Here is a 55,107-nt window from a genome sequence, read left to right as displayed (position 1 = left end):
GGCCTTCAGATCCTCGGTGAAGTCGGTCTCCGAAAAGGCCTTGATGCAGTCGTAGTGGGCCTTGGCCCCGCCCTGCATCCCCTGACGCCCCAGTTGTCGATCACGCCTTGCGACACCTGGGCGCCGTCGCGGTTGAAGCCGTAGAAGGGACCGGAGGGCACGTCCCGATAGAACTGGGCCCGATTGGCCGCCAGGGCGGCGCGGAAACCGTCGAAGACCTCCAGCGGCAGACCGCCGGGATTGGCCTCGGTCTTCAGCATCAGGGGCGGCACGGCGCCGATCAGCACCGCCTTGGCCACGCGGCCGTCCGGCTCGCCGTGGCGGGCGACGTAGCGCGCGACCTCGCCGCCGCCGGTCGAGTGGCCGATGTGGACGGCGTCGCGCAGGTCCAGATGCTTCGCCAGCGCCGCCACGTCGGCGGCGTAGGTGTTCATCTCATTGCCGTTGTCGGTCTGGGTCGAACGCCCATGACCGCGCCGGTCATGAGCGATGACGCGACAGCCCTGCCCCAGGAAGAACAGCATCTGGGCGTCCCAGTCGTCCGCGCTCAACGGCCAGCCGTGATGAAAGACGATGGGCTGCCCGCTTCCCCAGTCCTTGTAGAAGATCTCGGTCCCGTCGTCGGTGGTGATGAAAGGCATGGTTCAGCATCCTGTGGCCATGGGCCCGCGGGCCCGTTGAAAGGGAACACGCACGCGCCTGCGCCACGGATGAGGGCCGGGCGTCAGGTCGGAAACTGGAACTGAAGGGGCCGGGAAGGTCGCCCCGCGCTGGAGCCTAACACGCCCGGGGCCTCGTCGCGCCCGGCCCGCCGATCACGAATCCGCGCGGCCCCCTTCTTGCGTGTCCTGCGGTCGAAGGAGGCCTCGTCATGGGCTGGACCGCGTTTTCGTCTCATAATGAGCCGCCGCCGATCATGCGCGGCGGATGGCTGGACGCGCTGCGCTTCATCGTGGCGTCGCTGATCATCCTGCACCACTTCCAGGCCTCGGCGCCCCACGCCCTGGCAGAGGCGGTGCATCCGGTGTTCGAGCGCGGCGGCTTCCTGCTGACCAACTTCTTCCTGATCGACAGCGGCTATGTGCTGATGCGCGTCTATGGCGCAGCGGTCGGCGGCGGGCGGATGTCCAAGACCGACTTCTTCCTCAAGCGGTCGCTGCGGGTGTTTCCGGCCCACCTGATCATGCTGGCCCTGCTGGTGGCCATGGTGCTGCTGGGCACGGCCATCGGCATGCCGCCGACCCACCCCGAATGGTTCGCCTGGGACCAGCTTCCGGCGCAGGTGGCGTTGGTGCAGTCGTTCGGCGTGTACGGCGGTCTGGGCTGGAACGCCCCCAGTTGGTCGATCTCGGCCCTGCTGGGCTGCTACCTGGCCTTCCCCTGGGTGCTGCGCGGGCTGACGCGGGTCGGGCCGTGGATGGCGCTGGGCCTGGTGGTGATCGGCTATCTGGCGGCCAACGAGCTGTGCTGGGCCATCCTGAAGTACCCCGTCTATCAGATGCCGCTGGCCTTCGGCATCTGGCGCGCCCTGCCCCTGTTCGTGCTGGGCATGGGGCTGGCCTGGTTCGCGCAAGGCGTCTGGATCAATCCGCGTCTGGCCGGATGGGCCCTGCTGCTGGCCTCGGTGGCGCTGGCCGTCGTGCAGTATTTCGACAAGCACGCCCTGATCTCGCTGACCCTCATCTCCATCATCATCCTGGCGGCGGGGGCCGTGCCGGTGACCAGGCCGTCCAAGCTGGTGGAGCAGGCGGCGGTCGTCTCCTTCGCCATGTTCATCTCGAACGAGGTGGTCCGCATCGGCTGGTTCGGTCTGGCCGAGGCCACGGCGAACAGGCTGAACCTGGGCGAGGCCGCGCGCTGGGCCCTGTGGCTCATGGGCGTCGGCGCGGCCTTCGTCTTCGCCTTCCTGTTCCACTACGGCATCGACAATCCGATCCAGAAACGCATCCGCGCCTGGCTGAAGAAGCGCGGACACGCTCGGGTCGAGATCAAGGAACCGGTGGTTTCGCTGGAGGGTTAGGCTTGTGCTCCCTTGCCGTCACCCCGGACGCCCGACAGGGCGATCCGGGGCCGAGACGGGTCAGCAAGACCCGGTGACGGCAGTAGAGGCGCGACCGCCTGGGTCCCGGGTTCCGCTACGCGGCCCCGGGATGACGGCGCGGATGTGTCTCACCCCGTCGCGCCGACCAGATGCAGGATGTTGCCGTCGGGATCCTTGAACCAGGCCAGACGCAGGGCGCCGCAGACGTGGATGTCGCCCTGGCGGCCCATGTCGTCATAGTGTTCGAAGGTCACGCCCCTGGCCTTCAGCCCCTCGACGATATCGTCCAGTTCGACGCCGACGTCCCAGGTCACGGCGTTGGCTTGATTGGTCCCGGCGAAGTCGGACTTGTAGACGGTCAGCCATGTGCTGCCGGTGCGGTAGCCCAGCATCCCCTCGTTCGAGGTGTCGGCCAGATTCAGCTCCAGCACGTCGGAATAGAAGGCCTTGGCGCGATCCAGATCCTTCACCGCCACAATGGCCGAGGAGTTCTTGTTCTTGAGCATGAGGTCTCTCCGTGATGCGAAGAGAACCGGTGAGGGCGGAGTTCGATCCGCCCCCATCTGTCGTCATCCCGGACGGCGCGTAGCGACGATCCGGGACCCAGAGGTTTCAGCGAGAACTGGCGAGGATTGCAGATGCACAACCGCCTGGATCCCGGGTTCCGCTGCGCGGCCCCGGGATGACGGAAGCAGGAGCCGTCAGATCGGCATCCGCATGATTTCCTGATAGGCCGAGATGACCTGGTCGCGGACGGCCATGACGGTTTCCAGCGAGGCTTCGGCGGACGACACGGCGGTGACGACGTCGATCAGGCTGCCCTGACCCTGGACCATCTGGGCCATCTGGGTTTCGGCGCCGCGCGTCTGTTGCGCCGTCTGGGTCATGACGTTCTGCAGCAGTTCCGAGAAGCCCGGTCCCTGGGCCGCCGAGGCGGCGCTGGGCGGCGTGGCGGTGGGCATGGCCCCGCCCTGAACGGCTGCATAGGCCTTGGCCGCCATCATGGGGTTCATGGCCTAGCCCTTACTTCTTAATGATGTCGAGGGTGCGGGACTCCATGTTCCGCGCCGTCTCGATGACGTTCAGGTTGGCCTCATAGGCGCGCTGCGCCTCGCGCATGTCCATGGCCTCGACCAGGGTGTCGACATTGGGCCGCTGGACGTAGCCCTCGGCGTTCGCCGCCGGGTGCGAGGGGTCGTATTCCATGCGGAAGGGGCTCTGGTCCGGGCGGACCTCGGCCAGGACCACGCCGGTGGCGCCGTCGACCTTGCGCGCCTGAAACACCGGGGTCTGGCGGCGATAGGGCTCGCCGCCCGCGACCGTGGCCGTCGACTGGGCGTTGGCGATGTTCTCGGCGATGATGCGCATGCGCGACTGCTGCGCCTTGAGGGCGCCGGCGGCGACGCCCATGGCGGTGTTGCGCGGGGTGACGGGACGGCCGTTGACGGGATCAGGCATGGTTCAGTCTCCCTCAGACGCCGGGCTTCTTGGCGGCCATGCGGATCATCTGCATGGACTTCTGGTAGAAGCCGATGGCCGCGTCATAGGCCATGCGGCTCTCGGCCATCTTGAGCATCTGCTCCTCGACCACGACCGAGTTGCCGTCCAGCGTGGTCTCTGAATCCGGCGCGTTCAGCGACTCGAAGCGGGCGGTCTGCCCCGCCGGCGAGATGTGGCGGGCGTTGGTGGCGACCATCTTCAGCCCGCCGCCGGTGCGCATGGCCTCGGCGAAGTCGGTCGGCGCCTTCAGGTCGCGCGCCATGAAGCCGGGGGTGTCGGAGTTGGCGACGTTCTGGGCGATCACGCGCTGACGATCGTCGAGCCATCCGAGACGGCCCTTGATCTGGTTCAGCAGCGGAATGTCGGTGACGGACACGAAGGACCCTCGAACGATGGACCGGCAGAATTTGCCGCCTGCATGGTTAATATTCCGTGTTTCTAAACGCGGCGTTAACCACGAGCCGCGAAACGTGCGGGCGAAGCGGCGCGCACACGGGCGCTGTTGGGGCCTCGAATCCGCATGAATTTCCTCGACCTGTTCCGGGCGGTGTTCGGCCTGGCGATCACGCTGGGCCTGATCGGTCTGGCCGCCTGGGCGGCGCGTCGCTATGCGCCCCAGGTGCTGGCCAGGCTGCAGGCCGAACGCGGCGCGCGCCGGTTGCAGGTGATCGAGACCCTGGTGCTGGACCCGGCCCGGCGTCTGGTCCTGGTGCGGGTGGACGCCGAGGAGCGGCTGATCCTGCTGGGCGAAGGGCGCGAACTGATCGAACCGCGCGGTTCTGGAGACGCGAAATGAGCCGGCACGACGCTTCTCCCTCCCCTTCATGGGGAGGGTGGCTGACGCGCAGCGTCAGACGGGTGGGGGCGCTTCGGCAAGACAAGCGCCGCGCCCGTATCGCCAAGCCCTCCCCACCCGGTCGCTGCGCGACCACCCTCCCCATGAAGGGGAGGGAGAGTGTTTTCGGCATGCCGACCCGCGCGGAGCTGAAGCGCGCCGCCCTGCTGTCGCTGATCACCACGGCCCTGTGTCTGGTCTGGCCCCTAGGGGCGCTGGCGCAGGAAGCCGCCCAGGCGGCCCAGAGCGGATCGGCCATCAACATCGACCTGGGCACGGGCGCGGGCCTGACCCAGCGGGTGGTGCAACTGGTCGGGCTGATGACCGTCCTGTCGCTGGCCCCGTCCATCGTCATCATGACCACCAGCTTCGTGCGGATCATCGTGGTGCTGAGCCTGCTGCGCACCGCGCTCGGCATGCAGCAGTCGCCGCCCAACGCCGTCCTGGTCTCCCTGGCCCTGTTCCTGAGCGCCATCGTCATGGCCCCGACCTGGCAGGACGCCTATGATTCGGGCATCCGGCCGCTGATGGATCAGCAGATGGAACTGCCCCAGGCCTTCGATGCGGCCTCCGAACCGGTGAAAACCTTCATGCTGGCCCAGGTGGGGCGCGACGACCTGGCCCTGTTCACGCGACTGTCGAAAATCGAGCCCCCGCGCGACGTGCAGGAACTGCCCCTGCGGGTGGTCACCCCGGCCTTCATGATCAGCGAGTTGAAGAAGGCCTTCGAGATCGGTTTTCTTCTTTTCGTTCCGTTCCTTGTGATCGATCTGGTGGTCGCCAGCGTGCTCATGTCCATGGGCATGATGATGCTGCCGCCGGTGGTCATTTCCCTGCCGTTCAAGCTGATCTTCTTCGTCCTGGTGGACGGCTGGAGGCTGGTCGCGGGCAGCCTCGTGGAGAGCTTCCAGAGAGCGGCCGGCGGGGGATAAGTCCCCAGCCTCAGGGGCTTTGAGCGTCATGCGGGCTTGCCAAGCTGCGCCAAACGCGTGTTGATCCTCCGGTCTTCGCCCGGGAATCGGGCGACCACCTTTGGGAAAACCCTTATGACCACTCAAGCCGAACTGATCGCCGCCGTCGCCAAGGACGCAGGTGTTTCGCAGGCCGACGCCGGCCGCGTCCTCGACGCGATCGTCAAGAACATCCACAAGAGCCTGGTTTCGGGTTCGGACGTCCGCATCTCGAACCTGGGCGTCTTCGACACCGCCGAGCGCGCCGAGCGCGAAGGCCGCAACCCGGCCACCGGCGCGACCATCAAGATCGCCGCCTCGAAGGCCGTGCGCTTCCGCGTGTCGAAGCCGCTGAAGGACGCCGTCAACGGCTAAGCCTTCGGACCCGCACGGGTCCACGGCGCTCTGACCCGGCTCACGCATCGCGGACAGCTGGTATGAGCGCCAATCCCCTCAAGCAGTCTCGCACCGCGTGCGAGACGCTAGGGGCCTAAAATATCAGGCGGCTCCAGCCGCCTGGGGACGGGCGGGGGTCGCAGGGCGGTCTCCGCCCGTTTTCTGTCTGAACTCGGCCTTGGTGGCCGCGATCCAGCCGGCATAGGTGTCGGCGCCGGCGCTGAGGGTGGCGAAGTCCTGCGGACGGCCCGAGCCGTCGGCCCCGTCCAGACCGGCCAGGGCGATGCGGATGCCGCCCGGCGAGCGGGCCTTGTCGGCGAAGCCCGAATAGTTGGCCGACAGACGGTTCAGCGCCCCCGCGTCGCGCGCCAGCGAATAGCCGACCCCGGCGCGGATCAGCCGGTTCTCCTCGTCCGCCGTCAGCGGGATCAGGGCGTCGCGATAGCGATTGCCCAGCTGCTGTTCGTAGATGGCGGCGGCCGGGCCCCACTGCTGCTGCTTCCAGAATATCTCGGCCCGCACGTCGCGGGCGGCGGGCGAGGCGTCCTTGGCCAGGACTTCCAGCGCGTGATCGTAGCGGCCCAGCTCCATCAGGGCGCGGGCCTCCAGCGCGCGGCGCTCGCTGTTCATGGCCGTGGGCAGAAGCGTGGTGCGCGAGCTCCAGAGGGCTTGCAGGGCCTCCTCCGGCTGGCGGTTCATCAGATAGACCATGGCCAGGTTGGTCGAGACCTGGGCCTTGGCCACGCCCTCCAGGCGGTTGTCGGCCTGATACTTTAGCAGCTCCGCCGCCTGATCCAGCAGGTCGACGTCGATCAGGCGCCGGGCCAGACGCCGCACCATCTCGTCGCCGTCGGCGCCGACCGGGGTCAGTTCGCGGAAATCGAAGAAGAGGGCGAGCGCCTGCACCGGCTGCAGGCCGTCGGCGGCGCCGTCGAGGAAGAGGGCGCGGAAGGCGTTGTCCAGATCAGACTGCAGCTTGTCGCCGCCGGGCAGGACCACGATCTTGCGCCCCGCCGCCTTGAGCGTGGTCAGGGCCTCGCGATAGCGGCCCTGCGACAGATAGAGCTCGCCCAGACTGCGGATCACGGCCAGTTCGGTGCCGTCGCCGCGCCAGCGCCACTTCAGGGCCTCCAGCTGGGCGGCGGCCTGATCGGGCTTCAGCGTCCCCTTGGCCATCTCCAGACGCACCACGCCGAGGCGGGCGGGGGTCGAGATGCCGTCCAGCGGGGCGCGAGCGACGGCCTTGTAGAGGGCCAGGGCCTGGGCCGGCTTCTGTTCCAGCTCGAACAGCCGGGCCTGCACCAGACGGGCGGTCAGCTGATCGGGCGCAGAGATGCCCGGCTGGCTGAAGACATAGGCCAGAAGCTCGCGCGCGGCGTCCAGATCGCCGGTCTCGACGGCGGCCAGGGCATGGGCCGTGCCGAAGCGGGCGCGCCATTCGGGGGTGAAGTTGTCGACCACGCCCGCGCCGGCGGCGAAGGCCTGACGCGCCGTTGTCCAGTCGCTGCGCTGGGCGGCGATATAGCCCTGCCAGACGCGGGTCGAGGGATCGCCGGCCAGAGCCCCGGACGAGAAGTCGGCCTCGGCCTCGGCGTAGCGGCCGATGGCGGCGCGGGCGGCGCCGCGCAGGCCGCGCACCTCGGCCACGCCCTGCATGGCCGGGGTCTGCTTGACCAGGGCGTTCAGCACGCCGATCGCCTCATAACCCAGACCCTGGCCCACTAGGAAACGGGCGTAGGCCAGGCGGCCCTCGATCGGAGCGCGCGGATCCTCGGCGGCGCGGCCGCTTTCCAGCTCGGCGGCGACCTGCAGCGCACGATGACGGTCGTTGAAGCTGTCGCTTCCCAGATCGGCCCAGTCGGCAATGATCAGGGCCGGACGGACGGCGGCGCGCGGGGCGTGGGCCTCAGCGGCGGCCGCTTCCAGCCCCACGGTCGGCGGGGATAGGCGCAGGCCGCGTGGCCGCGACAGGGTGACGATGTCGCCCTCGGCCTTGACCGTCAGATCGTCGGTCGGGGTTTCGACCGCCAGGCCGTGGGCGGTGGGCAGCAGGGCCAGGTCGACGGTGCGCCGTCCGGTTCTCAGCCCCTTGCCGGGGGCCAGGGCGGTGACGGCGGCGAAGCGGTCGCCGACCATGGGATCGGTCAGCCAGACGGTCCTGGTGGCTCCGGCCATGCGCGCGGTCAGGGCGGTCTGGACGCTGTCGTCCCGGCCGATGTCGATCCCGCTGGCGGCGGTGGTCGGCCCGCCCAGGGTGATGGTCCAGGCGGCGCCGTCGGCGCGGGCGGACACCCCCTGCCCCTCGGCGACGGGAATACGGATGGCGGTGAAGTCGGGCCCGGCGGCCCAGCGCGCCTTGGCCGCATCGCCGGCCTTGGCGGCGGCGGGCATGTTCATGCGGGCGGCGGCGTCGAACACCACCCAGACCGCGTCGCCACGGCGGAAGACGGCGGCCCCGACCGGCGCGGCCCAGGCGAAGGTCAGGCGGGTCGTCTCGTCCTTGACCTCGGCGGTGACGGGCACGGCGCCGCCGGCGGGCACGACCGAGGGCTTGGTCCCTTCCGGCGCCGCGCCGGGGGCGTAGAGGTTGATCCAGACCGCGCCGTCGGCGGCGCCGGAGCGGACGCCCGCCCCCTCGGCCAGGGTCAGGACCAGTTCGGTCGCGCCCTGGACCGAGCGGGTCTCGACCTTCTCGACCCCCTTGGGAGGATCGACGCGCAGGCGGCTGACGTCGGGGGCCGCGGTCGTGCCGATGCGGATGACGACGGCGCGGCCGTCCTGGCGCACCCGGGCGCGGGAACCCACTGCCCCCGCGAATTCGACCTTGGTGAAGCCGGCGTTGGCGCCGACGCGGATCTCGACCGGATCGCCCGAACGGGGCCCTGCCCCCTCGGCGTGCGGGGCCAGGGGCGCGAAGACGACGACGCCCGCCGCGGCGGCCGCCACGGTCGTCTTCAGAACGCGCTTGCTGGCGGTTGCCCCGGACATACGCGCGCACCCTCGCGCGAAGGGCTTTAATCGCGGTTAACGTCGGTTAAAGCCCCGCTGAAAAAACCTTGCCATGCGGGTAGGACAAATCACCCGCTTGCAGCGCCCGTGCGAAAGGCCGACATCGACGGTATCGACGTTATCGTCACCGTATTTCGTCAGGTGTTGCCGTGTCCGACCCCGTCTATCCGCCCCTCAGCCCGCTGAAGACCGGCATCCGCTGCCGCTGCCCGCGCTGCGGCGAGGGTGCGCTGTTCCAGGGCTATCTGACCATCCGCAAGGAATGTTCGAACTGCGGTCTGGACTACGGCTTCGCCGACCCGGCGGACGGCCCGGCCTTCTTCGTCATGTCGGCGGTGGGGATCGTCGGCATGATCGGCTTCATGATCTTCGAGTTCAACGTCCACCCGCCGGTCTGGGTGCACTTCGTCGTCACCCTGCCGATCCTGGCCCTGATGTGCCTGGGCGTGCTGCGGCCGTTCAAGGGCTGGATGGTGGCCGAGCAGTATTTCCACAAGGCCGAGGAAGCGACCTTTGTCAGCGTCGGCAAGCACGGCCAGGGCTACGGCTGGCGCGGCCAGGCCGAACGCGCCGCCCGCGAGCAAGCGCGCAAGGCCGACTGAGCCCCTAGATCCCCAGTTCCGGCATCAGGCCGGCGACCACGCCCCGCATATTGGTCTCCTTGGGCGCCATGGCGCGCAGGAAGTTCAAGGTATTCGCCGCACTGTCGAAGAAGGCGAAGTTCGACTGGGTGAAGCGGCAATTGCTGAAGTTGGGCGCCAGACCGCCGCGGTAGACCAGCCGGGCGTTCTTGAACTCGCAGTTCACGAAGGTCACGCCGTCGATCTCGACTTCGCCGCTCAGAACCTGATCACGCGTCTGGGTCATACTGTCTCTCCAAGAAATGACGGCGCCAGACATAGGGCATTCCTCGTCCGGCGCCACCCGGCCTAGCGCACGACCCGCAGCGTCACGCCCACCGTGCGCGGCGCGCCGAGGAAGGCGCCGAGGGTGCCCGTCTGGAACGGGGCGCCGAAGGCCACCTGGCGGTAATCCTGATCGAACAGGTTCTTGCCCCACAGTTCGACGCTCCAGGCCCCATCCCCAGAATCGTCCTTGGCCAGGGCCACGCGGCCGTCCACCAGCCAGAAGCCGGGCTGGCTCTTGGCCGGGTCCAGATCCGAGCCGGTGTTGTATTCCGAAGAATACTTGGCCGCGAGGGTGACGCGGCCCGTCAGGCCCGCCCCCACCGGACGCTCATAGGTCCCCGCCAGCGAGCCGCTCCACAGCGGGGCGAAGTTCAGGCGGCGACCGGCCAGCAGCGGCAGACCGGCGATGGGGTCGTGGCCGTATTCCGTCTGGGCGTAGGTCAGCCCGCCCTGCAGCGACAGGCCCTCGACCGGCAGGAACATGACGTCCGCCTCTACGCCCTTGGCGCGCACCTGCGGGATGGAGCGCACCAGGAAGGTGGTGCCCAGGAAGGTGTTGAGCTGGAAGTCGTCATAGGTCTGGCGGAAGGCGGCGGCCGAGACCAGCAGGCGACGATCCAGCATCACGCTCTTGACCCCGGCTTCCCAGGCGTCGGCGGTTTCAGCCCCGAAGGCGCGCGAGGCGTCGGGGACGCGGTTGGTCTGACCCCGGTCCAGGTTGAAGCCGCCGTTCTTGCGACCGCGCGACCAGCCGGCGTAGAGGCGAACGCCCTCGGCCGCCTGATATTCGGCGCGGGCCAGACCGGTCCAGGCCTCGTCCTTGACCGTCTCGGACGTCTTCAGGCCGTTGAAGGCCGGATTGGACCAGGGCAGGCACAGGGTGCCGTTGACCACGCCCTTGGCCAGGGCGGCGGCGCAGGCGCGGCCGCCGTCAGTGTTTTCGTAGGCGGCGCTCATGTCCTTGGTCTCGTGCGTGCGGCGCAGGCCCCCGGTCAGGGTCAGGCGGTCGGTGACGGCCCAGGAGGCCTGGCCGAACAGGGCCGCGCTCTGCGTCGTCTGCCAGTAGCGGTCCAGTTGCCCCTGACCCTCGACGAAGCTCTGGCCCACGGGCAGGCCGGTCAGGGTCGAGACGTAGTTGGGATCGCCCAGCGGATTGGCGGTCGAGCGCGACAGCAGGCGGCCGACGTAGGCCTCGTAGTCGGCCCCGTAGAGCAGGCTGTCACGACGGGTCAGCTTCTCGTCCGACAGGAAGAGCCCCGCCGACCAGTCCAGACGGTCGCGCTGGCCCGACAGGCGCACCTCCTGCGTCAGGGTGCGGAAGCGGTTGGACCAGCTGCCGTCGTCGGGACGATAGGCCAGGTCGGCCGAGGTGAAGTCCCAGTCCTGGCTGATGACGCCGCGCCAGTCGCGCACCGCCGAGGTCGAGTCCAGCCTGGCCCAGCCCAGGTCGGCGCTCAGGTGCAGGGCCAGGCCCTTGTCGCGGATGCGGGTGTTGGTGTCGCGGTTCGACCAGGCCGTGCGCGCCCACGGGTTGGGGGTCGCCGCCACCCCGCCGTCGGGGGCGAAGGTCGCCAGCAGGGGCGCCGTGCTGCCAGTCACAAGCTGCACGCCGACGCAGCAACGCTCGTCCCGCTCCGTCCAATCGGCCGTCAGGCGGGCGGTCAGGTCGGGCGTGGCCCGCCACAGCAGCTGGCCGCGCAGGGTGTCGTAGTGCTCGTTCTGGTCGTCGGTCGCGGTGCGCGGGCCGTCGCCCGTTTTCACGTCAGACAGGCCGTCGCGACGGCGCGCGGCCACGTACAGACGCCCGGCCAGAACCTCGTCCGCGATCGGGCCGGTCAGCGAGACCGAACCGCCCTGGGTTCCATAATCGCCGAAGGTCGCCTCGCCCGCCAGGCGCGGGGTGAAGGACGGCGCGGCGGTGACGACGTTGATGACGCCCGCCGAGGTGTTCTTGCCGAACAGGGTGGCCTGCGGGCCTTTCAGCACCTCGATGCGCTCGACCTCGCCGAGGTCGCCCAGGGCCACGCCGTTGCGCGGGCGATAGACGCCGTCGATCATGACCCCGACCGAGCTTTCCAGCCCCGGATTGTCGCCCACCGTGCCGACGCCGCGGATACGGGCGGTGGTGAAGGTCTGGTTCGACGTCGAGGCTACGATCAGGCCCGGCGTCAGGATCTGCAAGTCCTTGATGTCGCGCACGCCGACGTCGTTCAGCAGGGGCTGGGCCGCCACCGTCAGCGACAGGGGCGTGGACGCCAGCGCGGCCTCGCGCCGCTGGGCCGTCACCACGATGTCCGACACCTGGCTCGGGCCTTCCGGCGTCGTCTCAGCCAGGACCGGCGCAGCGAAAGCGAGCAGAGGCAGGGCGACGGACGCCAGTTGCGCGGCGCGGAATGGGGTCGTCATGGAGGTGAACCGCTTGGGGGCGCGACGGCGCGCGGCCGGATCGCGGACAGAGGCCGCGCTCTAGCAGTCGGGCCGGCGGGTTGAAAGCCTCGCCCCGCGTCAGCAGGGGATGACTTCTCAGGCCCGACCGGCCATCGGCCCGGAGGCGCAGGGCGCGAAGCTGACGTCCACGCGGCTTTGATGACGGCCCAAATCGTTGCGCACCGCGCCGCCGATGCCGCACAGGGCGGCCAGGTCGCCGTCCACGCCCGCCTCGTGCGCCGTGATCAGGTCCAGCAGACGTTCCGCCTCCGCCAGGCAGGCCGGCTGCTGCTCCAGCAACCAGGCCTCCAGCCCCGCCAGCTCGACCGACGACCCGCCGTCGCGCACCGCGCGCTCGATCGTCTTGCTACTCCATCGAAGCAGCAGAACGCGCGCGGCTTCCAGCGTCCATTCTCGCGCCATCAGCCCGCTCCCGCGCGAAGCGACGGGCGTAGGACGCCTCCCAGACGCCGAAGAAGACGCACAGACTGTCGAGCGCCCAGACGGCCCAGTTCACGCTGATCACGGCCCATTCCAGCCGCTTCCAGGCGAAGAAGGGCGCCAGATAGGCGACGACCGCGATGAACTGGAATCCCGCCAGGGCGACAATCCACCAGCGCTCGCCGCGCTCGGCCAGAGCCCACAGCGTGAAGAACAGCAGGACGTCCAGAACGGCGACCCAGACCATCAGGCCCGGCGCGTTCAACAGTTGCAGCACGCTGGTCGCCGCGACCACGGCGACCAGAGCCAGGGTCGCAGCGCGATCCACCCATTCCCCGCGCCACAGGATCAGGCCCAGGCCGAGCAGGTTGGCGCTCAGCATGACGATGTGGAAGGGATGCACCGCTATGTATCAACCCGCGCATGGCCCGCGCCCGCCGATGGCGGATACGGCGCCCCGCGCGAAGCGCCTCTCGTTTCGAATCGGCATCGCCCGCGTGCCTCCTGAGTGAGCATCACCGCAGGCGCTGAACGGACTCGAGGACGGGGTTGGCGAGACTGGCGCCGACCGCGGCGATCAAAAGCCAGGCCAGAGACCAGCCCAGGATCAGCCACAGCAGGGAGCCCCCCAGCTTCCTGGGTCGGCGCCAACTGTCCAGCGCCACATACCGCTCATAGAGCGAACGCCGCGCCTTCCCGCCCCCAAGCGCCGTCGCAGGCGCCGCAGAGATTGGCTCCATTGGCGCACACGGAGCGGCATCGGATAGCGGGTTTGATACCCATGAGTAGAGATCACTCAGGCGACGGGCCGCCTGCAGGCGGTCTGAAACCCCCAGCTTCTCGTAAGCGCGATGCAGGTGATTCTGGACCGTGCGCGGCGACAGGTTCAGTTGCTGCGCGATTTCCTTGTCGCCCAGCCTCTGCCCCGCCAACCGGACGATCTCCAGTTCACGAGGCGTCAATTTCGGGTTTGGAACATCGTTTGCCACAAGCAAGGGTTAGCCATTCGAAGGGCGTGACGTCCAGATGGTAAAGCGCCACACGGCCTTCTCGACCGTCGCCCGCCGCTCTAGCCGCCCAGACTTCCGCTCGCGTCCAGGGTCGCGTCGGCGTTCTCAATGACGGTCAGATCGCGGGTTTCGACGCCGTACTCCGTCTTCAGGCTCGCCAGCCAGCCGAACAGGGCGGCCGAAGTCGCGCCCGAGGCGTCAAAGGCGATGCCGCCGGCTTCGTCCACCGTCAGGACGACGGTCAGGCCCGCCGCCTCGGCCGCGCTGCGGGCCGCCTGCTCGACCTCGGCCAGCGGCATGGCCGCCCCGGCCTTGGTCGGCGCCCGCGCCGCCAGCCCGGTCTCGATGCGGGTCAGGGCGGCCGTCGCCTCGACCCTACGTTCCGACGCCGCCTCGCGCCAGGCCCAGGCCGGCCGCACGACCAGCAGCCAGATCAGGACGGCGGCGATCAGCAGCCCCATGATCGCCAGCATCTTCTGCTCGCGCACCGAGCGCCCGTCCCACCACAGGCCGATCGACTGGATCATCCGGTTCATCAGGCGCCTCCCACGCGGACTTCCGAGACGACCTTGCCCTGGTCGTCCACCGTGCTTTCGTCGGTCAGGTTCATGCCCCGCGCCGCCATGGCCTGCTGCAGGGCGTCGAGGTCCTGATAGGCGGCGTAGGTGACGGTGGCGCGCACCCCGTTCTCATCGGATGTGAGACTGTCCAATTCGGCGCCCTCGACGCCCTCGACGGCGGCGAACAGGGCGGCGGCGGCGGCGGTCGGGCCGCCCGGCGGCGGGGCCGTGGTCAGGCGGCGCGTCGCCTCGGCCACTGCGTCGGCGGCTGGATCGATGTCCGGGAAGGCCTGACGTGCGACGGCCTCGGCGCGATGCGCTGCGTCGCGGGCGCGCCACTCATCATGCCCGGCGGCGGCCAGGGTCAGCATCAGCGGCGAGACGATCAGGGCCGCCGCCAGAGCCCCTGCCCGCTTCCACCCACGCCGGTCGGCCTCTACGCGACGCCCGGCGCCGGCCAGCAAGTTGATCGGCGGGTTCAGCGCGGCGGCGGCCAGCAGCCGCTCGATCTCGTCGGCGCGGCCAATCCGCTCCAGCACGCGCCCGGCGGCCACGGCCTCGGCCAGATCGGGCTGGACGCTGAGCGCCAGTTCGCGCCCGCGCAGGGCCAGGTCGGCGCCGAAGACGGCGGCGCTGAGCGCGCCCTCCTCCACCGGTTCGGGCAGGATCAGGCTGCCGGGGATGATGACGTCGGCCTTCAGGCCGAGACTCGACAGATAGTCGCCCCAGGCCTGCAACAGGCCGCGCCCGACCACGGCGACCAGCCGCCGCTCGCCCGCCGCCGCGACCGGCCCGAGCGCGGCGCTCAGCCGCTCGGCGGGCGCGGCCAGATCGTCGCGCAGATGGTGCAGGGCCGCCGCCGCGACCTGGGCCGGACTGCCCGACGGCAGGTCCAGCCAGCGGATCAGGACGTCGGCGCCGGGCGCCACCGCCACGGTGCGCATCGGCTCGGGCGCCGAATCAGATTCGGGGCCGCCCAGTTCGACCACGCCGCGCGTCAGCACGGTTCCTTGCGCGTCCAGCGTCAGGCAGGACGCCGGCAGGGCCGCCGAGGGCGGGATCAGGATCAGTCGGATGCGGCTCATTCGTCCAGGGTCCAGCGTTGGATGACGGTGCGCGCGGGACCGGCCTGGGGCAGCTCGATCAGGGCGGTGCGGACGGCGCGGCTTCCGCCGAACTCCACATCCACGCGCAGGTTGAAGAAACGGGTCAGGACCGTCAGCTGGTCCTGCACCGGGATCGGCAATTGCACCCCCGCCATCGGCCCCTGCATTAGGAAGGCGTTGGCGTCGCCCCAGCCGCTGGCGGGCCGGGCGGCGATGGCGGCGCGGGCCGAGGCCAGGCTGAGTTTGCCGTCCGCCAGCATGACCAGCAGCGGCGCCTGATCGGGCGTCAGGGTGTTGGGATTGATCGGCGACAGGGCCGTGGTAGGCAGGGCGCACAGATAGGGGCGCAGGGCGGCATAGGTCGCGGCGTCCACCCCCTTCACCGCGCGCAGTTCGCTGACCTCGGCCAGCAGGGTCCCGGCGGTGCGATAGGGCTGGCTTTGCCCGGCGTAGGCGGCGTCTTCGCCCCCTTGGGCGCGCGGCGTCGTGTCGGTGTCGATCCAGTCGGTCAGGGCGTCGGCGATGGCCCGGATCCGCCCCTCGGGCAGGTTCAGGGCGCGGCCCAGGGCGACGAACTGCTGCGCCCCCAGCGGCCGGGCGACATAGACCTCCAGCTGGCCCTCCACCACGCTGTTCAGGTTGAAACAGGCCTGGCCGTCGGTCAGGCGGGCGGTGATCGAACCGTCCTCGATGGGGAAGTTCAGCACCCGCCCGTTCCAGTCCGGCTGGATCGGCGTCTTGACCGGGTCCAGGTCGCGCAGGCGGTTGATCTGGCGCCGCGCCAGGGCCTCGGCCCCCGCCGCATACCACTGGGCCTGTCCCTGGGTTTCCGCATTCATGGTGCGGCGGACCGAGAAGCGGATGTCGTCCAGCACCAGCACCGCCACCGCCGCCATCACCGCCACCAGCAGCAGGACGGTCAGCAGGGCCATGCCTTCACGGTCTTTCAGCCGCGTCCTCATCGCCCGCCCCCGACGACGAACAGCTGGCGCACCGGGCCATAGCCTTCGAGCGTCAGATCCAGACGCACGGCGTCCGGCAGGGGACGATCCGGCGTCGGGACGAAGCGCGGCGCCTCGGTGCCTTCGCTGATGAAGGCCAGGCTTGGGGCGCTGACGCCCTGATAGAGGATCTGCGGCGGGCCGGGCCGGGCGCCGTCCAGATAGGGATAGACCCGTCGTTCCAGCCGGTCCTCGACCAGCCGATATTCGACGCGTTGCAGTGAGGCCCGCGGGCGGCCGTCGGGGTTGCTCCATCCGGCGCGGACCAGCACCAGCAGGGGATCGCCCGGCGCCTCGGCGGCCAGGATGGGCGCGAAGGCGGGCTGGCCGTTGGCGGCGCGCACCCGGCGCGGCGCGGCCTGACCCAGGTCGGCGCGCAAGGTCGCACGCAGGCGCTGCAGTTGCGCCGTGCGGTCAGTGGCCTCTTTCACCACGAAGCGGTTGTCGATGCTCTGGCTCAGCACCAGCACCCCCGCCGCCGCCAGCAGGGCGAAGATCAAAAGGGCGATCATCACCTCGATCAGGGTGAAGCCGGTTCGCCGCGTCATGACCCGGCCGCCCGGAACAGGACGCGCTCGGCCGCCTGTCCCTCGTCGTCGGAGACGCGAATGTCGATGCGCAGGATGTCGGGATCGTCCGTGGCCGTGACCGAGCGGGTCCAGCGCCAGTCGCGACCGGCCAGGGCGTCCGTCCCGTCGCTGTCGCCGGGCGCCGGGACGGGCTGCGCCGTCATGGCCTCGACCGCCAGGTTCTCGGCCACGATGCCGCCCAGCGTCCGCGTCTCGGCGCGGGCCGCCGACCGCGTGTTCTCGCCGCCGAGGTTCAGCAGGGCCAGGGCCGCCAGGCTGAAGACCGCCAGCGCCACCAGCAGCTCGATCAGAGTGAAACCATCCCTTCCCTTCCCGCTCATCCCGGCGAAGGCCGGGGCCCAGATTGTATGGCGCAAAGGCTGGCCTTTACGGGCGCAGGGACAACCTCTCATCCGCGCGCTTTGGCATCTGGATCCCGGCCTTCGCCGGGATGAGCGGATAGGGCGGATCATTTCACCCGCACCTCGCCCGCCCCATCGACGGCGACGGTCACGGCGCGCGGGCCGCGCGAAAGCGTCAGGCGGGCCGCATCGGCGACGCCGGTCGGGTCGAAGACGACGCGCAGGGGCGCCTCCGCCGACTGACCCTCGGGCCGCGCGACTGTGTCCTCGGCCCAATGCTCCTCGCCGAAGGGGCCGTCGGTGAGGGGCGACCACTGCACGCCGTCGAAGCTGGAAAAGGCATAGCCCGTCGCCGTCGCCTCGACCGCCACGGCGCGATTGGTCAGCAAGGCCTCCTCGCGCGCCCGCACCAGGCGCGCGGCGAAGCGCTCGGCCTCGTCGCCCACCGGCGGACGCGGGTCCGGCACGGCCAGCACCACGGCCCCGGCCGCGAGACCCATGATGGCGACGACCATCAGCAGCTCCACAAGCGTAAAGCCGGAACGTGAGCGGTGAAGCATGCCTGCCCCCTTCCCCCTCGAGGGGGGAAGGGTCGGGGATGGGGGTGGGCGCGACACATCGCCAGGTCGAGGCACATGAGACGCGGCGACACCTTCCGCGCTTCGATACTGACCCGGCCTGCCTCCACCCCCTCCCAACCCTCCCCCCTCGAGGGGGGCTTTGGCAGACGCCTCACCCCTCCCAGTTGCCGATGTCCGCATCATTGCCCTCGCCCCCTTCCTTGCCGTCGGCGCCGAAGGAGAAGACGTCGAACTGACCGCCGTGGGCGGACGGGCGGCGGTACTGGTAGGCATTGCCCCAGGGATCTTCCGGCAGGCGGCGGATATAGCCGCCCTCGCGATAGCGTTCCGGGCGCGCCAGACCGGCGGGCGGCGCCGTCAGGGCCTGCAATCCGCTCTGGGCGTCGGGGAAGGTCAGATTGTCGAGGCGGTAGGTCTCGATGGCCTGTTCCAGGGTCGAGATGTCGGCCTTGGCCTTGCCGATCATGGCCTTGTCCTGCGACGGCAGGACGTTGATGGCGACCACCGTCGCCAGCAGGCCGATGATGACGATGACCACCATGAGTTCGACCAGCGTAAAGCCCTGCCGGGCTTTGCGCCGAGAAGCGCTATCGCGACGCGCGCGGCGCGTCGCTGCTTGAGCGCAAGAAAGGGCGCTGTCGATAGAGGCGTGTTGCGGCTGGATTTCAGTCATGGCGCATTCCAAATTCACCCCATCGCCAGGGTGTTGATCTGAAGGATGGGCAGAAGGATCGACAGGACGATCAGGGCGACCACGCCGCCCATGACGACGATGATCGCCGGTTCAAGGAAGCTGAGCATGACGGCGGTGAAGGCGCTGAACTCGCGCTCCAGATAGTCGGCGGCGCGCTCCATCATCGGCTCCAGCCGGCCGCTGGCCTCGCCCGACGCGGTCATGTGGACCAGGATGGGCGGGAAGACGTCGGCGCGACGCATGGCGGCGGACAGGCCCCCGCCTTCGCGTACGGCGTCGGCCATCATCTCGGTCGAGGCCCGCAACGCCCGGTTGGACACGGTGCGCGCCGTGATGGTCAGACCTTCCAGCACGGGCAGGCCCGCCGCGATCATGGTCGACAGGGTGCGGGCCATCCGCGCCCCGTGCAGGTCGCGCGTCAGCCGCCCGACGACGGGCAGGCGTAACAGTCGCCGATCCACCGCCAGCCGGAAGCCGGGATTGCGCATGCCCACAATGAAGCCGCCGATCCCGCCCGCGAGCAGCAGGGCGATCAGCCAGCCCCAGTTGCGCATCAGGTCGGACACCCCGATCACCGCCCGCGTCAGCAGGGGCAGGGTCTGGTTCATGCTGTCGAACTGATCGACCACCTTGGGCACAACGAAGACCATCAGGGCCGTCACGACGCCCAGCGCCACCAGGGCCAGGACGGCGGGATAGACCAGAGCCGTGATCACCTTGCCGCGCACCTGCTGGTCACGCTCCAGCCCCTCGGCCAGACGCTCCAGAATGGGGCCGAGCGCGCCCGACGCCTCGCCCGCCGCCACGGTGGCGCGATAGAGCGGCGGAAAGGCCGCGCCCTGACGCGCCATGGCTTCGGACAGGCGCTGCCCCTCGACCACGCCCGCATGGACGCCCGACAGGACGGCGCGCACGTCGGGCCGTTCGGCCTGCAGCATCAGGGTGCGCAGGGCCTCATCGACCGGGGCGACGGTGATCAGGGTGGCCAGTTGGCGGGTGGTCAGGGCCAGGGTGCGCGACGACAGCTTGCGGCTGCGGCGCGGGGTCTTTTCGGTCGTCGCAGCGGCGCCCGAGGCGCGGCTGAGCGACAGGGGCATCAGGCGGCGGCGGTCCAGCGCCTTCTTCGCCGCCGCCTCGTCCGGCGCGGTCAGCACGCCCGCCACGGTGCGGCCCGAAACGTCCACGGCGCTGTAGTCGAAGGCGGGCATCAGGCGGCGCTCTCATTGAGCGGATGCGCCTCGGGCGTTTCCTGACGGGTGACGCGCACCGCCTCCTCGACCGAGGTCACGCCCGCCAGCACCAGAGCCCGCGCCCGATCCGACAGGGTCCCGCCGTTGGGGAAGGCGGCGTTGATGAGGGCCTCCTCGTCCGCCTCGGCGGCGATCAGACGGCGCACCCGGTCGTCGATCTTCAGCGTCTCATAGACGCCGACGCGGCCGACATAGCCGGTGTGGTTGCACGCCCCGCAGCCCTGCGCCCGCCAGACGGTCGCGCCTTTTTCCACGCCGATCAGACGCGCCGTGGCGGCGTCGGCGGCTTCAGACTGGCGGCACTCGCCGCACAGGCGCCGCACCAGACGCTGGGCCACGATCAGCCTCAGGGTCGAGGCCAGCAGGAAGGGCTCCACCCCCATGTCGCGCAGACGCGTCACGGCCCCGGCGGCGTCATTGGTGTGGACGGTGGACAGGACCAGATGGCCGGTCAGCGAGGCTTGCACCGCGACGCTGGCCGTCTCCACGTCGCGGATTTCGCCGACCATGACCACGTCCGGATCCTGACGCAGGATGGCGCGCAGGCCCGCTGCGAAGGTCATGCCGACCTTGGGATTGACCTGGGTCTGGCCGACGCCGTCGATGGCGTATTCGACCGGGTCCTCGACCGTCAGGATGTTGCGGGTGGCGTCGTTGAGCAGCGACAGACCGGCATAGAGGCTGGTCGTCTTGCCCGAACCGGTCGGGCCGGTGACGAGGATGATGCCGTTGGGTTCGCGCAGGGCGCTGCGGAAGGCGTCGTGCGCCTCGGCGTCCATGCCCAGCTGGTCCAGCGACAGGCCCGCCTGATCCTTGTCGAGGATGCGCAGCACCACCCGCTCGCCCGCCCGCGACGGCAAGGTCGAGACGCGCACGTCCAGGGTCTTGCCGCCCAGGGCCAGAGGGATGCGCCCATCCTGCGGCACGCGTTTTTCGGCAATGTCCAGCCGCGCCATGACCTTGATGCGCGACACCAGCAGGGGCGTGATGCGCGGGTTGAGGCTGAGGGCTTCACGCAACACGCCGTCGACCCGCATCCGCACGATCAGGGCGTTCTCATAGGGCTCCAGGTGGATGTCGGAGGCTCCGGCGCGCACGGCCTCGGCGATGATGCCGTTGATCATGCGGATGACCGGGGCGTCGTCGGCGGAGTCCAGCAGGTCGGCGGCGGCGGGCAGGTCCTCGATCAGGCCGTCGAGCCCCGACGGCATCTCCATCGGCTCGTCAGCGTTCAGGTCGCCCGCATAGACGTCGGACAGGCGGCGGTCGAACTCGGCCTGGTCCATGGCCTGAACCTGCAGGGGCCGCCCCAGCGCCCGGCGCGTCTCGACCAGGGCCAGGGGGTCGGCGCCCTGGCGCAGACCGACCACAGCGATGTCGCCCGCATCCAGCAGGATGACGCCGTTCCGCTTGGCGAAGCCATAGGGCAGGGTCGGATTGACCAGGGTGATCATGGTCCTCAGCCCTGCGGCGGGACGGCGTTGGCGGCGGGGGCCAGCGGGCTGATCGTCACTTCCCCGACTGGGGCGGTCCCGCCCGGCGCCGGGTTGTCGATGGCGCGCGGCGCGACCGGGGCCTGGGTCCGCATATAGTCGCGCAGCATCTCGTCCAGGCTGGGCTCGACGCCGGGCTGCGAGCGCAGCTGCTCGCCGCGCATATAGCCCCAGCGGTCGGCGCTCAGTTGCTGGGCGTCGCCCGGGGTGCGGATGATGGTCGGGCGGATGAAGACCATCAGATTGGTGCGCCCGCGCTGGCGGCTGGTCGACTTGAAGAGGTTGCCGAGCACCGGCACGTCGCCCAGGCCCGGCACCTTGTCGACCGACAGGCGGTCGTTCTGATCCAGCAGGCCGCCGGCCACGGCGATCTCGCCGTCGTCCACCACCAGCGTCGTCTCCAGCTCGCGCTTGTTGAGCACCAGATCAGAGGCGTTATTGGTCAAAACCCCGTTGATGCTGGACACCTCCTGACGCAGGAAGAGGGTGATGGAGCCGCCGGCATTGATCTGCGGCTTGACGATCAGCTTGACCCCGATGTCCTGACGCTGGGTCGTGCGGAAGGGGTTGGAGTTGCCGTCCAGCAGGGCCTCGCCGGTGGTGATCGGCACCTCTTGGCCCACCAGAATCGTGGCCTCCTCATTGTCCAGCGTCATCAGCGACGGGGTCTGGAGCAGGTTGGAGCCCTCGTCGGACTTGGCCGCATTGATGATGAAGCCGAACAGGCCGTCCGAGCCGATGCGGCCGCCGCCCCCGCCGATGAAGCCGTTGGCGCCGACCAGGCTGTTCAGGGCCAGGTTCTGAAGCTGCTCGCGCAGCGGATCGTCCTTGTCCAGCTGACCCGCCGCCGCCCCGCCCGCCAGCGGGACCAGAGGCGCGGCGCGATCTGAGTAATTGGTCAGGCCGATAGGCGTACCGTCCGATCCGGCCAGCAGCCACTGGACGCCCAGCTCGCGCACGGCGGTGTCGCCCAGCTCGACCACGATGGCCTCGATCAGGACTTGTTGGCGGCGACTGTCCAGTTGGCGGATGACCTCGGCCAGCATCCGCTGCGTGTCCGCCGAGGCCGAGATGACCAGGGCGTTAGCGCCCGGGAAGCGGGCGATGCTGGCCTTCTGCCCCGCGACCGACGCGGCCGGAGCGGCGACGGGCTGGGGCGTCGGGGTCTCGCCGCCGCCGGCTCCGGGGCGAGCGATGGCCGGCGTCGCAGCAGCCGGAGCCGTCACCGGCTGGCCGACGATCTGTTGCAGCACCGGCAGCAACTGCTCGGCGTTGGCGTGCTGCAGGAAGACGACCTTCACATCGTCGGCCGAGCGGGCGCGGCGGTCCAAATCCTCAACAAGAGGCCGCACCCGCGCCACGGCGGCGGGGTCGCCGCGCAGGATGACAGAGTTGGAGCTGGCCACCGGCGTCACCGACACCATCCCTTGCCCCGGCTGGCCGCCGGGCGGAGCCAGGACCTGGGCCAGAACGCCGGCGATCTCGGCGGCGGAGGAGTTCTCCAGCGTCACCACGTCGAAGGCGGCGCGGTCCACGTCGATGCGCTGGATCAGGCTGCGGATGCGGCTCAGGTTGTCGGCGAAGTCGGCGACCACGACGCTGTTGCCGCTGGGGTTGGCCAGCACCTGACCCTGGGCGCCGACCAGAGGGCGGATGGTCTCGGCGGCCGAGGCGGCGTCGATGTTGCGCAGCTGGAAGACCTGGGTCGAGAAGCGCTCGGACCCGACGGTGGCCGGCCCCTGCGCCGCGCCCTGGGCCGGGCTGATGCGATAGGCGCCGGAGCTGGTCGGCGTCACCACCAGGCCGTTGGCGCGCAGGGTCGAGAGGAAGACCTCGAACAGCTCGGTGCGGCTCAGCGCCCGCTGGCTGGCCACGGTGACGTTGCCGGTCACGGCGGGGTCGACGATGAAGGTGCGGCCCGTGGTCCGAGCCACGTCCTGAATAAAGGCGCGGATGTCGGCGCCCTGGACGTTCAGGGTCTGGCGCGCGCCCTCTTGCGCGAAGGCTGGCGAGGCCAGCAGGGGGCCTTGGGCGGCGATCAGGGCCGACAGGGCGACGGCGGCGAAAGAGCGGTGAAGGCGCATCACTGGCCGGTCCTTATGGTGGTGGTCTGCACCCGGCCGTTCCGCTCGAAGCGGATCTCGGCGGCGCTGCTGCCGGAAAGCTCGCCGCCCAGTTCGGACAGACGTTCCAGACTGTTCAGTTCGGCCCCGTTGACGGCCAGGATGACGTCGCCCGATTGCAGGCCCGCCGCCCTCAGAGCCGCCCCGTCGCCGCGCGCGGCCAGGGTGAAGCCCTTGATCCGAAGCCCGTCCATGCGCGGACGCAGCGAGGCCTGGGCCATCAGCCGCTGTGGATCAACGACCGGGCCAGCGGGCGCGGGCGTGGCCGAGGCCGCAGCCGATACCGGGGCTGGAGCCCCCGTCGGCGTCATGACCTGCGCGGTCGTGGGCGGCGGAGGCGGCGTCGCGGCGCCCGTGGGCGTCTCGGTGAAGACCAGGCGGCTGACCGATCCGCCGCGCGAGACAGTGACGAAATCCTCGCCGACCGAGGCCAGGGTCAGGCCCTCGGAAATGGTCTCGCCCACCCCGACCGAGACCTGGCGTCCGTCGGGCAGGCCGATGATGGCCGAGCCGCCGTCCGGCCCGCCCGCGCGCACCCCGAACAGACGCAGGGCGTCGCTGTCGGCGCCCGCCGCCTCGGCCAGACTGCTCTTGTCGCCGGTGCGGAAGAAGGCGTCGAAACGCTGAAAGACGGAGGCGTCCACGGGCGCGGCCTCGGCGCGGGGAGCGACCGCCGTTTCCGGCTGGGGCGCGACGAAGATCCAGGCCAGACGGCCGGCCTGAACCGCCAGCAGGGCGACCAGGGCGATCTCGACGCCCGCGCGAACACGCCCCGGCCGCGCGGCTATCGCCGTGCGCGCCTGACGCCCCCATTCCCCGACCCGTGCGATCACGCCCGACGCTCCGAACACCCCCGAAAACGGGAACCCCGGCTGCTTACTCCAGCAGCCGGGGTCGAAGCCTCACGTCACGATGACGGCCTTGAGACGTTGTCGTGACAACGCCGCCGTATGCGGATCAGAAGGTCGTGGACAGGCTGAGCGAGAAGGTGGTGCCCAGCTTGTAGCCCTCGACCACGCCCTTGCCGCCATTGGCGAAGGACTGGCTGCGCTCGTATTCCTCGCCCAGGATGTTCTCGACCTTGGCGCCGACGTCATAGTCGCGACCGCCGACGGTGAAGGTCTGGCTGGCGACCAGATCCAGCAGGATGGGCGGGGTCTCGACCACGTCCGGCAGACGGGTCGAGCCGGTGATGATGCCGGCGTCCGAAATCCGCTCGCCCTGATAGTTGACCAGCAGGGTGGCGCGGCGGCGGGCCGTGAGGTTCTCGAAGCCGAGCTGCAGGTTGCCCAACCATTCCGACTGACCTTGCAGGGCGCGGGTATAGGCCGCGTCGGTCACTTCCGAATCCGACCAGGTGACGTTGGCGACGACGAAGACCTCGTTGTCCTGGAACCAGGTCAGGTTCGGGGCCCAGACGTCCATCGGCAGGGTGTAGTCGATCTCGGCCTCGACGCCCTTCAGGGTGGCTTCCTGGGCGTTCTGGAACGAACGGCCGAAGCCCTCGCCGATCGGCTGATAGGTGCGCTCGATCGGGTTGTCGAAGGACTTGTAGAAGAGGCCGATGGTGGCCGACTGGCGCTGGCCGAAATACCATTCCCAGCGCAGGTCGTAGTTCTGGATCTCGGCGATCTTCAGGTTCGGATTGCCGCGCTCCAGGGTGTTGGAATCGTCGTCCAGGAACAGGGCGTTGGCCAGTTCGCGCAGATCGGGACGGTTGATCGTCTTCGAATAGCCGAAGCGCAGCTGCATGTTGTCGGCGAACTCCCAGGTCGCCGTCGCCGTCGGCAGCCAGAAGTCCTGGGCAAGATCAGCGGCGATAGGATCGCCCGCGCCGGTCTCGCCCAGCGGGATGAAGCTGTTCACCTGCTGCTCGGAGTCCTCGTAACGGACGCCGGCCGTGACGCGCAGGTCCTTGATCACCTCCACCTCGGCCGAGGCGTAGGCCGCATTGATCTCCATGGTCGCGTCGAAGAAGTCAGACGGATCGGTGATGTCGCGCAGGGTGTAGCCCGCGTTGCCGCCGATGTTGTCGGGGCTGAAGATGATCTCGGGCACATAAGACCGCAGGGCCGGGGTGATGATCACGCCCGCCGCCGGCTGGAAGGAGTAGCGGCGGCTGGCGAAGTCGCGCTCGCGCTCCTGATGCAGGCCGCCGGCCTTCAGGGTGATTTCGCGGTCGGCGATCATGCCGTTCAGGGTGAAGTCGAGACCGAACTCGATGTTCTCGTCTTCCAGGGCGCTGAAGAAGGTGCGGTTGGAGTCCGACCCCGGCGTCAGGCGGAAAACGTTGTCCGGCTCCAGACGATAGGAGTATTCGCGGCGATAGGGCGTGTCGCGCGAGGCGGTCGAATAGGCCGCGCGCCAGTCGATCTGCAACCGATCCAGCGCCATCGGCAGCATGAAGACGTGACGACCCGACAGCTGGTTCGAGTTCATTTGCTGCTCGATCCAGTTCAGGCGCTGGAAGCTGCGGATCAGGCCGGGGTCGGCCGAGAACAGGCCGCGCTCGATCAGGGCCTGCTGGCGCGTCTTGCGCAGCAGAAGCGTGGTCAGCTTCAGCTCATGGTTCTCGTTGAACTCGATGCCGAAGGCGCCCAGGGCGTTCAGGGCGTATTCCTGTTCCGTGCGCTGGAAGCCGCAGCCCGTCGCGTTCGACAGGCCGCCCGCGCCGGCGCAGGCCTCGGGGCTGATCTGGTCGTTGACGCCGCCGTTCACCTCGAACGAGTTGCGCACGCCCTCGCGGTTGCGGACCTGATAGTCGTAGTCGACAGCCACGAAACCGCCCAGGCGGATGCCGTTCGACAGGTCGACGATCTCGGCGCCCGAGAGGTTGAAGCCGAAGTCCGGCAGGTTCTTGTCGCCGTCGATCGACCAGATGTTGCGCAGCGAGCGGCCCGCCGCCTGCAGCATGGTCGGGTTGTTGGCGAAGGACTTCAGCGAGGGGTCGATGGCGATGAACTTGGGCAGGTTCAGACTGTTGTCGGCGATGCCGATGTTCGACAGCTTGCCGCCCGCATCCCAGTAGAGACCTTCCTTGCCGGTCGATTCCGTCTCGGCGCTGATCGAGGCGCCGAAGGACAGGAAGCGTTCATTGGGAATGGCGCGCGTCGACAGGGCGATCAGACCGCCGCCGAACTCGCCCGGATACTGGGCCGAATAGGTCTTCTGGATCTGGGCGTTCGAGACCAGCGAGGTCGGGAACAGGTCGAGGGGCACGACGCGCTTCAGCGGCTCGGGGCTGGGCAGGGTCGAGCCGTCCAGCACGATGCTGGAATAGCGATCGCCGAGGCCGCGCACATAGACATAGCCGTCGCCGACGATGGACAGGCCGGTGACGCGGGCCAGGGCCTCGCCGATTTCCGAGTCGCCCGAACGCTTGATGTCTTCTTCGGTCAGGATGTTGGCGACCGCCGAGGTCTCGCGCTTGACGTCCGGCACGAAGCGGCCGCGCACGACGATGTCCTCGACCGTCGAAACGGCCTCGGGGTCTTGCGGCGCGGGGGCCGAAGGCGCGGCGTCCTGGCCCCAGGCCAGGGCCGGAGCGGTCAGGACGGTGCTGGCGAGCAGGCCGGCGAGGCCGATCGTGCGGGTAGGCGTCATCTCAAGAAGTCCTTCGGTGCGAGCGCCGGAAAGAAGGAGGAAAGGCGAGGCGGCGGGCGGCCTTTCAGCCGCCCGCCGCTCAAGGTCGAGGCGACCCCTAGTCGTTCAGCCAGCGGGTCCAGTTCAGCGTCCAGTTGGAGGCCGAGTCACGGACGGCGCCGGCATAGGGGGCGGCGTCGAAGAAGGCGTCGATCGTGCGCGGGTCGACCGAGGTCACGCCGTTCTCGTTGACGCCGTTGATGTAGGCCTTGCCGCCCGAGACGTAGGACGACAGGGTCGAGGCGCCCGTGCGGTTGTTGGCGTCCTTGGTGAAGACGGCCTGGGCCTGGGTGCTGTGGAAGGGCGTCGCCGTCGAGATGTAGAAGGAGCGCAGCGACAGATTGCCGGCGTCGGCTTGCGCGTAGGTGGCGGCGTCGTCGATGCGCAGGCCGCGCTGGAAGTTGCCGGACACGACGTGGTTGTAGAGCTTGCCGGCGGTGCCGCGGCGCAGGCGCAGACCGGCGCCGGCCGTGGTGTTGCCGACCAGGGTCACGTTCGAGATGGTCGGGGCCGAACGCGGCAGGATGTCGAAGCCCAGTTCGTTGTTGTCGGCCTCGTAACCGGCGTCGCCGGCCAGCTGCAGCGGGTTCTGGGCGATGACCACGTGCTGGACCTTGCCGTTCCAGCCGAAGGTCCAGTCCAGGCTGTCGTCGTCGGCGCCCGTCAGCACCAGGTGCTTGGCGTTGACCGAGCCGCCGAAGAACTCGACCGTGTCGTCGCCGCCGTTGTGGGCCTGGATGTAGTCGACGGTCGTGCCCGAACCGACGCCCCAGAAGGCGATGGCGTTCAGCTCATTGGTCTCGGTGAAGCGCACGCCGGCGTATTCGACGCGGACGTAGCGCAGGGTGCCCGAGGTGTCGTTCGGCACATTGCCGCCGTACAGGCCCGAGCCGCCTTCGGCTTCGGCTTCACAGACGGCCGGAGCGGCCGGGCAGTTGTTGATCACGCCGCGGCCGAGCAGCGACAGGCCGCCCCACTCGCCCGAATAGGGGTCGTCGCGGACGCCGGCGCCCAGCGGCGAACGGGCGTTGGCCAGACCCAGGGTCGTGGCGTAACCGAGCGCGTCGGCGCTGGTGAAGATGATGGGCTGGGCGGCGGTGCCCTGGGCGTTGATGCGCGAGCCGCGCTGGATAGCCAGTTGCGAGGTGCGGGTGCCGGCGTAGATCTTCACACCCGGATCGATCGACAGGACGGCGGTGACGCCGCCGGCCTTCTGGCCGTCGAAGCCGACGTCCTTGCCGACCTTGACCGTGCCGTTCAGCTGGTAGGCCGGGCCGGCCGTCAGGGTCAGGTTGGTGGTGATCTCGCCCGAGATGCGGCAGTGCTCCTCGGTGCCGACCGTGACCTTGGTCACGTTCGGGTGGGTCGGGCAGGCGCCGGTCGAGCCGCCCGTGCCGCCGCCGCCGTTGTTGCCGCCGCCGCCCGTTCCCGGGTTGCCGCCGGTGTTGCCGGGGTTCTGCAGTTCAGAGGTGCCGTCGCCGCCGCAGGCGGCCAGGGCCAGGGCGCTGGCGGCGACCGCGAGCAGGGTTTTCGTCTTGAGAGCGGTCATCGTTCTCCACCGTGTCCAAGCCAATGAGACATGCAGGAGGACGTCCGGACGGATTGTCCGGAGTTGGATGATCGGCGCCCGCCTGCCCGGCCCCTCCCCTAGAAGCCGGATGTGACACCGCCGCCGCCGAACCACGACAAATCAGACGCCGTTCCATGAAGCTGTGGCGCCGCTTGCATGAAAGACCGTCCTGACACGGCGTGGATTTCATATTCCGCCGATGCCTGGCGACGATTCCGCCTCCCCCAATCCGTCCGCGCCCGCTAGTTGAGGGCGACGAACACGCGCCGGGGAGGCGACCCATGTTGATTTACGCCGCCTTCCTGGGGGGCGTCGGCCTCATAGTCGGCAGCTTCCTGGGCCTGGTCAGTCTGCGCCTGCCGCGCGGCGAGGACGTGGTGTTCGGCCGTTCCCGGTGCGGCGGCTGCGGCCGAACGCTGAAGCCCTGGCGCATGATCCCGCTGCTCAGCTGGGCCCTGTCGCGCGGACGCTGTTCCGACTGCGGCTCGAAGATCCCCCTCCGCTATCCGCTGATCGAGCTGGGATCGGGCCTGATCGGGGTCTGGGCGGGCCTGCATTCCGCAGACTTCACCATGGCCCTGATGACCGGGGCGCTGGGGTGGAACCTGCTGATCATCGCCCTGGTCGACGCCGAGCACTTCTGGCTGCCCGACCAGTTGACCCTGCCCCTGTTCGTCAGCGGCCTGATCGCGGCGGTCCTGCTCTATCCCGGCGGCCTTGGCGCCGCCTTCCCCTCGGCCCTGATCCCGCCGCTGATCGGCGCCTTGGTGGGTTTCGGCGGACTGTGGCTGCTGGCCCGCCTCTATCGAGTCGTGCGCGGGCGCGAGGGCCTGGGCGACGGCGACCCCTTCCTGCTGGGCGCCAGCGGCGCCTGGGTCGGCTGGACGGGCCTGCCCAGCGTCCTTCTGTGGGCCTCGGTCGCTGGACTCAGCGTCGTGCTGGCCATGCTGATCGTGCGGCGTCGCGTGTCGGCGACCGACCGCCTGCCGTTCGGCGTCTTCCTGTCCATCGGCGTCTGGCTGACCTGGCTCTACGGCCCGCTGGGCCTGAGCTGAGTCACGGCCGGGATCAGCGCAGCAGGTCGCCCCAGCGCCACTGGCCCGTTCCCAGGGCCAGCCGCGCCGCGCCCGGGCCGTCGCCCAGGGTCAGCAGGACATAGCCCCGCACCGTCTCGGTCTTGCAGGCGCGCGGCGTGAAGCCGACGGTGACCGCCACGGCCTGACGCACGCCCGCCAGCCCCTTGCCTTCCTGACCGGGGCTCAGCACCCAGTCGCCGTTCCACACCAGGATGGCGCGACCATTGGCGCCCGAGGTGCGATAGGCCTCGTTGAGGGCGGCGCGGACGCCGGGCGCGTCGCGCAGGGCGTTCTGCAGGCGTCGAACCATGTCGCACGACCCGCCTTGGCCGGAGCCCGAGCCGTCGCCGCTGCCCGATCCGCTGCCGGCGCCGGTCCCGCTGCCCGTTCCCGAACCGGCCCCGTTTCCGGCCCCGCCGCCCGCCGTCATGGCTCCGGCCAGGGCCGCGTCGCCCAGAAAGACGTAGGAAACGCTGGGCGCCGGGGCGGTGATCGGCACAGGAGCGACCGTCGGCGAGCGCGGCGCCGGCCGGCTGGGCCGTGGCGAAGGCCGCGTCGGCGCGGCGCGCTGGGCCTTGGCCGGCCTTTTCTCGGGCGCAGGCGTGGGAACCGGCGCAGGGGCCGGCGTCGGGGCGGGCGCGGGCGATCCCCCTCCGCCTTCATCCGGCGACGGAACGGGGGCCGGCGGCGGCGGATCGACCAGCATCACCTCGATCGGTTCGGCCTCGGGCGGATAGACGGGCGTCTTGGCCGGGGCCAGCAGGATCAGGGCCAGCACCAGCAGGTGCGCGCCGACGCTGGCGACCATGGTCAGGGCCCGCCGCCTCGCCTTGCGCCGCCCCGGCGACGCCGCATGACGCGGAACCGAAAACGAACCGTCTGATCTTGCGCCGTTCAAGCAGTCGCTTCCCTAAGCTTCACCGCTGACAAGACTAAACTAAACAAAATGAATATCCCGACGCGCGACCTCAGGACATTGAGGCGCTCTCTGGTAACCCTTCATCCGCGTCAGCATCATGGCGCCGCGCCTTGAATACGCCCAACTTTGCAAAATCGGTGATTTCTAAAGTTTTTCTATGGTTAAGCTGAAACCATGTCTTCGGTTGCGCGTCTTTGCAGCGCCGTTCCCTGCATCTGCGGGTGCAGCAACGCGCAATCCCCGGAGTAGCGCCCCGGAACGAAGGAGACTCAACTTGATCAAACTGACATCTAAGGCGGTCGCGGCCAGTGCAGTGGTGGTGCTGGTAGGGCTGACCGCAAGCGGGTGTGCGAGCCATCGCTTCGTGCGTGAAAACGTCGCCGTCGTCGACGAACGCGTCACGCAGGTCGACAGTCATCTGACCCAGGTCGAAGGCACCGCCGGCGAAGCGCTCGCTCGGGCCAACGCCGCGCACAAGCTGGCCGAAGGCAAGTTCCTGTACGAGATGGTGCTGTCCGACGACTCGGTGAAGTTCCCGGTCAACCGCGACGCCCTGTCGCCGGAGGCCGAACAGCGCCTCTCCGAACTGGTGCAGCGCCTCAAGGCCGAAAACCGCAACGTCTACCTGGAAATCCAGGGACACACCGACTCGGCCGGCGACGAGCGCATGAACGAGCAGCTCGGTCAGGCTCGCGCCGAAGCCGTGCGCCGCTACCTCAGCAGCCAGGGCATCGCCCTGAACCGCATGGCCACCATCTCCTACGGCGAGGCCAAGCCGGTCGCGCCGAACAACACCCGCGAAGGCCGGGCGCAGAATCGCCGCGTGGCGATCATCGTCCTCAGCTGACCGGCGGCGGCGGCTTGCCCTTGCGAGCCGCCGCCTGTTGTTTCAGGCGGGTAGGGCCCGACCCAGGATCTCGCCCGCATTGATGTTCGCGTCAAACGCCCCATAGGCCGCGCCGCGCGGCATGAGATGTAGACGGCAGAAGACCTCGGCCATGGGGCTTTCGTTCATCAGCAGCACCGCGGCCTGCGCCGCCATTGCCAGGCGCTCGACCGTCAGGCGCGCCGCGCCTTCCGACGACGGAGCGAGGTCCAACCCATCCAGCCAGCGGTCATAGGCGCCGTCCCGTCCGCGCACCGCCCCCAGAAACCCGCGCAGGGCCTCGACCGCCTCCGGTTCGCGACCGAACGCGCGCAGCACATCGAGCGCAATGACATTGCCAGAGCCCTCCCAGATGGCGTTCAGCGGCGACTGACGGAACAGGCGCGGTATCGGACCCGTCTCGACGTAGCCGGCGCCGCCCAGGCTCTCCATCGCCTCATAGATCATCCCCGGCGCGCGCTTGCAGACCTGGTATTTGGCGATCGGCGTCAGCAGCCGGCCGACCGGCTCGTCGCGGTCGAAGGTTCCCGCCAGATGCAGGGACAGGGCCGTGGCCGCCTCGCTTTCGACCGCCAGATCAGCCAGGACGGCGGCCATCATCGGCTGGTCGATCAACCGCTTCTGAAAGACCGTGCGGTGCTGCGCGTGCCAGATGGCCTGGGCCAGGGCCCCGCGCATCTGCTGGGCCGAGCCGATCACGCAGTCCAGCCGGGTGTGCTGGACCATGCGGATGATGGCGGCGACGCCTCGCCCCTCCTCGCCGATCCTCTGGGCCAGGGCGCCGTGATACTCGACCTCGGACGAGGCGTTGGAGCGGTCGCCCATCTTGTCCTTCAGCCGCACGACGCGAAAGCCCGCGTTGCGCGTCCCGTCCGGCGCCCAGCGCGGCAGCAGGAAACAGGTCAGGCCGCCCGGCGCCTGGGCCAGGGTCAGGAAGGCGTCCGACATGGGGGCCGAACAGAACCACTTGTGCCCCGTCAGCCGATACCAGCCGTCCTCGCCGACCGGTTCGGCGCGGGTGGCGTTGGCGCGCACGTCGGACCCGCCCTGTTTTTCGGTCATGGCCATGCCGATGGTGACGCCGGCCTTGTCCTGCGCGGGACGGACGGCGGGGTCGTAGCGACCGCCCCTGATCTTCTCGATCCACGGCGCGCCCACCGCGGGCTCGACCGCCAGGGCTGGGACCGAGGCGTAGGTCATGGTCATGGGACAACTGGTCCCCGAGTCCGCCTGACCGGTCAGGAACAGAATGGCGGCGTGCAGGACATGGCCGTTCGCCGTCCCGTCCCAGGCGGCGGAGGCCAGCCCCGCCTCCAGCCCGAGCTGCATCAGCTGATGATAGGCCGGATGAAACGTCACCTCGTCAATGCGGCGGCCGTAGCGGTCGTGCGTGTCCAGCACCGGCGGCACGCGGTTGGCCTGAACGCCCCAGTCGATGACCTCGGCCGAGCCGCAACGAGCGCCCAAGGCGGTCAGCCGCGCCTCGTGTTGCCCCCCGCCCGCGCGGCGCACCGCATCCAGCAGCGCCCGGTCGCCGGTGAACAGGTTGACGTCCTCCAGCGGCGGCGGCTGGTTCGTCACCTCATGGGTGTCCAGATCGGCGACGGGACGGAAGGACGACATGGGCGGACTCCGTTCAGGCTCGACGCGAGCATGGCACGGGCGCGGCGAGAGGCGAAGGCGCCTCCGATTTCCGCCTTCCCTGCCCCTACCGCCGTCATCCTCGGGCTTGACCCGAGGATCGAGCGAAGCGGCGCGCTGGCGACTTCCGACGTCGCGCAGACGGACAACCCGATCCTCGGGTCAAGCCCGAGGATGACGGCGCTTAAAAGCCTAGGTATCCGCCCGCTTCTGTGCCGCCCCGACGTGCTCGATCCCCAGCCGCGCCGCGATCTCCATCTGCTTCTGCCGCTCGGCGTAGCCCTCGCGCTGCTCGTCGGTGCGCGTATCGTGGCAGCGATCGCAGCAGACGCCCTCGACATAGAGCGGCGACAGGCGCGCCTCGGGGCTGACCGGCATGCGGCAGCCGCGGCACAGGCTGTGGTCGCCCTTCTTCAGCCCATGCCCCACCGCCACGCGCTCGTCGAAGACGAAGCAGTCGCCGCGCCACAGGCTCTCGGGCTCGGGGATGGTTTCCAGGTATTTCAGGATGCCGCCTTCCAGATGGAAGACCTGCTCGACGCCCTCGGCCTTGAGGAAGGCGGTGGCCTTTTCGCAGCGGATGCCGCCGGTGCAGTACATGGCGACCTTGGGCGGATTGGGCCGGTCCAGCAGGGCGCGCCCCTCGGTGCGGAACCAGTCGGGAAACTCGCGGAAGGTGCGCGTATTGGGCTGGATGGCGCCTTCGAACACCCCGACCTCGACCTCATAGTCATTGCGGGTGTCGATGACGATGGTGTCGGGATCGGCGATCAGGGCGTTCCAGTCCTGGGGCGAGACATAGGCGCCGACGCCGTCGACCGGATCGATGTCGGTCACGCCCATGGTGACGATCTCAGCCTTCAGCCGCACCTTCATGCGGTGAAACGGCATGACCTCGGCGGTCGAGTATTTCAGCTCCAGCCGGTCGAAACCGGGCATGGCGCGCACGCCGTCCACGACGCGGGCGACGGCGGCCTCGGGCCCGGCGATGGTGCCGTTCAGACCTTCGTGGGCCACCAGAAGCGTGCCGCGCACGTCGGTCCCGCACAGGTCCAGCAGATGCGCCTGCACCGCCTCGCGATCCGCGATGGGGGCAAAACGATAGAGGGCGGCGACGCAGACGGGCGAGGCGGTTTCAGGCGTCACGAAGGATGTCCCGGCGGGCGGCGATGAAAAGAAGCGGCCTCTATAGGCCCCGCAGCCCCGCGCGTCACGGCGACAGCTTGTTTACAACTTTGAGTTACATTCTGCATTCAACCCAAAGGATGCTCGCCTTGCTGGAAGCCGCGCCCGTTCGAGATCCCCGCATTAGCGTCATGGTCGTGGACGACAGCGCCATCGTGCGCGGCCTGATCGTGCAGACGCTGGAACGCGACCCGGCGCTGCGCATCGTGGCCCGCGCCGCCAACGGCGAGGCGGCGCTGATCGAGCTGGCGCGCACCGCCGTCGACGTGGTGGTGCTGGACATCGAGATGCCAGTGATGGACGGGCTGACCGCCCTGCCCCTTATCCTGAAGCTGCAGCCCGAGGCGCGGGTGGTCATGGCCTCGACCCTGACGCGGCGCAACGCCCGCATCAGCCTGCAGGCGCTACAGGCCGGGGCCGCCGACTATGTGCCCAAGCCCGAGACGGGCGGCCTGGTCGGGGCCGACGAGTTTGCGCGTGAACTGACCGCCAAGGTGAAGGCGCTCGGCGGGCGGGGGGCCACGCCGACCGCGACAACGCCCGCGCCCGCAGCTCCCGTCATCCGCCCCGCCGCCCTGTCACCGCCCGTACGGCCCCAGGTCGTGGCCATCGGCGGTTCGACCGGCGCGCCGCCCGCCCTGATGAGCCTGTTTGCCGACCTCAAGGGCGAGCTGGAACAGGCGGTGCTGCTGACCCAGCATATGCCGCCGACCTTCACCGCCATGCTGGCCGAACAGCTGGAGCGGACGGGCGGACGCCCGGCGGCCGAGGCGCGCGACGGCGAACCCGTCCTGCCGGGCCGCATCTATGTGGCGCCGGGCGGCTGGCACATGACGGTCGGCCGCAGCGGACAGGTGCCGGTCATTCGTCTCAATCAGGAAGCGCCCGAACACTTCTGTCGGCCCTCGGTCGATCCCATGCTGCGCTCGGCGGCGGCGGTCTATGGCCCCGGCCTGCTGGCGGTGATCCTGACCGGCATGGGGTCGGACGGCGCCGAGGGCTGCCGCGCCGCGGCCGAGGCGGGCGGGCGTTTCGTGGTGCAGGACGAGGCGACCAGCGTGGTCTGGGGCATGCCCGGCGCCGCGGCGAAAACGGGACTGGCCGAGGCGGTCCTGCCGCTCAGCCAGATCGCGCCCTGGGTGCGAAGGGCCTGCGCATGACCGCCGCCTATGAGGGTTTCCGCAAGCTGGTGCTGGACCGATCCGGCCTCGTGCTGACGGCGGACAAGGACTATCTGCTGGAAAGCCGGCTGGAGCCGCTGGCGCGCAAGGACGGGTTTGACGGTCTGGATCAGATGCTGGCCCGCGTCGGCGCCGAGCCGTCGGGCGCCCTGGCCCAGCGCTGCATCGACGCCATGGCGACGCATGAGTCCTTCTTCTTTCGCGACACGACGCCCTTCGATCAGCTGCGCGACGTCATCCTGCCCGACCTGATCGCGGCGCGGGCGCAGAGCCGATCCTTACGCATCTGGAGCGCCGCCTGTTCCAGCGGACAGGAGCCCTATTCCCTGGCCATGCTGCTGATGGAGGAGCAGGCGCGGATGCCCGGCTGGCGCATCGACATCCTGGCCACCGACATGTCCCTGCCCATTCTGGAGCGCGCCCGCACCGGCCTCTACAGCGACTTCGAGGTGAGGCGCGGCCTGACCGAGGCGCGGCTGGCGCGCTGGTTCACGCGGGCGGGCGACGGCTGGAGCCTGTCGCCGCAGGTGCGGTCGATGGTGCGCTTTGCGCCGCACAACCTGCTGGCCGGAACGGCGGGCCTGGGCCGGTTCGACCTCGTCTTCTGCCGCAACGTGCTGATCTACTTCGACCGCGAGCGCAAGCGCGCGGCGCTCGCCGAGATCGGTCAGGCGCTGGAACCGCACGGCGCCCTGGTGCTGGGCAGCGCTGAGACCGTGGTGGGGTTGGAGAGCGGCTTTGCGCCGGTCATCGGGCTGAGGGGCGTGTTCCGGCGGGACTGACCTCTTTCCTCCCCATGCAATGGGGAGGGGGGCCGCGTAGCGGTGGAGGGGCTTTGCCCGGTCCAAACGGCCCCTCCGTCACGTCGCCTGCGGCGCCGCGCCACCTCCCCGTTTCATGGGGAGGAAAAAGCATCCCCAATTACTCAGGGGGCGAAGGCGTGTCGCGCGCCTTCGCCCCCTCTTCGTCCCGTCGCGGCCCTCGGGGGCTCAGGCGGCGGCGAGGCGATCCATTTCCGCCGTCAAGGCTTCGGCCTGGCGGGCCAGTTCGCCCGAGGCGTTGAGCAGTTCCGACGAGGCGTCGCTGGTCTGGACCGCGGCGGCGTTGACCCCCGCGATGCTCGTCGAGACCTGGCGCGTGCCTTCGGCCACCTGGGCGACGTTGGCGGCGATCTCGCGGGTGGCGGCGGACTGCTCCTCGACCGCCCCGGCGATGGCCGAGGCGATGTCGGCCACCTTGCGGATGGTGTCGGTGATGCTGCCGATGGCCCCGACCGAGGTCTGGGTGGCCGTCTGCATGGCCGAGACCTGGGACGAGATTTCGTGCGTCGCCCGCGCCGTCTGGTCCGACAGGCTCTTCACCTCGGACGCCACGACGGCGAAGCCCTTGCCCGCCTCGCCCGCCCGCGCCGCCTCGATGGTGGCGTTGAGCGCCAGAAGCTTGGTCTGGCCCGCGATGTCGTTGATCAGGGTGACGACATTGCCGATCTTCTGGGCTGCGTCGGCCAGGGTGCGGATGGCCTCGCTGGTGCGGTCGGCCTCGGTCACGGCGTGCTGGGAGATGCTGCTGGACTCCGCCACCTGACGCGCGATCTCGGCGATGGAGGCGGTCAGTTCCTCACCCGCCGAGGAGACGGTCTGGACGTTGACCGAGGTGACCTCCGCCGCCGCCGTCACCGACCCGGCCTGGCGCGTGGTTTCCTCGGCGGTGCCGGCCATGCTTTCGGCGGTGGCCCGCATCTGCGAGGCCGCCGAGGCGACGATGCCCGAGATCTCGGTCACCCGCGCCGCCACCTGTTTCTGGGCGCTGATGTCGGTGGCGAACTTGACCACCTTGAGCGGCGTGCCGCGCGCGTCGAGGATGGGGTTATAGCTGGCCTGCAGCCAGACCTCGCGCCCGTCCTTGCCGACCCGGCGGTACTGACCGGCGTCGTATTCGCCGCGCCCCAGCTTCTCCCAGAAGGCGCGATAGGCGCCCGACTGCACCTCGGCCGGATCGACGAACATGGAGTGGTGGCGGCCGACGATCTCCTCCAGCCGATAGCCGGTGGTGCTCAGGAAGTTGCCGTTGGCGCTCTGAATCGTCCCGTCCAGATTGAACTCGATCACCGCCTGGGCCTTGCTCAGCGCCTCCAGCATCCCGGCGTGCTTGCGCAGCTCGGTGACGTCGTTCCACTCCAGCACATTGCCGACATAGTCGCCGCCGGCGTCGAGCACCGACATGACCCGAAGGGCGAAGCGCAGGTCGCCGACGCTGATCTCCGCGATGTGCGGTCGGGCCAGCGGGTGGGCCAGCATGGCGCGCTGGTGGCTGGGGTCCTTGTGGAAGACGTCGATGGAGGTCCCGACCATCCGGTCCAGCGCCACCCCGGGGAAGGCGCGGGCGAAGGCGGCCTCATTGGCCTTCAGCAGGGCGCGCGTGGCGTCGTTCAGGTCGATGATGGTCAGGTCGCGGTCGACCATCATCAGGGCGGCCGAGGTGGACCGCACCACCGCGCGGGCGAAGGCGTCGGGATCGTCCTCGGGCCCGGCCACGATCAGGTCGTCCAGGCGTTCAGCAGCGTGGGCAGCGGCGGTGCGCGACATGGCAGGCTCCTTGATAGTTCGCTCAGGCCGCAGCGGCCGGGGCGGACAGGGTGAAGGTCTGTTCGATGTTGAGGATCAGCAGGGAGGCGTCGTCGTGGCGGTAGAGGCCGTCGCACAGCGCCCGCCATTCCGGGGCCAGGGTAACGGGCAGAGGCTCCTTGGCCGCGCGGTCCAGCCACAGGACGTCGCCGACGTCCTCGACCTGAAGGGCGTAGAGCTCGCCGCCCCGCTCGACGATGACGCTCATATGCGGCTGACCGGCCTCGCGCGGCGGCAGGCCCAGGCGGCGACGCATGTCCACCGCCGTGATGATGCGGCCGCGCAGGTTCAGCGACCCGGCCACCTCGAACGGGGCCAGAGGCACGCGGTCGATGCGCACCGGGGCGATCACGTCCTGAACCCGCAGCAGGGGGACGCCGATCATCTGCTCGCCGACGCGGACGGCGACCAGACCTTCGAGCGAAGGGTCGGAAGATGCGGACGTCATGCGGCCTCCTGATCATTGGAAAGCACTTCGGCGACTTCACTCAGCAGGGCTTCCTGCGGCGGGCCGCTGAGGAAGGCGGCGCCCAGGCCCAGCAGGGGCGTGGCGTGCCAGGCCGAGGCCTGGCCAAAGGCGGCGGCCATCCGCCGCGCCGCCGGTTTGGCGGGACTGGTGTCGGCCAGGATCAGATCGAAGGCGGCGCCCGCGTCGTGCAGGGCCAGGGCCGCCTCGGGATCAGACGCCACCTCGACCTCATAGCCGGCCTGGGCCAGCAGCGGCCCCAGCAGCATCCGCACGAAGGGGCTGTCGTCCACGACCAGCAGACGCTTGGCGGCCCTGACCTTGGTCTCGGTACGCGGCTCGCCACCGCGCTCGCCAAGGCCGTCGCAACGCCGCCAGTAGAAGTCCACGTCGATCAGTTCGGTGGCCCGGCCCGCGACCACAACGCTGCCGCTGACCCCGGTCGAGGCCCCCGACAGTTCGACGGCGCCGGCGGCCTCGACGATGTCCACGATCTCCTCGGCCATCAGGCCCAGGCTGCGCTCGCCGCGCGAGAAGACCAGCAGGGGGCGCTTGGCGGACGGGCGTTCGGCCAGGGCCAGACCGTCGGCGCCCAGGACCGGCATCAAGTGGCCGCGGTACTGGACCAGGGAGCGGCCGTCGGCCCATTCCAGCGCCGCCGGCTCCACCTCCTCGATGCGGGCCACGCCCGCCAGGGGCGCCGCCTTCAGGGCCTCGTCGGCGGCGCGGAAGACCAGCAGGGCCTCAGCGCCCGGATCGCGCGCAGCCGTCTCGGCCATCGCCTCCTCGCCGCTGTTGAGCAGGGCGCCGGCGCCCGCCTCCATCGCCATGCCCTTGAAGTCCAGGATCATGATGACCGAGCCGTCGCCCAGGATGGTGGCGCCGGAATAGAGCTTCAGGTGACGCAGGATCGAGGCCGTCGGCTTGACCACGATCTCCTCGGTGTCGAACACCCGGTCAACGATGACGCCGAAGTCGAAGGCCCCGACGCGGGCCACCACGATGCAGGCCTCGCCGCGCGGCCCCTCGGGCGCCTCCAGCCCCAGCAGGGCCTGCAGGGACACCAGCGGCAGCAGCCGGTCGCGCAGGCGCAGCACCTCGGCGCCGTTGATCTGTTCGATGCGTCGGCCCGCCGCGCCGTTGGCGCTGACCAGTTCGATGATGCTGGCCTGAGGCATGGCGAAACGCTCGCCGCAGCATTCCACCACCAGCCCGGCGATGATGCTGAGCGTCAGGGGGATGCGGATGGTGAAACGGGTCCCCTGCCCCTCGACGGAGGCCAGTTCGATGGCCCCGCCGATGGCCTCGATATTGGTGCGCACCACGTCCATGCCGACGCCGCGTCCCGACACCGCCGTCACCGAGGCGGCGGTCGAGAAGCCCGGCAGGAAGATCAGCTGGCGGGCCTCGGCGTCGCTCATCGCCGCCGCCTGCGCGGGATTGATCAGACCGACGTCCAGCGCCTTGGCGCGAATGCGGGCGGCGGGCAGACCCCGCCCGTCATCCGTCATCTCGATCAGGATGGCCCCGCCCTCGTGCCGGGCCGAGAGGGTGATCCGGCCCATCTCGGGCTTGCCCGCCGCGCGGCGTTGATCCGGCGTTTCCAGCCCGTGGTCGGCGGCGTTGCGGATCATGTGGGTCAGGGGATCGCGGATCAGCTCCATGACCTGACGGTCCAGCTCGGTCTCCTCGCCGGTCATGATCAGGTCGATGCGCTTGCCGAGGTCCGAGGCCAGGTCGCGCACCAGACGCGGCAGCTTGGCCCAGGCGCCGCTGATCGGCTGCATCCGGGTGGTCATCACCCCTTCCTGCAGTTCGCTGGTCACCTGGTTGAGGCGATGCAGAGGCCCGGCGAAGGGGGTTTCGGGCTGGTCGCGCAGGGTCTGGATCAGTTGATTGCGGATCAGCACCAGCTCGCTGACCATGGTCATCAGGCCTTCCAGGGTCTCGACGCCGACGCGGATGGTCTGGGGTCCTTTGGCGGGTTCGACGGCGGCACGGTCGGCGCGCGACGGCTCGGCCTCGCGCTCGGCAGGCGGGGCGACCAGAAGCGCGTCGACCGCCTCGGCCTCGGCTTCCAGATCGAGCAGGTTCTGACGCACGGCCTGAGCGAAGGCGGCTTCCCGCGACGCCAGGACCTCGCCGAAGGTCTCGGCCAGGGCGCGCTGCAAGGCGCCGGGCGCCGCCGTGGCGCGGGCGACGCCGCACAGGGCCTCGCGCCATTCGGCCTGCACGCGGTCCAGATCAATGCCGGCGAACAGAGGGCCGGTGTCGGGCGACGCGACCAGACCGGCCAGCGCGCCCTCACAAGCGGCGTCCAGCGTGGCTTCTCCCCCCACGCGTTCCAGCAGGGGACGGTCGACGGGCGGAGCCGCCGACGTCGCCGAAGCGTCTTCACCCGCATATATGCGGTCCAGCCGCCCGATCAGGGCGCGGTCGTCGCCTTCGGGCTCGACGCCGGTTTCGGCCAGACCCTCGATCACGGCGCGGACCACGTCCACCGCATCGAGGATGACGGTGACGGAGGCGGCGTCCACCGCCAGCGTCCCGTCGCGATAGAGGCCCAGCACGTTCTCGGCGGCATGGGTCACGCTCTGCAGCCGCATCAGGCCGAGGAAGCCCGAGCCGCCCTTGAGGCTGTGGATCAGGCGGAAGATGTCGCCCAGCAGGTCCGGGTCGTCCGGCGTCTGCTCGAAGCGGACCAGCTTGGCGTCCACGGCCTCGATGCCCTCGCGGGCTTCGGACACGAATTCGATGATGACGTCGTCCACGCTCGATCATCCCCCTTGAGGGCGGCGGAACCGCCCCTGCCGAATGCAACCTTCAAGGGAAATCGGTTAATCCAAGCTTAAGGGAATACATCTTAAAGCTGCATTGCCGCCACTGAGGGGTCGGCGCGTCCTTCAATCACAGCGGCCTGTTCGGCCGCGCCTGTGCAACGAGGAATGGAATGGCCGCGGACAAGAGCATGAACGTCCTGGTGGTGGACGACTACAAGTCGATGGTGCGGATCGTGCGGGGGATGCTGAACCAGCTGGGCTTCGTCAACGTCGATGACGCGCCCGACGGGGCGGCGGCCATGGCCCTGCTGAAAGAGAAGACCTACGGCCTGGTTCTATCGGACTGGAACATGCAGCCGGTCACCGGGCTGGAGCTGCTGAAACAGGTCCGCGCCGAGGAACGCACGAAGAAGACCCCCTTCGTCATGGTCACCGCCGAAGCCAAGGTCGAGAACGTCATCGCCGCGCGTCAGGCCGGGGTGAACAACTATGTCATCAAGCCCTTCACCCTGGCGGTGCTCAAGCAGAAGCTGACCTCGGTCGTGGGCGAGATCTGAGCATGACGCCCCTCATGACGCCTCAGCAGATCCTGGCCGAGATCGACCATCTGAGGCGCGAACTGGCGATCGCCGCCGACGATCTGCTGTCCGCCGCCGAACAGGGCCTGGCCCTGACCCGGGCGGAGTCTCTGGACGCCGAGGCCGTGACCGCCGCCTTTCACCGCATCCTCGCCGCCTGCAGCTTTCAGGACCTGGCCGACCAGAGGATCGCCCGGCTGCTGACGGCCCTGACCGGACGCCAGGCCCCTCCACGCCCCGACGCCGCCCTGCTGAACGGCCCGGCGCTGGCGGGCGAGACGGGATTGAACCAGTCGGCGGCGGACGCCCTGTTGAAGGCATAGGGGCGCTTCCCCCTTTCACCGCTCATCCCGGCCTTCGCCGGGATGAGCGGGATCAAAAGGCGGCGCTAATTCAGCCCTCGCGCCTTGCAAAGCCGTCGCCAAAGGGGTGCAGTAGGACCTCGTTCCGCAGTCACCGTCCGGGCGCCGCCATCCTGACCTCCCGTTCCAGCCGGTCCGCTTCATGACCGCCCCCGAGACCGCGCCGCCCGTGCGCACCGGGGCGCTGGCGCCGCTGAACCATCCGGTCTTCCGCGCCGTCTGGATCACCAGTCTGGTGACCAATTTCGGGGGTCTGATCCAGTCGGTCGGCGCCGCCTGGATGATGTCCTCCATCGCCTCGGCCCAGATGGTGGCCCTGGTCCAGGCGTCCGTCACCCTGCCCATCATGCTGCTGTCGCTGGCGGCGGGGGCGCTGGCCGACACGGTGGACCGGCGCAAGATCATGCTGGCGGCCCAGAGCTTCATGCTGCTGGTCTCGGCCGGGCTGGCGGTCATGACCTATGTGGGCTGGATCACGCCCTGGGTATTGCTCAGCTTCACCTTCCTGATCGGCTGCGGCACGGCCTTCAACGGTCCGGCCTGGCAGGCCTCGGTCGGCGACATGGTGCCGCGCGAGGATCTGGCCGGGGCCGTGACCCTGAACTCCATGGGCTTCAACCTGGCCCGCAGCGTCGGTCCGGCCATCGGCGGGATGATCGTGGCGGCTGCGGGGGCGGCGGCGGCCTTCGCCGTCAACGCCGTCAGCTATCTGGGCCTGCTGGTCGTCCTGTTTCGCTGGAAGCCCGACCGTCCCAAGCAGACCCTGCCGCGCGAGGGCCTGTTGGCGGCCATGGCCGGGGGTCTGCGCTACGCCTTCCTGTCGCCGCGGGTGACGGCGGTGCTGCTGCGCGCCGTGGTCTTCGGGATCGGGGCCAGCGCGGTTCAGGCCCTGATGCCGCTGGTGGCGCGCGAGGGCGGCGGCGGGCCCCTGGCTTTCGGCCTGTTGCTCGGCGCCTTCGGCGTCGGGGCCGTGGGCGGCGCTCTGTTCGTCGGCAAGCTGAGGGCGAAGTACGAGACCGAAACCCTGGTGCGCGCCTCCACCCTGGCCTTCGCCGTCGCGGCCGCCGTCGTCGGCTTCAGCCCCTGGCTGGCCCTGACCCTGCCAGCCCTGATGGTCGCGGGCGCGGGCTGGGTGCTGACCCTGTCCAGCTTCAACGTCACAGTGCAGATGTCGGTGCCGCGCTGGGTCGTGGCGCGGGCCCTGGCCCTCTATCAGATGGCGGCCTTCGGCGGCATGGCGGGCGGCAGCTGGCTGTGGGGCTCGCTGGCCCAGACGCAAGGCCTGGATATGGCGCTGGGCCTGTCGGCCGGGGTGCTGGTCCTGTGCGTCTTGATCGGGCTGCGGGTCCCCCTGCCCTCGACCGCCAATCTGAACATGGACCTGCTGCGGCGCTGGACCGAGCCGGAAACGCAACTGCCGATCGAGCCGCGCAGCGGCCCGGTGGTCGTCTCCATCGCCTATCGCATCCGCGAGGAAGACATCGACGCCTTCTTGGCCGTGATGGACGAGCGCCGCCGGGTGCGCCGCCGCGACGGGGCCCGTCAGTGGCGCCTGATGCGCGACCTGGCCGAGCCGGACGTCTGGGTGGAGAAATACCAGACCGCGACCTGGCTGGATTACGTCCGCCACAACCAGCGCATCACCCAGGCCGACGCCGACATCTCGCAGCGGATCTACGCCCTGCATCAGGGGCCGGACAAACCGGTGGTGCATCGCCTGATCGAACGCACGACCGCGCCCCTGGCCGCCAACCTGCACGGCGAGCGCCACTACGGCGAACCTCTGACGGACCCGACGCGTTCGTCCTGAGCATGACCTCATCGCCCACCCCCTCGCCTGGTTCTGAGCCGCATCGGGAATGGTGGCGCGGGGCGGTCGTCTACCAGATCTATCCGCGCAGTTTCGCCGACACGAACGGCGACGGGATCGGCGATCTGAAGGGGATCACCGCGCACCTCGATCACGTGGCCTCGCTGGGCGTGGACGCCGTGTGGCTGTCGCCCTTCTATCCCTCGCCGATGAAGGACTTCGGCTATGACGTGGCCGACTACTGCGACGTCGATCCGGTGTTCGGAACCCTTGCCGATTTCGACGCTCTGCTGACCAAGGCGCATGATCTGGGACTGAAGGTCGTCGTCGATCAGGTCTGGTCACACACCTCGGACCAACACCCGTGGTTTCAGGCCAGCCGACAGGACCGCACCAAACCTTACGCCGACTGGTACGTCTGGGCCGACGCCAGGGCCGACGGCGCGCCGCCGAACAACTGGCAGTCCGTCTTCGGCGGGCCGGGCTGGACCTGGGATGCGCGGCGCGGCCAGTATTATCAGCACAACTTCCTGCCCGAGCAGCCGCAGTTGAACGGCCGCAATCCGGCGGTGCAGGAGGCCCTGCTGGCGGTTGGCCGGTTCTGGCTGGACCGGGGCGTGGACGGTTTCCGCCTGGACGCCGTCAACTTCATGATCGGCGACCCCGCCTTGCGGGACAATCCGCCCCTGCCCCCCGGCGGCAAGCGCACCCGCCCCTTCCATTTTCAGGACAAGATCTACAACCAGTCGTCCCCCGACATCCTGCCCTTCCTTGGGCAGGTGCGGGCGCTGGCGGATTCCTGTGAGGGCGGCCGCTTCACCGTGGCGGAGGTTGCCGGCGACCACGCCCACCGCGAGATGAAGGCCTTTACCGCCGACGGCCGCCTGCACAGCGCCTACGGCTTCCTCTACCTCTACGCCGAGCGACTGACGGCGGATCTGGTCAAGACAGGCGCGGCCATGTGGCCCGGCGATCCCGGCGAGGGCTGGCCGTCATGGACCTTCTCCAACCACGATGCGCCGCGCGCGGTGTCGCGCTGGGCCGAGGGCCGCGACGAGCGGCGGTTGGCCGAAATGCTGATGCTGCTGCTGGTTTGTCTGCGCGGCAATGTCTTCGTCTATTACGGCGAGGAGCTGGGCCTGCCGCAAGCCGAGGTGCCGTTCGAACGACTGGTCGATCCGGAAGCCCTCGCCAACTGGCCGCAGACCCTGGGCCGCGACGGCGCCCGCACGCCGATGCCGTGGCGGGCCGCCGCCCCCTTTGCCGGGTTTTCAAGCGTCGAGCCCTGGTTACCCATCGACACGCGCCATCCGGCCATGGCGGTGGATGTTCAAAACGCCGATCCGTCTTCGATGCTGAACGCGACGCGGCGCTTCCTGGCCCGGCGCCGCGCCTGTCCGGCGCTAAGAACGGGGACGATGACGATGCTGGCGACCGAGCCCCTGCTGGTCTTCACCCGCCAGGGCGAAGGCGAGACCCTGCTGGCGGTCTTCAACCTCGGCCACGAGCCGCAGGCGTGGAGCGCGCCCGAAGGCTACGTCCCGGTCGACGCCGTCAATCTGGCCGAGGCGGGAATCCTGCCGCCGCTGGGCGGCATGCTTCTGCGCCTGACCACGCCTTGATCACGCCGCCCAAAGCCTTGCCGCAACGAGGGATTTTCAGCCCGCGTTCGCTCAGGTTCCGACCCATCCGTTTCAACTTCACACCATGTTGCAGCGCACACATCCCATGAACGCTCGACAAACGAAAAAACTGGTCTAGGGAACGGGCGCGGGGAACTTCGCGTAAGGTCAAGACCATGAAGATCGCAGTCCTGGGCGCCGGCGTCATCGGGGTGACGACGGCCCACTATCTGGCCAAGGCGGGCCACGAGGTGACAGTGATCGACCGCCAGAGCGGCCCGGCGCTGGAGACCAGCTTCGCCAACGCCGGCGAACTATCCCCCGGCTATTCCTCGCCCTGGGCCGCGCCGGGCATTCCGGCCAAGGCGGTGAAGTGGCTGTTCATGCGTCACGCCCCGCTGATCCTGCAGCCCCACATGAACGTGGCGACCGTGCGCTGGCTGCTGGCGCTGCTGCGCAACTGCACCTCGGCCCGCTATGCCCTGAACAAGGCGCGGATGGTGCGTCTGGCCGAATACAGCCAGGAGGTTCAGACCGCCCTGAACGTCGAGCTGGGTCTGCAATACGACCACCGCACCCAGGGCACCCTGCAGCTGTTCCGCACCCAGAAACAGCTGGACGGCATCTACAAGGACACCGAGGTCCTGCGCGAAGGCGGCGTGCCGTTCGAGGTGCTGGATCAGGACGGCTGCATCCGCGCCGAGCCGGGCCTTGCGGCCACGCGCGACCTCTTCGTCGGGGGCCTGCGCCTGCCGAAAGACGAGACCGGCGACTGCTTCAAGTTCACCAATGCGCTGGGCGACGTGGCGATCGCTCAGGGCGTGACCTTCCTCTACGACACCGCCATCAAGGCCCTGACGACCGACAAGGGCCAGATCAGCGGCGTCGAGACCAGCCGCGGCCGGATCACGGCCGACGCCTATGTCCTGGCGCTGGGGTCTTACTCGCCGCAGATGGTCAAGCCGCTGGGCATGACCCTGCCGGTCTATCCGGTGAAGGGCTATTCGATCACCGCCCCGATCGTGAACGAACCCGCCGCCCCCGTCTCGACCATCATGGACGAGAGCTACAAGGTGGCCATCACGCGTCTGGGCGACCGTATCCGCGTTGGCGGCATGGCCGAAATCTCGGGCTACAACAACGTCCTGCCCGAGCCGCGTCGCAACACGCTGGAGCATTCGGTCGGCTCGCTCTTCCCCGGCGCGGGCGATCTGAAGGCGGCGACCTACTGGTCCGGCCTGCGCCCGATGACGCCGGACGGCACCCCGGTCATCGGCAAGACCAGGTTCGACAACCTGTTCCTGAACACCGGCCACGGGACGCTGGGCTGGACCATGGCCTGCGGCTCGGCCCGCGTCATCGCCGACATCGTCAGCGGCCAGACCCCGGACATCGAGACGGCCGACCTGGGCATCGCGCGCTACGGCCAATAAGCCCTTCTCCCCTTGAGGGAGAAGGTGGCAGGCGAAGCCTGACGGATGAGGGGTGCGAAGAAATTCGTACGAGGCCTCATGTCAGATCGTCCCGCTGACACCCCTCATCCGGCCCTGCGGGCCGCCTTCTCCCTCAAGGAGAGAAGGAATTATGTATCCTGCCGCGTCTTCGCCGCCACCGACCGCAGCCCGGCCAGCAGGGCGGCGCTGGTGGCGTCGGCCTGACAGCCCGCCGTCAGGATCAGGCGCATGGCCTGGACGTGGACGGCGACCGTGGGCCAGCTCCAGGCGCCGCTGACCTGCATCCGGTCGGCCACGTCGCACAGGCTGTAGCCCGCCTCGTACAGCGGTCCGGTGTCGAAGAAGCCCGCCGTGTCCAGCAGGGACGAAGCCAGCTTGTAGACCTGCGGCTCGCTGCCCGCCGCTGCGGCGGCGGCGACCAGCTCCAGCTCGGTGATGGTGCCGGCGACGGTGATCATGACGTCGTCGCGGTGACGCTCCAGCCGCTCGTTGGCGCGGCGCTCGACGTCGGCGAGGGTGCGGCCGCCCGGCTGGGCCATCTGGCGCGCCAGGGTGGTCTTGATCTTCAGGGTGCGGGCTTCGGTCACAACGCAACTCTTTGGGGCTTCATCAGCATGTCGATGTCGGACTGGTCCATGTTCGCCTCGACGGCGGCGCCGACGTGGGCGGACAGGTCGTCCTTGCGCCGTCCGGGCATATTCAGCGGCGGGCCGAAGTTGCGCACCCGACGATCGGGCCCGACATAGTTCTCACTCTCGACGAACTCGCGCTCGTCGCCCGCCAGCCACAGGATGCGGCGCAGCAGGACGGCGGGGGTCAGGGGCTTGGTGACCACGAAGCTGACGCCGCAATCGCGGCCTTCCTGCACCTTGGCCTGCGAGGCGTGACCGGTCAGCAGGATGACGGGGATGAAGCGCAGGGGCGCCGGGGTCTCGCGCCGCAGCCAGCGGGCGAAGGCGTAGCTGTCCATCTCGGGATCGGCGCAGTCGATGACGATCAGGTCCACGGCCCGATTCTGGATGATGCGCACGCCCTCGGTCGCCGAGGCGCACTTGATCTGCTCCTTGACGCCAAAGCCCTGAAAGACCGAGCTGAGCATATCCAGCGCCTGCGGATTGTCGTCGATCAGCAGGACGGTCGACTGCTCCAGATTGACGCGGTCGGCGGCGCTCATCAGTCGAACAGCAGCAGGTCGCCGGCCACGGCGGCCGGCGCGACTTCGGAAGCGGAGGGCTTCACCCGGAACGACATCTCGCGCAGGCGGTCGGCCATCTCGGCCAGAGGCAGGGCGGCCAGGGCCGTGTCCATCGGCTGATCGGCGGCCAGGGCGCCGGCCAGACCCGACAGGGCGTCGACGCGCTGGCTCAGCACGTCGAAAGCCTGCATTCGCGTCAGGAAGGTCAGGCGCTGCTCAAGCGGGGCCAGGCGCAGCAGTTCGGACACCAGGCCGCCGGCCTCATCCACGCCCGCGCGGATGTCGGCCAGTTCAGCGGCGACGGCCGCCAGCAGGCCCTTGGCGTCGTAATCCTTCATCAGAACAGCTCCAGCGCGCCGGAATCGACGGGCGGCGGAGGCGGCGGCGTGGGTCGCGGGGCGACCGCGTCCGTAACCGCGCGTTGCAGCGCCCGACCCGTCACCGGCCAGTAATGCAGTCGACGCCCCCCGGCGCCCCTGAGGCTGGCGCCGACCACGGGGATGCCCTCGTCGGCCAGAAAACGTTCGGCGAAGTCGGCGTTGGACGTGCCCACGTCCTTCAGAGAATCGAACATGCGGCCGCCGCCGAACAGCTTGGCTTGCAGCCGGTCGCGACGCCCGCCCGCCTTCAGCACGTCGTTGATCAGGAGTTCCATCGCGTAGGCGCCGTAGCGACGTCCCGCGTCGGTGCCCGCCCCGGCCCCTTCGGGCAGCAGGAAGTGGTTCATGCCGCCGACCCCGGCCACGGGATCGCGCAGGCACATGGCGACGCAGCTGCCGAGCACGGTCGAGAGCACGACATCGGGATCGGACGTCACATAGTGCTCGCCCTGTCCGACGTGGATCCGCCGTTCGGTCATGTGCTGATCGCCGGCGCGGATCATGTCAGCGGGCCGAACACGCCTTCCAGCTTGTCTTTCAGCTGGGCGGTGGTGAAGGGTTTGACCAGGTAGTTGTTCACGCCGAACTGCACGGCGCGCTGCACCAGTTCGCGGTCGGCGCGGCCGGTCAGCATGATGAAGGCGGTCTTGGAGGTCGGCGGGTGGGCGCGGATGGCGCGCAGCAGGCCCAGACCGTCCAGGTTCGGCATGTTGAAGTCCGAGATCACCAGATGCACCGGCTTGGTGATGATGGACCGCAGGGCCAGCTCGCCGTCGGCGGCTTCGCTGATCTCGCGCACGCCGATCTGCTGCAAGCTGTTGCGGACCAGGGAGCGCATGGTCAGCTGGTCGTCGACGACCAGAACATTGAGGGCGGAAGCGGCGGGCATACGGGTAGTCCTTACGCGACAGGCTTTGAGGCGTGGGCGCCGGCGGCGCACAGGTCGAGAATGGCGGGGGCGAGACGGGGCAGAGACAGCTGGCGCTCCACGGCGCCCAGCTCGAAGGCGGCGCGCGGCATGCCGTAGACGACGCTGGAGGCTTCGTCCTGACCCAGGGTGCGGGCGCCGGCCTGACGCATGGCCAGCAGGCCCTTGGCGCCGTCCTTGCCCATGCCGGTCAGGATGACCCCCGTCATGGGGCGGCCCAGACGGGCGACCGAATGGAACAGGACGTCCACCGAGGGGCGATGGCCGTTGACCGTATCGCCTGCGACCAGACGGCAACGCCCGCCCGAGACCTCCAGATGCCGCTCGCCGCCGGGGGCGATATAGACATGGCCCGGTATCAGGGGCGCGCCGTCCACGGCCTCGGTCACCGTGGCGCCGGACGCCTTGTCCAGACGGGCGGCGAAGCTCTTGGTGAAGGTGGCGGGCATGTGCTGCGTCACCACCGTCGCCGGGCAGTTGGCCGGGAAGGCCGTCAGGATGTTCAGCAGGGCCTCCACCCCGCCGGTCGAGGCGCCGATAGCCAGGATGTGGTTTGGGTCGGCGCGATAGGCGCCGTCCACCGCGCGTGTCTCGCGCGTTTCCAGCGGCCGGACCCGCGAGCGGGCGGCGATCTTCACCTTGTCGGCCAGGTCGGCGAAGGCTTCCTGGGCCGGCACGCCCGGCGCGGGCTTGGCCACGGCGTCCACGGCGCCGACTTCCAGCGCCGCCAGGGTCACGTCGGTCCCGGCCTGGGTCAGGGTCGAGACCATGACGACGGGCATGGGCCGCAGGCGCATGATCTTCTCGAGGAACTCCAGCCCGTTCATATTGGGCATCTCGACGTCCAGGGTGATGACGTCGGGGTTCAGCTCCTTGATGGCGGTACGGGCCTCCAGCGGGTCAGCCGCCGTGCCGACCACCGAGATCTCGGGATCGCGACGCAGGACGGCGCTGATCAGGCTGCGCATGGTGGCGCTGTCGTCGACGATCAGGACGCGGACAGGTTCGCTCATGCCCGGCCTCCCAGACGATAGGCCGTCAGGCCGCAGGTCTGCAGTTGCGCAACCGCGGGGCCGCTGACGCGCTCGGAATGGCCGATGTAGAGGGTGGCGCCGGGGTTCATCATCGGGGTGAAGCGGCTCCAGACCAGCTCCTGGGTCGCGTCGTCGAAGTAGATGACCACGTTGCGGCAGAAGATGACGTCGAACTTGCCCCGCATGGGCCAGTCGCCGATCAGGTTCAGTTCGCGGAACGACACCAGACGGCGCAGGGTCTCGTTGGCGCTGAACAGGCCGGGACGGGCAGCGACGGGATCGAAATGCTTGCGGCCCGAGACGGGGACCGGCGACAGCAGCTCCTCGGAATAGATCCCCGCCGCGCCCTCGGCCACCATGTTGGGGTCGATGTCGGTGGCCAGGATGCGCACGTCCAGGTCCGCGGCTTCCGGCAGGACGTCCAGCACGGTCAGGGCCATGGAATAGGGCTCCTGTCCGTTGGAACAGGCCGCCGACCACAGGCGCACCCGACCGCCGGCCCGCGCACGGGCCGCCAGTTCCGGCATGACGTGGTCGCGCAGGTGATCGAAGTGGTGCGGCTCGCGATAGAAGCGGGTGACGTTGGTGGTCAGGGCCGCGGTCATGGCCTGGCGCTCGTCGACGCCCTCCACGCCCTCGATCAGGGCGCAGTAGTCGCGGAAGCTGCGCAGCCCCAGCAGGCGCAGGCGCTTGGCCAGGCGCGAATAGACCAGAGCGGCCTTGCCCTCGCTCAGGGCGATACCGGCGTGGGCGTGCAGGGTCTGGGCGATGTGGCGGAAATCCTCGGCGGTGAAGACGAACTCGCCTTCCACCAGGGACGCCCGCCCGGAGGCGGTGGTCATGCGGCCTCGGCTTCGCTTTCGGCCGGCAGGACGTGTTCCAGATCAATCAGGCTGATCATGCGGCCGCCCTCGACGGCGAAGATGCCCTTGACGAAGGTCTTCACGTGGTCGCTGGCGACGTCGGGCGTCGGCTGGATGGTCGAGTCCGTCAGCTGCACGATGTCTGACACGGCGTCGACCAGCAGGCCGACCAGACGGTTGCCGACATGGGCCACCATGATGACGTGGCGGGCGGTCGGCTCTGCCGTGGCCAGGCCGAAACGGGCACCCAGGTCGATGATCGGCAGGACGATGCCGCGCAGGTTGATGACGCCCTTCATGTAGGACGGCGAGCGCGGCAGCGGCGTGGCCGGGGTCCAGCCGCGGATCTCGCGGACGTTCATGATGTCGACGCAGAATTCCTGCTCGCCGATGCGGAAGGCGATCAGTTCGCGGTCGGCGCCGGCGACGTTGGAGGTGACTTCGGTCATGGTGCTCAGCTCGCCATCTTCAGTTCGGGGCGGTTGGATTTGCGGCGCCCGGCGATGACCAGGGCGTCGATGTCGAGGATCAGGGCGACGCTGCCGTCGCCCAGGATGGTCGCGGCGGAGACGCCGTCGACGTGGCGGTAGTTGGTCTCGAGACTCTTGATCACCACCTGGCGTTGGCCGTTGATGGCGTCGACCAGAAGGGCGGCGCGCGAGCCGGCCTCGGTTTCGACGATCATCACCACCCCGTTGGCCAGATCGGCCGCTCCGTCGCGGAAGCCCATGACCCGGGCCACGTCGACCAGGGGCACGAACTCCTCGCGGAAGCGGATCACGGCGTCATGGCCGCCGACGTGGTGGATGTCTGACACCTGGGGCGTCAGGCTCTCGACGATGGCCGACAGGGGGGCGACCAGGGTCTGTTCGGCGGCCGAGACCACCATGCCGTCCAGCACCGCCAGGGTCAGCGGCAGGCTGAGGGTGAAGGTCGAGCCCTTGCCCGGAACCGAACTGATCGAGATGCGGCCGCCGAGCGCCTGGATGGAGCGCTTGACCACGTCCATGCCGACGCCCCGGCCCGAGACGTCGGTGACGGTCTCGGCGGTCGAGAAGCCCGGCAGGAAGATCAGGTTGTCGACCTCGTCGTCGGTCAGGACGGCGTCCTCGGCGATCAGACCGCGCGCCACGGCGATGCCGCGCACGCGGGGACGGTTGATGCCCTTCCCGTCGTCGGCGATCTCGATGACGATGCGGCCCGAGCGGTGCAGGGCGGCCAGACGCACCGTGCCCTCGGCAGGCTTGCCGGCGGCCTCGCGCTCCTCGGCGCTTTCCAGCCCGTGGTCGATGGCGTTGCGCAGCATGTGGGTGATGGGCTCGGCCAGGCGTTCAACCACGGTCTTGTCGACCTCGGTGTCCTCGCCGGACGTGACCAGACGCACGCGCTTGCCGGTCATGTCGGCCACTTCGCGGACCAGGCGCGGCATGCGCTGGAACACCGACTTCACCGGTTGTGCGCGGATGGCCATGACGCTGTCCTGGATGTCGCGCGTCAGCAGCTCCAGGTCTTCCAGACCCAGGGCGATGTCCGACGAACGGGCCAGACCGCTCTCCATCACGCGCTGGGCCAGCATGGCCTGCTGGATGACCAGTTCGCCGACCACGTTGATCAGGCGGTCCACCCGATCCAGATCGACGCGGATGGTCACCGGCGCCACGGCGGCGGGGGCCGAGGGCGCAGCGACGGAAGCCGGAGCGGCGGGCGCGACCGGCTTGGGCGCGGCGGCGACCGGCGTCGGGGCCGGGGCCGGAACCGGGGCTGCGGCGACGACCGGCGCGAGAACCTCAGCCGGAACGGCGGGCTCGACCGGCGCGGCGGCCTTGGCCAGCAGGGCGGCGATGTCGATCTCGGGCTCGGCGGGGGGCGCGTCCAGAACCGGCAGCGGCGGCAGCGAGGCCTCGACCGGGGACCGGGCGCCGCCCAGGGCGGTGATGCTCAGGTCGCAGTCCATCTCGACGAAGTCGAAGACGTCGCGCACGGCCGCCTCGGCCACGTCGCCGGTCAGGACGATGGTCCAGATCAGGTGGGCGTCCTCGGCGTCCAGCGCCTCAAGCGACGGCAGGCCGCTGGCGTCCAGCTCGACCGAGGTCTGGCCCAGCCGCGTCAGTTCGCGCAGCAGCAGGCTGACGTCGTTGGCGCTGGCGTAGAGGCGAGGGTGCGGGCGGAAGACGATGCGCCAGCCGGCGGCGCTCGGCGCGGCCAGGTCCGGCAGATCAAGCGAAGGCAGGTCGAGCGACGGCAGCTCGGTCGGGGCGCCGAAGTCGGCCAGGTCGAGCGTCAGGGGCGTGAAGCCGAAGTCGTCTTCGTCCTCGACAGCGGCGGCGGCCGGGGCGACCGAGGCGGCGACGCCGTGGGTCAGGACTTCCAGTTCGGCGACCAGACCGGCCGAGCGAGCGGCGTCCACCGGCGCGCCGGTTCCCTGCGCAGCAGCGATGTGGTCGGCCAGCACGTCGGAGGCGCGCAGCAGGGTCTTGACCGTGACGTCGTCGCACTCCTTACGGCCCGAGCGCAGCTCGTCCATCAGGGTCTCGAAGACGTGGGCGAAGCGCACCAGGTCTTCCAGGCCGAAGGCCCCTGCCCCGCCCTTGACCGAGTGAACGGCGCGGAAGACGGCGTTGATCGTCTCGATGTCGCCTTCGCCAGTCTCCAGCGCCAGCAGATTGGCTTCCAGATCGCCCAGCAGTTCGTTGCACTCCTGGAAGAAGGTGACCTTGATGGCCTCGAACGGATCGTCGCTCATCTTGTAATCCTCAGTCCTCTCAGGCCGCGACGCGACGGACGGCGTCGATCAGCTTGGCCGGGTCGAAGGGTTTGACGATCCAGCCGGTGGCCCCGGCCTCGCGGGCACGCTGCTTCTTGGCGGCGTCGCTTTCGGTGGTCAGGACCAGAACCGGGGTGGCCTTGTGGTTGGGGTCGGCGCGCATGCCCTCGATGAAGCCGAAGCCGTCCATGCGGGGCATGTTGATGTCGGTGATGACGATGTCGGGGTTTTCGGCCCGCAGCACCTCCAGACCGTGGATCCCGTCCTCGGCCTGAACCACGCGATAGCCGGCGTCTTTCAGCGCCAGCATCAGCATGTCCCGCATGGTGCGGGAATCATCGACGGTCAGAATGGTCTTGGTCACGCGAGTTGTCCTTGCGGAGCGAGGTCCGCGGCGGAGGCCCCAAAGGCGCTCCATTGCGAGGCCAGGGCCTCGGAAACATTGATGAAGGTCAAGGCCTGGCCGTCGGCGCGCCAGGTCGCCAGCGCCGACAGCAGGACCTGAAGGCATAGGCCGCCCAGACGCTCGACGGCCGAGGCGTCCAAGGTCGCCTCCTGGCCGCGCACGGCCAGGAGTTGCGCCTTCAAGGGCTCGGCGGCGCGCAGATCAAGCACCGCCGGAAGGGTGATCAGGCTCGACATCAGAACTCTTCCCAGCCGTCTTCAATGGGCTGCGCCTTGAGGGCGGCGCCGCCGCGGCCGACGGTCTTGAGCGCGGCGATGGTCTGGGCCACCGGCTCGGGCGTGCGGGCCACCGGCTGCGGAGCGCGGACCGGGGCCGGCGTCTTCGCGGCGGCAGGCGCGGCGGCCTGACCGGTTCGGAAGCGCGACACCGAGGCGGCCAGGACGTCGGCCTCCTGCGACAGCGAGTGGCTGGCGGCGGTCGACTGC

Annotated in this window: 53 protein-coding genes and 3 pseudogenes (1 of these 56 only partly in view); 14 read left to right on the top strand and 42 right to left on the bottom strand. The window is 69.6% G+C overall.

Translation table 11 applies throughout. The annotated features are described in order from the left end of the window. A pseudogene (locus ACI2KI_RS07985) lies at positions 1 to 641 on the bottom strand (alpha/beta fold hydrolase) (it extends 189 nt beyond the left edge of the window). 230 nt (positions 642 to 871) lie between these two features. Here ACI2KI_RS07985 and ACI2KI_RS07980 point away from each other — a divergent pair. Then, positions 872 to 2,020, top strand: a complete 1,149-nt coding sequence (locus ACI2KI_RS07980; RefSeq protein ID WP_404619066.1) for an acyltransferase family protein — start codon at positions 872 to 874, stop codon at positions 2,018 to 2,020. Between the two features lie 149 nt (positions 2,021 to 2,169). Here the strand turns inward: ACI2KI_RS07980 and ACI2KI_RS07975 are convergent, their stop codons facing one another. From ACI2KI_RS07975 to flgB, 4 genes are all read right to left on the bottom strand, one after another. Continuing rightward, entirely contained in the window at positions 2,170 to 2,547 is a 378-nt protein-coding gene (locus ACI2KI_RS07975) for a VOC family protein (protein WP_404619064.1), read from the bottom strand. A gap of 195 nt (positions 2,548 to 2,742) precedes the next feature. Further along, positions 2,743 to 3,054: a flagellar hook-basal body complex protein FliE gene (gene fliE / locus ACI2KI_RS07970; protein WP_184265730.1), complete on the bottom strand. Its 312-nt coding sequence runs from the start codon at positions 3,052 to 3,054 to the stop codon at positions 2,743 to 2,745. Positions 3,055 to 3,064: 10 nt separating this feature from the next. Continuing rightward, on the bottom strand, positions 3,065 to 3,499 hold the full coding sequence (flgC, locus tag ACI2KI_RS07965; protein WP_292084202.1) for a flagellar basal body rod protein FlgC: 435 nt from the start codon (positions 3,497 to 3,499) through the stop codon (positions 3,065 to 3,067). A 13-nt stretch (positions 3,500 to 3,512) separates the two neighbouring features. After that, positions 3,513 to 3,917 (bottom strand): flagellar basal body rod protein FlgB, encoded by a 405-nt coding sequence (gene flgB, locus ACI2KI_RS07960; RefSeq protein WP_207825738.1) that lies wholly within the window; start codon positions 3,915 to 3,917, stop codon positions 3,513 to 3,515. A gap of 144 nt (positions 3,918 to 4,061) precedes the next feature. Here flgB and ACI2KI_RS07955 point away from each other — a divergent pair, with 144 nt between their 5' ends. From ACI2KI_RS07955 to ACI2KI_RS07945, 3 genes are all read left to right on the top strand, one after another. Then, positions 4,062 to 4,337 carry a flagellar biosynthetic protein FliO gene (locus tag ACI2KI_RS07955; RefSeq protein ID WP_404619062.1) on the top strand — a complete coding sequence of 92 codons (276 nt, stop codon included), beginning with the start codon at positions 4,062 to 4,064 and terminating at the stop codon, positions 4,335 to 4,337. A 143-nt stretch (positions 4,338 to 4,480) separates the two neighbouring features. Further along, entirely contained in the window at positions 4,481 to 5,308 is an 828-nt protein-coding gene (fliP, locus tag ACI2KI_RS07950; RefSeq protein ID WP_404619060.1) for a flagellar type III secretion system pore protein FliP, read from the top strand. A gap of 114 nt (positions 5,309 to 5,422) precedes the next feature. Then, the gene (locus tag ACI2KI_RS07945) at positions 5,423 to 5,701 is read left to right on the top strand and encodes an HU family DNA-binding protein (RefSeq protein WP_105564062.1); all 279 of its coding nucleotides are present in this window, start codon (positions 5,423 to 5,425) and stop codon (positions 5,699 to 5,701) included. A gap of 123 nt (positions 5,702 to 5,824) precedes the next feature. Here the strand turns inward: ACI2KI_RS07945 and ACI2KI_RS07940 are convergent, their stop codons facing one another. Next, positions 5,825 to 8,710, bottom strand: a complete 2,886-nt coding sequence (locus ACI2KI_RS07940) for a hypothetical protein (protein WP_404619058.1) — start codon at positions 8,708 to 8,710, stop codon at positions 5,825 to 5,827. Between the two features lie 170 nt (positions 8,711 to 8,880). On the opposite strand from ACI2KI_RS07940, the gene ACI2KI_RS07935 reads away from it, so the two are divergent. Further along, a complete protein-coding gene (locus ACI2KI_RS07935; RefSeq protein ID WP_292084209.1) occupies positions 8,881 to 9,333 on the top strand; it encodes a DUF983 domain-containing protein in 453 nt (150 codons plus the stop codon). 4 nt (positions 9,334 to 9,337) lie between these two features. Here ACI2KI_RS07935 and ACI2KI_RS07930 read toward each other — a convergent pair whose 3' ends face one another. The 18 genes from ACI2KI_RS07930 to ACI2KI_RS07845 form a co-directional block, all read right to left on the bottom strand. Continuing rightward, positions 9,338 to 9,598 carry a hypothetical protein gene (locus tag ACI2KI_RS07930; protein ID WP_292084210.1) on the bottom strand — a complete coding sequence of 87 codons (261 nt, stop codon included), beginning with the start codon at positions 9,596 to 9,598 and terminating at the stop codon, positions 9,338 to 9,340. A 62-nt stretch (positions 9,599 to 9,660) separates the two neighbouring features. Next, the gene (locus ACI2KI_RS07925) at positions 9,661 to 12,045 is read right to left on the bottom strand and encodes a TonB-dependent receptor (RefSeq protein WP_404619056.1); all 2,385 of its coding nucleotides are present in this window, start codon (positions 12,043 to 12,045) and stop codon (positions 9,661 to 9,663) included. Between the two features lie 117 nt (positions 12,046 to 12,162). Beyond that, positions 12,163 to 12,489: a hypothetical protein gene (locus ACI2KI_RS07920; protein WP_404619054.1), complete on the bottom strand. Its 327-nt coding sequence runs from the start codon at positions 12,487 to 12,489 to the stop codon at positions 12,163 to 12,165. Beyond that, entirely contained in the window at positions 12,434 to 12,910 is a 477-nt protein-coding gene (locus ACI2KI_RS07915) for a hypothetical protein (protein WP_292084213.1), read from the bottom strand. Before ACI2KI_RS07915 ends, ACI2KI_RS07920 begins: the two co-directional genes overlap by 56 nt. A 112-nt stretch (positions 12,911 to 13,022) precedes the next feature. Further along, positions 13,023 to 13,469 (bottom strand): response regulator transcription factor, encoded by a 447-nt coding sequence (locus ACI2KI_RS07910; protein ID WP_404619051.1) that lies wholly within the window; start codon positions 13,467 to 13,469, stop codon positions 13,023 to 13,025. 107 nt (positions 13,470 to 13,576) lie between these two features. Beyond that, a complete protein-coding gene (gene gspM / locus ACI2KI_RS07905; RefSeq protein WP_404619049.1) occupies positions 13,577 to 14,053 on the bottom strand; it encodes a type II secretion system protein GspM in 477 nt (158 codons plus the stop codon). Continuing rightward, complete coding sequence (gene gspL / locus ACI2KI_RS07900; protein WP_404619047.1) at positions 14,053 to 15,162, bottom strand: type II secretion system protein GspL; 1,110 nt, start codon at positions 15,160 to 15,162, stop codon at positions 14,053 to 14,055. Before gspL ends, gspM begins: the two co-directional genes overlap by 1 nt. Then, positions 15,159 to 16,145 (bottom strand): type II secretion system minor pseudopilin GspK, encoded by a 987-nt coding sequence (gene gspK / locus ACI2KI_RS07895; RefSeq protein ID WP_404619045.1) that lies wholly within the window; start codon positions 16,143 to 16,145, stop codon positions 15,159 to 15,161. The genes gspL and gspK overlap by 4 nt, the downstream gene beginning before the upstream one ends. Next, positions 16,142 to 16,732: a type II secretion system minor pseudopilin GspJ gene (gspJ, locus tag ACI2KI_RS07890; protein ID WP_404619043.1), complete on the bottom strand. Its 591-nt coding sequence runs from the start codon at positions 16,730 to 16,732 to the stop codon at positions 16,142 to 16,144. Before gspJ ends, gspK begins: the two co-directional genes overlap by 4 nt. Continuing rightward, positions 16,729 to 17,130, bottom strand: coding sequence for a type II secretion system minor pseudopilin GspI (gene gspI, locus ACI2KI_RS07885; protein ID WP_404619041.1), 402 nt, complete (start codon positions 17,128 to 17,130; stop codon positions 16,729 to 16,731). The genes gspJ and gspI overlap by 4 nt, the downstream gene beginning before the upstream one ends. A 92-nt stretch (positions 17,131 to 17,222) precedes the next feature. After that, on the bottom strand, positions 17,223 to 17,675 hold the full coding sequence (locus ACI2KI_RS07880) for a GspH/FimT family pseudopilin (RefSeq protein ID WP_404619039.1): 453 nt from the start codon (positions 17,673 to 17,675) through the stop codon (positions 17,223 to 17,225). A 172-nt stretch (positions 17,676 to 17,847) separates the two neighbouring features. Further along, the gene (gspG, locus tag ACI2KI_RS07875) at positions 17,848 to 18,369 is read right to left on the bottom strand and encodes a type II secretion system major pseudopilin GspG (RefSeq protein WP_404619037.1); all 522 of its coding nucleotides are present in this window, start codon (positions 18,367 to 18,369) and stop codon (positions 17,848 to 17,850) included. A 14-nt stretch (positions 18,370 to 18,383) separates the two neighbouring features. After that, positions 18,384 to 19,598 (bottom strand): type II secretion system inner membrane protein GspF, encoded by a 1,215-nt coding sequence (gspF, locus tag ACI2KI_RS07870; protein WP_404619034.1) that lies wholly within the window; start codon positions 19,596 to 19,598, stop codon positions 18,384 to 18,386. Continuing rightward, entirely contained in the window at positions 19,598 to 21,094 is a 1,497-nt protein-coding gene (gspE, locus tag ACI2KI_RS07865) for a type II secretion system ATPase GspE (RefSeq protein ID WP_404619032.1), read from the bottom strand. Before gspE ends, gspF begins: the two co-directional genes overlap by 1 nt. Positions 21,095 to 21,099: 5 nt before the next feature. Continuing rightward, positions 21,100 to 23,217, bottom strand: a complete 2,118-nt coding sequence (gene gspD, locus ACI2KI_RS07860; protein WP_404619030.1) for a type II secretion system secretin GspD — start codon at positions 23,215 to 23,217, stop codon at positions 21,100 to 21,102. Beyond that, positions 23,217 to 24,089 carry a type II secretion system protein N gene (locus ACI2KI_RS07855; protein ID WP_404619028.1) on the bottom strand — a complete coding sequence of 291 codons (873 nt, stop codon included), beginning with the start codon at positions 24,087 to 24,089 and terminating at the stop codon, positions 23,217 to 23,219. Before ACI2KI_RS07855 ends, gspD begins: the two co-directional genes overlap by 1 nt. 124 nt (positions 24,090 to 24,213) lie before the next feature. Continuing rightward, complete coding sequence (locus ACI2KI_RS07850) at positions 24,214 to 26,859, bottom strand: TonB-dependent receptor domain-containing protein (protein ID WP_404619026.1); 2,646 nt, start codon at positions 26,857 to 26,859, stop codon at positions 24,214 to 24,216. A 97-nt stretch (positions 26,860 to 26,956) separates the two neighbouring features. Then, positions 26,957 to 28,447 (bottom strand): hypothetical protein, encoded by a 1,491-nt coding sequence (locus tag ACI2KI_RS07845; RefSeq protein WP_404619024.1) that lies wholly within the window; start codon positions 28,445 to 28,447, stop codon positions 26,957 to 26,959. Positions 28,448 to 28,749: 302 nt separating this feature from the next. On the opposite strand from ACI2KI_RS07845, the gene ACI2KI_RS07840 reads away from it, so the two are divergent. Continuing rightward, entirely contained in the window at positions 28,750 to 29,523 is a 774-nt protein-coding gene (locus ACI2KI_RS07840; RefSeq protein ID WP_404619022.1) for a prepilin peptidase, read from the top strand. Between the two features lie 13 nt (positions 29,524 to 29,536). Here ACI2KI_RS07840 and ACI2KI_RS07835 read toward each other — a convergent pair whose 3' ends face one another. After that, positions 29,537 to 30,352, bottom strand: a complete 816-nt coding sequence (locus ACI2KI_RS07835) for a hypothetical protein (RefSeq protein WP_404619020.1) — start codon at positions 30,350 to 30,352, stop codon at positions 29,537 to 29,539. A gap of 385 nt (positions 30,353 to 30,737) precedes the next feature. Here ACI2KI_RS07835 and ACI2KI_RS07830 point away from each other — a divergent pair, with 385 nt between their 5' ends. Next, complete coding sequence (locus tag ACI2KI_RS07830; protein ID WP_404619018.1) at positions 30,738 to 31,310, top strand: OmpA family protein; 573 nt, start codon at positions 30,738 to 30,740, stop codon at positions 31,308 to 31,310. A 42-nt stretch (positions 31,311 to 31,352) separates the two neighbouring features. Here the strand turns inward: ACI2KI_RS07830 and ACI2KI_RS07825 are convergent, their stop codons facing one another. Both ACI2KI_RS07825 and ACI2KI_RS07820 read right to left on the bottom strand, forming a co-directional pair. After that, a complete protein-coding gene (locus ACI2KI_RS07825; RefSeq protein WP_404619016.1) occupies positions 31,353 to 32,972 on the bottom strand; it encodes an acyl-CoA dehydrogenase family protein in 1,620 nt (539 codons plus the stop codon). Between the two features lie 210 nt (positions 32,973 to 33,182). Continuing rightward, positions 33,183 to 34,136, bottom strand: a complete 954-nt coding sequence (locus tag ACI2KI_RS07820) for a rhodanese-related sulfurtransferase (protein ID WP_404619014.1) — start codon at positions 34,134 to 34,136, stop codon at positions 33,183 to 33,185. 128 nt (positions 34,137 to 34,264) lie between these two features. Here ACI2KI_RS07820 and ACI2KI_RS07815 point away from each other — a divergent pair, with 128 nt between their 5' ends. Further along, positions 34,265 to 35,335: a chemotaxis response regulator protein-glutamate methylesterase gene (locus ACI2KI_RS07815; protein ID WP_404619012.1), complete on the top strand. Its 1,071-nt coding sequence runs from the start codon at positions 34,265 to 34,267 to the stop codon at positions 35,333 to 35,335. Continuing rightward, on the top strand, positions 35,332 to 36,138 hold the full coding sequence (locus ACI2KI_RS07810) for a CheR family methyltransferase (RefSeq protein ID WP_404619010.1): 807 nt from the start codon (positions 35,332 to 35,334) through the stop codon (positions 36,136 to 36,138). The genes ACI2KI_RS07815 and ACI2KI_RS07810 overlap by 4 nt, the downstream gene beginning before the upstream one ends. Before the next feature lie 207 nt (positions 36,139 to 36,345). On the opposite strand, the gene ACI2KI_RS07805 is transcribed toward ACI2KI_RS07810, so the two are convergent. The 3 genes from ACI2KI_RS07805 to ACI2KI_RS07795 are packed head-to-tail and all read right to left on the bottom strand — an operon-like array spanning position 36,346 to position 41,217. Continuing rightward, complete coding sequence (locus tag ACI2KI_RS07805; protein WP_404619008.1) at positions 36,346 to 37,941, bottom strand: methyl-accepting chemotaxis protein; 1,596 nt, start codon at positions 37,939 to 37,941, stop codon at positions 36,346 to 36,348. 22 nt (positions 37,942 to 37,963) lie between these two features. Continuing rightward, entirely contained in the window at positions 37,964 to 38,428 is a 465-nt protein-coding gene (locus tag ACI2KI_RS07800) for a chemotaxis protein CheW (protein WP_404619006.1), read from the bottom strand. After that, positions 38,425 to 41,217, bottom strand: coding sequence for a chemotaxis protein CheW (locus ACI2KI_RS07795; protein WP_404619004.1), 2,793 nt, complete (start codon positions 41,215 to 41,217; stop codon positions 38,425 to 38,427). Before ACI2KI_RS07795 ends, ACI2KI_RS07800 begins: the two co-directional genes overlap by 4 nt. Before the next feature lie 179 nt (positions 41,218 to 41,396). Between ACI2KI_RS07795 and ACI2KI_RS07790 the strand changes: the two genes are divergently transcribed. The 5 genes and pseudogenes from ACI2KI_RS07790 to ACI2KI_RS07770 form a co-directional block, all read left to right on the top strand. Beyond that, positions 41,397 to 41,783 (top strand): response regulator, encoded by a 387-nt coding sequence (locus tag ACI2KI_RS07790; RefSeq protein ID WP_292084241.1) that lies wholly within the window; start codon positions 41,397 to 41,399, stop codon positions 41,781 to 41,783. 2 nt (positions 41,784 to 41,785) lie between these two features. Further along, the gene (locus tag ACI2KI_RS07785; RefSeq protein ID WP_404619002.1) at positions 41,786 to 42,127 is read left to right on the top strand and encodes a hypothetical protein; all 342 of its coding nucleotides are present in this window, start codon (positions 41,786 to 41,788) and stop codon (positions 42,125 to 42,127) included. Positions 42,128 to 42,308: 181 nt separating this feature from the next. Then, positions 42,309 to 43,976, top strand: coding sequence for an MFS transporter (locus ACI2KI_RS07780; RefSeq protein ID WP_404619000.1), 1,668 nt, complete (start codon positions 42,309 to 42,311; stop codon positions 43,974 to 43,976). A gap of 2 nt (positions 43,977 to 43,978) precedes the next feature. Then, positions 43,979 to 45,598, top strand: a complete 1,620-nt coding sequence (locus tag ACI2KI_RS07775) for an alpha-glucosidase (RefSeq protein WP_404618998.1) — start codon at positions 43,979 to 43,981, stop codon at positions 45,596 to 45,598. A gap of 158 nt (positions 45,599 to 45,756) precedes the next feature. Next, positions 45,757 to 47,031: pseudogene (locus ACI2KI_RS07770) on the top strand (D-amino acid dehydrogenase); the annotation flags it as partial. 149 nt (positions 47,032 to 47,180) lie between these two features. On the opposite strand, the gene ACI2KI_RS07765 reads toward ACI2KI_RS07770, so the two are convergent. The 12 genes and pseudogenes from ACI2KI_RS07765 to ACI2KI_RS07710 all read right to left on the bottom strand — a co-directional run. Next, positions 47,181 to 47,639, bottom strand: coding sequence for a chemotaxis protein CheE (locus tag ACI2KI_RS07765; protein WP_404618996.1), 459 nt, complete (start codon positions 47,637 to 47,639; stop codon positions 47,181 to 47,183). After that, complete coding sequence (locus tag ACI2KI_RS07760) at positions 47,636 to 48,226, bottom strand: response regulator (RefSeq protein WP_292084248.1); 591 nt, start codon at positions 48,224 to 48,226, stop codon at positions 47,636 to 47,638. The genes ACI2KI_RS07765 and ACI2KI_RS07760 overlap by 4 nt, the downstream gene beginning before the upstream one ends. Next, positions 48,226 to 48,585: a hypothetical protein gene (locus tag ACI2KI_RS07755; RefSeq protein WP_404618994.1), complete on the bottom strand. Its 360-nt coding sequence runs from the start codon at positions 48,583 to 48,585 to the stop codon at positions 48,226 to 48,228. Before ACI2KI_RS07755 ends, ACI2KI_RS07760 begins: the two co-directional genes overlap by 1 nt. Then, positions 48,585 to 49,130 (bottom strand): chemotaxis protein CheD, encoded by a 546-nt coding sequence (locus ACI2KI_RS07750; protein WP_292084250.1) that lies wholly within the window; start codon positions 49,128 to 49,130, stop codon positions 48,585 to 48,587. Before ACI2KI_RS07750 ends, ACI2KI_RS07755 begins: the two co-directional genes overlap by 1 nt. Then, positions 49,127 to 49,516, bottom strand: a complete 390-nt coding sequence (locus ACI2KI_RS07745; protein WP_292084252.1) for a response regulator — start codon at positions 49,514 to 49,516, stop codon at positions 49,127 to 49,129. The genes ACI2KI_RS07750 and ACI2KI_RS07745 overlap by 4 nt, the downstream gene beginning before the upstream one ends. Positions 49,517 to 49,527: 11 nt before the next feature. Next, the gene (locus ACI2KI_RS07740) at positions 49,528 to 50,568 is read right to left on the bottom strand and encodes a chemotaxis response regulator protein-glutamate methylesterase (protein ID WP_331033502.1); all 1,041 of its coding nucleotides are present in this window, start codon (positions 50,566 to 50,568) and stop codon (positions 49,528 to 49,530) included. Beyond that, positions 50,565 to 51,431: a protein-glutamate O-methyltransferase gene (locus ACI2KI_RS07735; protein WP_331033501.1), complete on the bottom strand. Its 867-nt coding sequence runs from the start codon at positions 51,429 to 51,431 to the stop codon at positions 50,565 to 50,567. Before ACI2KI_RS07735 ends, ACI2KI_RS07740 begins: the two co-directional genes overlap by 4 nt. Next, positions 51,428 to 51,901 carry a chemotaxis protein CheW gene (locus tag ACI2KI_RS07730; RefSeq protein WP_292084255.1) on the bottom strand — a complete coding sequence of 158 codons (474 nt, stop codon included), beginning with the start codon at positions 51,899 to 51,901 and terminating at the stop codon, positions 51,428 to 51,430. Before ACI2KI_RS07730 ends, ACI2KI_RS07735 begins: the two co-directional genes overlap by 4 nt. A 5-nt stretch (positions 51,902 to 51,906) precedes the next feature. After that, positions 51,907 to 54,195 carry a chemotaxis protein CheA gene (locus tag ACI2KI_RS07725; RefSeq protein ID WP_404618991.1) on the bottom strand — a complete coding sequence of 763 codons (2,289 nt, stop codon included), beginning with the start codon at positions 54,193 to 54,195 and terminating at the stop codon, positions 51,907 to 51,909. A 19-nt stretch (positions 54,196 to 54,214) separates the two neighbouring features. After that, positions 54,215 to 54,580, bottom strand: a complete 366-nt coding sequence (locus ACI2KI_RS07720) for a response regulator (protein WP_292084257.1) — start codon at positions 54,578 to 54,580, stop codon at positions 54,215 to 54,217. Then, positions 54,577 to 54,858, bottom strand: coding sequence for an STAS domain-containing protein (locus ACI2KI_RS07715; protein WP_292084258.1), 282 nt, complete (start codon positions 54,856 to 54,858; stop codon positions 54,577 to 54,579). Before ACI2KI_RS07715 ends, ACI2KI_RS07720 begins: the two co-directional genes overlap by 4 nt. Then, a pseudogene (locus ACI2KI_RS07710) lies at positions 54,858 to 55,107 on the bottom strand (chemotaxis protein); the annotation flags it as partial. The gene ACI2KI_RS07715 and the pseudogene ACI2KI_RS07710, both read right to left, overlap by 1 nt.

Origin of the sequence: Brevundimonas sp. NPDC046655 (assembly GCF_044901625.1) — a bacterium.
Lineage (GTDB): Bacteria > Pseudomonadota > Alphaproteobacteria > Caulobacterales > Caulobacteraceae > Brevundimonas.
The sequence above is the reverse complement of the archived record's forward strand: the minus strand, read 5'-3'. Positions and strand labels throughout refer to the sequence as shown.

Bases quoted from the DNA above. Each gene is read 5' to 3' on its own strand.
- gspJ (WP_404619043.1), bottom strand. From the start codon at position 16,732: ATGACGCGGCGAACCGGCTTCACCCTGATCGAGGTGATGATCGCCCTT.
- gspK (WP_404619045.1), bottom strand. From the start codon at position 16,145: ATGAGGACGCGGCTGAAAGACCGTGAAGGCATGGCCCTGCTGACCGTC.
- ACI2KI_RS07835 (WP_404619020.1), bottom strand. From the start codon at position 30,352: ATGGTCGCCAGCGTCGGCGCGCACCTGCTGGTGCTGGCCCTGATCCTG.
- ACI2KI_RS07785 (WP_404619002.1), top strand. From the start codon at position 41,786: ATGACGCCCCTCATGACGCCTCAGCAGATCCTGGCCGAGATCGACCAT.
- ACI2KI_RS07825 (WP_404619016.1), bottom strand. From the start codon at position 32,972: ATGTCGTCCTTCCGTCCCGTCGCCGATCTGGACACCCATGAGGTGACG.
- ACI2KI_RS07805 (WP_404619008.1), bottom strand. From the start codon at position 37,941: ATGTCGCGCACCGCCGCTGCCCACGCTGCTGAACGCCTGGACGACCTG.
- ACI2KI_RS07925 (WP_404619056.1), bottom strand. From the start codon at position 12,045: ATGACGACCCCATTCCGCGCCGCGCAACTGGCGTCCGTCGCCCTGCCT.
- ACI2KI_RS07980 (WP_404619066.1), top strand. From the start codon at position 872: ATGGGCTGGACCGCGTTTTCGTCTCATAATGAGCCGCCGCCGATCATG.
- gspL (WP_404619047.1), bottom strand. From the start codon at position 15,162: ATGAGCCGCATCCGACTGATCCTGATCCCGCCCTCGGCGGCCCTGCCG.
- ACI2KI_RS07850 (WP_404619026.1), bottom strand. From the start codon at position 26,859: ATGACGCCTACCCGCACGATCGGCCTCGCCGGCCTGCTCGCCAGCACC.
- ACI2KI_RS07845 (WP_404619024.1), bottom strand. From the start codon at position 28,447: ATGACCGCTCTCAAGACGAAAACCCTGCTCGCGGTCGCCGCCAGCGCC.
- ACI2KI_RS07810 (WP_404619010.1), top strand. From the start codon at position 35,332: ATGACCGCCGCCTATGAGGGTTTCCGCAAGCTGGTGCTGGACCGATCC.
- ACI2KI_RS07945 (WP_105564062.1), top strand. From the start codon at position 5,423: ATGACCACTCAAGCCGAACTGATCGCCGCCGTCGCCAAGGACGCAGGT.
- ACI2KI_RS07760 (WP_292084248.1), bottom strand. From the start codon at position 48,226: ATGAGCGCCGCCGACCGCGTCAATCTGGAGCAGTCGACCGTCCTGCTG.
- ACI2KI_RS07840 (WP_404619022.1), top strand. From the start codon at position 28,750: ATGTTGATTTACGCCGCCTTCCTGGGGGGCGTCGGCCTCATAGTCGGC.
- ACI2KI_RS07775 (WP_404618998.1), top strand. From the start codon at position 43,979: ATGACCTCATCGCCCACCCCCTCGCCTGGTTCTGAGCCGCATCGGGAA.
- ACI2KI_RS07730 (WP_292084255.1), bottom strand. From the start codon at position 51,901: ATGACCGAAGTCACCTCCAACGTCGCCGGCGCCGACCGCGAACTGATC.
- ACI2KI_RS07790 (WP_292084241.1), top strand. From the start codon at position 41,397: ATGGCCGCGGACAAGAGCATGAACGTCCTGGTGGTGGACGACTACAAG.
- ACI2KI_RS07975 (WP_404619064.1), bottom strand. From the start codon at position 2,547: ATGCTCAAGAACAAGAACTCCTCGGCCATTGTGGCGGTGAAGGATCTG.
- gspG (WP_404619037.1), bottom strand. From the start codon at position 18,369: ATGACTGAAATCCAGCCGCAACACGCCTCTATCGACAGCGCCCTTTCT.
- fliE (WP_184265730.1), bottom strand. From the start codon at position 3,054: ATGAACCCCATGATGGCGGCCAAGGCCTATGCAGCCGTTCAGGGCGGG.
- ACI2KI_RS07780 (WP_404619000.1), top strand. From the start codon at position 42,309: ATGACCGCCCCCGAGACCGCGCCGCCCGTGCGCACCGGGGCGCTGGCG.
- ACI2KI_RS07940 (WP_404619058.1), bottom strand. From the start codon at position 8,710: ATGTCCGGGGCAACCGCCAGCAAGCGCGTTCTGAAGACGACCGTGGCG.
- ACI2KI_RS07880 (WP_404619039.1), bottom strand. From the start codon at position 17,675: ATGCTTCACCGCTCACGTTCCGGCTTTACGCTTGTGGAGCTGCTGATG.
- flgC (WP_292084202.1), bottom strand. From the start codon at position 3,499: ATGCCTGATCCCGTCAACGGCCGTCCCGTCACCCCGCGCAACACCGCC.
- gspM (WP_404619049.1), bottom strand. From the start codon at position 14,053: ATGAACCGGATGATCCAGTCGATCGGCCTGTGGTGGGACGGGCGCTCG.
- ACI2KI_RS07800 (WP_404619006.1), bottom strand. From the start codon at position 38,428: ATGACGTCCGCATCTTCCGACCCTTCGCTCGAAGGTCTGGTCGCCGTC.
- ACI2KI_RS07955 (WP_404619062.1), top strand. From the start codon at position 4,062: ATGAATTTCCTCGACCTGTTCCGGGCGGTGTTCGGCCTGGCGATCACG.
- gspF (WP_404619034.1), bottom strand. From the start codon at position 19,598: ATGCCCGCCTTCGACTACAGCGCCGTGGACGTTTCGGGCCGCACCGTG.
- ACI2KI_RS07715 (WP_292084258.1), bottom strand. From the start codon at position 54,858: ATGTCGAGCCTGATCACCCTTCCGGCGGTGCTTGATCTGCGCGCCGCC.
- gspE (WP_404619032.1), bottom strand. From the start codon at position 21,094: ATGATCACCCTGGTCAATCCGACCCTGCCCTATGGCTTCGCCAAGCGG.
- ACI2KI_RS07750 (WP_292084250.1), bottom strand. From the start codon at position 49,130: ATGATCCGCGCCGGCGATCAGCACATGACCGAACGGCGGATCCACGTC.
- ACI2KI_RS07920 (WP_404619054.1), bottom strand. From the start codon at position 12,489: ATGGCGCGAGAATGGACGCTGGAAGCCGCGCGCGTTCTGCTGCTTCGA.
- gspD (WP_404619030.1), bottom strand. From the start codon at position 23,217: ATGCGCCTTCACCGCTCTTTCGCCGCCGTCGCCCTGTCGGCCCTGATC.
- ACI2KI_RS07755 (WP_404618994.1), bottom strand. From the start codon at position 48,585: ATGAAGGATTACGACGCCAAGGGCCTGCTGGCGGCCGTCGCCGCTGAA.
- ACI2KI_RS07735 (WP_331033501.1), bottom strand. From the start codon at position 51,431: ATGACCACCGCCTCCGGGCGGGCGTCCCTGGTGGAAGGCGAGTTCGTC.
- ACI2KI_RS07740 (WP_331033502.1), bottom strand. From the start codon at position 50,568: ATGAGCGAACCTGTCCGCGTCCTGATCGTCGACGACAGCGCCACCATG.
- fliP (WP_404619060.1), top strand. From the start codon at position 4,481: ATGAAGGGGAGGGAGAGTGTTTTCGGCATGCCGACCCGCGCGGAGCTG.
- ACI2KI_RS07930 (WP_292084210.1), bottom strand. From the start codon at position 9,598: ATGACCCAGACGCGTGATCAGGTTCTGAGCGGCGAAGTCGAGATCGAC.
- ACI2KI_RS07725 (WP_404618991.1), bottom strand. From the start codon at position 54,195: ATGAGCGACGATCCGTTCGAGGCCATCAAGGTCACCTTCTTCCAGGAG.
- ACI2KI_RS07745 (WP_292084252.1), bottom strand. From the start codon at position 49,516: ATGCCCGCCGCTTCCGCCCTCAATGTTCTGGTCGTCGACGACCAGCTG.